The sequence below is a fragment of the Paenibacillus sp. FSL R5-0914 genome (assembly GCF_038004525.1).
GTDB lineage: Bacteria > Bacillota > Bacilli > Paenibacillales > Paenibacillaceae > Paenibacillus_AQ.
The window spans coordinates 1,556,972-1,614,642 of the sequence record NZ_JBBORH010000002.1 but is presented as its reverse complement, the minus strand read 5'-3'; the positions used below and the strand labels follow the sequence as shown (position 1 = coordinate 1,614,642).

Sequence of the window (57,671 nt, the reverse complement as noted above, 5' to 3'; positions counted from 1 at the left end):
AACTTGAAGCAACTATACAGTATCAACAAGATCATAATTGGAATAATGAAACTCTTGTTACACAGAAACTAGATGATGCCATCGATTCAATTATCTTACACAGTGGAATGGAACGAGATAAGGATAAGGAAGATATCCTTTGGGGATTGCACGATTATATAAATGAGTTCAAGGTGGGTGACGAGATTTTAGATGTTAGCTTAAATGATAAGCAACGCGCTGATTACATCTATTTAGGTGAGAAGCTTCGATCTAACGGGTGGACGTTTAATGTAGGATATGATACAAGCTGGGAGGCCTTTGCATCTAAAGTAAAGGAGTTGGTAACGGAGTCATAGATGTCACAAGTCTGTATTGGATTTGACGGATACGGACATAAGCCTGTGTTAGTTCGGGAATTGGGGAATTAATTATGATAAGTGAGAAGAAATCTAAGCGTCTTGGAATTGTTCGATCCCTTGTTTATGAAATGCAGAGCAGCTTCAAGAATCAGAAAGCTTGGGCTCATCTTTCAGGAGTGTCTACCTTCGCTTCGATGCTCGCTATGAGAAGAGGACAAGATTCGGAAATAGCTGCGATCGCGGGGGTGCTACACGATTTTTATTTCTATAAAACTGGAATAAATACCTTTCCTGGTCACAATAGCGCAGACGCGGTAAGACCTATAATACGTAGCACTCAAATCTTTACCGACGAAGAGATCTCAGTAATTCTTAGATCAATCTTTTATCAAGAAGATAGAAATCGAGTTCATGGACCAGATGAGGAAGTTATTAAAGACGCTATTTTATTGCAGAGGTACTTTCAAAATACAGGAAATCATTTACTTAAGACGGATATACATAGACTACAAAATGTATTTATTGAATTAGGGATTCAGGAGGGAAATGTAGATACAGAATTAAACGTAGATGTGGAAGCATTAAATAGAGAAACTAAAGACAGACGACTTATGCTGGCTGATTTTGCGGAAAATCTCGCAGAGCAAAACATAATCGGGGTACCGGAAGATGAACGTTATCGGGAAATTTGCAAGTATTGGCCGGACTCTGATATCTATAAAGTACTAGAAGGTAACTGGTGTGCTGCATTTGTATACTACTGCTGTATGCAGGTTGGAATACTTCTTCCAATTCGATATCCTAACCGAATGTATCGTCTAGCTGGGGTTGGTGCGTGGTTGGATTGGGCTCAGCTGCACGAAACTAGATTTTTCTATGACGCTAAACAAGAAGAATTTATTCCGGCACGTGGTGATATTGTTATTTTCGATAAGCTTCTCTCCGATAATTCTCACGATCATATCGGAATTGTTTTAGCTTGTGAAGACAATGAAATTTTGATTGCTGAAGGTAATAAAGACAATAAAAACTACTCTAGTGTCTCATTCAGGGGTAGAGATCATTGTATACTCGGATATGTCCGAATAGATAACGGCTACCGTTATCATTTCAATGGAGAGTATGTACCCTTTGGTTATTGATTTCGAGCAGTTATTACGCTAACGGATAGGATAGTTTAATAAGAGTTATGTTATTTTATTCGGGAAATAAAACGATTAGGGAGGCAAATCCATGATTGATATTGAAAGAATTAAAGAAATTATTCCTCATCGGAATCCATTTCTCTTGGTCGATAGAATATTGGAGATTAATGAGGGGAAGAGAGCTGTTGGAATTAAAAATGTAACCATTAATGAACCTTATTTTCTGGGTCATTTCCCTGACTATCCCGTAATGCCGGGAGTCTTAATTGTAGAAGCACTGGCACAGGTCGGTGGAATCGCTATGTCTAACGTTGAAAGCAACAATCATAAAATAGGCTTACTGACTGGTATTGATAGTTGTCGTTTCAAACGACAAGTAAAACCAGGAGACACAAACTCCTTCTTGTATTTGATGTAATTCGAATCAAGGGACAAATCGTCAAAGGAAAGGGAGTCGCCACTGTAAATAATGAATTGGTATGAGAATCTGAAATAATGTTTGCATTCAGTTCGATTTAGGTTTTAAGGTAACGGGAAATGATAGTTGAAACAATATACATTGATGAGCAGGTGCTTCGGTATCCTGCTCTTTTCATTAAGCTAACGGGCAGGATAGTTGAAAAGAAAATAGTATAGTTTTCTTATGAAAATTGGGAAGTTTGGGGGTACTGTAATTATGCGTTTATCACTTTTAGGTATTTCAATATCACTTTTTGGGATAGCACTTATATTAACATCAAGTGGTTCAGCAACAGTATTGGGACTTGGTGTTTCATTTTTAGGTTTGATAGTTTCATTAATTGCTTGTTTTAGAGGTGAACATAAAGCTTAAAAGACAAGTAAACTCACGGGAAACGATAGTTGAATAATACACATTGATTAGCAGGTGATTTGGTATCCTGCTCTTTTTAGCTAATGGACAGATTAGTACCATAAATAATGGTAGAATTATGTAAACACAAGAGTAGCTATTTGTTGCTAATCAATGAGAAAGGATTGATGATGATGTTTGAAATATTCATTAAAGAGATCACAAAAGAAAACTGGGAGGAAGCATTTAAACTTTCAGTTAATGAAGATCAAAAAACATTTGTTCCAACTGTTGCAGAATCACTAGCGGTTGCCTATATAAAACCTTGGGACGAGGCATTAGACCCATATGTTTTATATAATAATAACAAGATAATTGGATCGTTTTATATTTCTTATACACCAAATAGTGAGGATAATTATTGGATTGGGGGATTTCAAATTGATAAGGAATACCAAGGGAAAGGCTATGGTAAAGGTTCTCTAGATAAAATTATTGATTTTATACAAATCAAACATGCTAAATGCAAAATCATATCTTTAACAGTGGAAAAAGAAAACGAACAAGCTATTCGCTTATACGAAAGTGCAGGATTTATAAGTAAAAATAGGATGAATAATGATAACCAACCTATATATAAGTTAACATTAGATAATAAATGAGGGTTGTAAATACGTTAAGCTAACGGGGCACGATACCACTATAAACACGATAAAGCAGCCGGTCAGTCAACGTGATTGGCTGTTTTTATTCAACTAACGGGCAGGTTAGTTTAAAAGTTTCGCGAATACCCTACATATGAAATTATTTATAGAGTCCGTGAATCAGACGTTATTGGAAATAACGTAAAGATAGACAAATGAGGAGTACAAAATGATGAATACCCGATTCTCAATGCCAATTAAATTAGTAAATCAGTCAGAATTACTTAAAACTACAATCATTGAAAAAGGAAGACATTATCAATCTTTGTACATTTTAGAGTTTGATAATTCTGTGAAATATGTACTGAAAGAAAAAAACGTTAAAGATTCTGGAAGTTTAATGGACGAAACAGAAAGGCTGAAATGGGTGAATGATGTGATTCCTTCTCCTAAAGTAATAAGTTATCAGGTGGAGAATGGAAAGGAATGTTTAGTTATGACCTATATAGAAGGTTGTACTGCGGAAGAATACCAGCAGGAAGAGGGAGATAAAAGTCTAGGCTATATTTTAGGAGAAGGTTTAAGAACAATACACAATGTTCCCATTGATAATTGCTTTTTTAATGATTTTTTGCCAGAAAAACTGATTGATATGGTCAAAAACAATATTAATGATAGAAAACATGAAGTCATAGAGGCTATTAATAACTCATTTCCCAATCATACTATTGACCAACTGATTGATTTTTTGGAGATGAATAAAGCGTCGACAGAGGAACTAGTTTTTACCCATGGTGACTATGGATCTGGAAACGTTATGATAAATAATGGACGTATTGAAGCATTTATTGATTTAGGAGGATCAGGGATATCAGATCCATACTATGATATTTATTATCTTGTAAAAAGTCTTACTTATTACACAGATAGGAAAGAAGAAATAGTTGAGTTTATGAAAGGATATGGAATATCTGAATTAGACGAGAATAGAATGAAATTTCATCAAATTATCGATACTTTATTATTGTGATTTATATAGTAGTAACCCTAAGATGGCGTTGACATTCTGTAACACTGTTTTCCTGCTGAGTCGCATTCACTCCTTGATTTCTGTTCGAAGTATTTCTAGGAAGAGCAAATCAGTCAGACAATTCTGCATGGCGAAGTTCGTCGGACCCGCACGTCATTCGTTGGGCTAACGGGACACGATAGTTGAATAATACATATTGATGAGCAGGTTAACTTAATAAGCAAAGTAATGGATAAAATATAAATATAAGTGTTCTCTCCCAAACTATTAGAAAATATTATGGTACGATGTCCTTATTCGGTTGTTTCAAGGGAAGGTAGATATCGTGCTAAATACTCAGGATGTTGCAATAAAAGCATTAACTTGTTATTCAATTACTTATCAATCAATAGCTCATATTGGCCAAAATGCAAACACCATCTATAAAGTGACAGATAAGGAAAAGTAACTGCTATAGTTTGCGAATACATCTATCAAAAAATGATTCGATGGAAAGTATTTGGTCTGAGGAAAAAGTCATCCATTCAGAAATGATTTGGCTGGAATCATTAACAAATGATACAAATCTGGGTGTTGCCATCACCTATAAAAAATAACATTGGTGAATATGTTACTAAGATAGCTGACATAAACTGTACATTGTTAAAATGGGTAGATGGTGAACAAAAACAATTTGTTCCAACAGTCAATGATGCCGAGTGTGTAGGCGAATTGATCGGAAAGCTTCATAAACAATCATCCTTTTGCCCTCGAATTTTTCCTTCTAAGCAAAGATTTTGATTTGAATTACAGATATGAGATTATAGTGGGTGTAAAAAAACGTCAGTCACCTTAAGCAGGTGACCGGCGTTTTCATATTAGCTTTTAGGCATTTTGCTCTCATCCATGTACAGCAGGTTCCATCGGTGACCGTCCAGGTCGGCAAATCCTGCGCCGTACATCCAGCCGTCAATTTCACTCGGCTTGCCAAAGATGTTTCCTCCGGCAGACTCTGCTTTTTGAATAAAGGCATCTACTTCTTCTCTGCTTTCAGCGCCAATGGAGAATATTACTTCAGCGCTATGGGTAGTATCTGCGGTTTTAGAACCTGTGAATTTCTCAAACGCTGCATCCGGGAACAGCAAAATCGTTGTTTGGCCTATGTCAAGCTTGGCTCGCTCGTTACCAACGCTCACTGCATGGAATCCAATCTCATTGAAAAAGGCAGTTGACCTCTCAACATCTTTGACCGGCAGGTTAATCCAGATCTCCTGTGGCATGGCTATAGCCTCCTGGAATATATTTTTAACAACTCTTACTATACTCTAGTTCTGGCAGCAGAAGCGAATCTTACAAAAGAATCCGGAATGACATTTCTGTCATGCATTATGCTGTTTCCTTAGTAACTTCTCTTCTCTATATCGCAACTCACTCTTAATTGAAATACTCGATAGTTTTCTCAATAAATGCCTTGGCCGATTTTGTCAGAAAACGGTCGGACCTATGAATGATCTCAAAGTGACGGTATGGCGGATCGTCTGTAATTCGGATGCAGCGTAGAGTTGGTTCATTCATCGCTTGGATCAAACGATAAGGCAGCAATGTTCCTCCGACGTTGGCTTTAACCAAGCTAATAATGGAAGTAGCCGAACTGGTCTCCATGATCGTATTTAAACTGAATCCATATTTACGGCAATAGCCATCAACCAGTTCTCTGCCTGTAAATCCTTCGGGGAACATCACAGTTTGGATATTTCGCAGTTCCTGGATTCCAATCGTGCTTCGTTCAGCCCAATCATGATTCTCGGAAACGACGAGTACATATTCTTCACTGCACAAAGGAATGCGTACAAGCCGATCATCAGGAGCAGACGTGATCTCGATGCCGATGTCTACTTCATTATCCAGCACTTGATTCAAGACATAGATCGAAGAGATAACCTTCAGTTGTACCTTGGGAAATCGTGCATGAAAATTCACGAGCAATGGGGTGAGCCGATAGTCCAGATCGGAAGGGAGAACACCAATTACCAACCGACCTCGTTGATCATTGCGGAATTCAGCTAACGCATCCTGGGTATTCTGTAAATGCCGAATCATCTGTACACAGTGCTCCAGAAACAGATTTCCTGCCTGGGTCATCACAATCTTTTTGCCGACTCGGTCAAATAAGGGAACACCGAGTTCATCCTCGAGTGCGCGTATTTGTTGACTCAACGTAGGTTGAGATATGCCGAGTTTCTCAGCTGCTCGTGTAAAATGAAGCTCCTCACACACCGCAATGAAGTTTTCCATCTGACGAATCTCCATATGAATACCCTCTAATCATTGGTTTTAGTAATCATTTTAATAGAAACTATAGTATTGTTCAATCATTCTAATGATTCTATACTTAATCGTGCACCACCCAACGATCTTTCGTTAACAAATAGGATGATGGGTGAATGTAACGATACTACTACCATGAGGTGATTCATAATGAAACTTTTTTATATCGTCCTGGCGCTTATCCTGGCTTCACTGAATTTACGACCACCCATTACATCCATTTCACCGCTAATGAGCACCGTACAGAATGATCTGGGTATAAGCGGGATTACCGCCAGTCTGTTAACCACACTTCCGGTATTATGTATGGGCATATTTGCTCCGTTCTCCGTAAGATTAAGCAGAAAGTGGGGAAATGAGGGCGCAATTGTTCTGGCTTTAATCCTCATTGGGTTAGGTACAGGATTACGATGGTTTGTTGGTACAACTCCATTGATGATGTTCACTTCTTTTCTGTCCGGAATAGGAATAGCATTGGCAGGGCCGCTATTATCCAGCTTCATTAAGCAGTACTTCCCTGACCGAGTGGCAGCTATGGTGGGTATCTACTCTACAGCGATGGTGATGGGGGCCAGCATTAGTGTGGGATTATCGGTTCCGCTTCAGCATACGCTGGGTGGTTCGTGGAGGGGCTCGTTGGCTGTATGGGCATTTCTCGCAGCCATTGCATTGCCGATCTGGTTGAGATTAGCCTGGTCTGCGCGCATAGATCTACAATCCGGTAAAATCTCGAGTGTACTTAATGCACCACTTCCGGTGAACAACAAGCGTGCCTGGATGCTGACATTATTCTTCGGGCTGATGGCAGCGATCTTCTACTCGTTGACCGCTTGGCTTGCGCCAGCAATCCAAAGCAAGGGGTATAGTCAAGAGACGGCCGGCAACATCCAAACCTTATTTACATTGATATCTCTGCCCTCTACGTTGTTCATTCCCATGCTTGTACACCGTTACCAAAGACGTGTATTCTGGCTTGTCGGGTGTGCGTTATTAGAGTTGATGGGTGTCCTGATGCTGAACATATCCGTAAGCCCCTGGCTCGCGGCGATTCCACTCGGTATTGGAGCAGGTGGACTGTTCCCGATTGCACTGATGTTGCCCATTGATGAAACAAGCAATGCTCAGGAAGCCAGTAGCTGGTCCGCAATGACCCAATCAGGTGGCTACATTCTCGGAGCGCTTGGGCCGCTAGCCATTGGCTGGCTCCACGATACAACGGGCAGCTTCGTCCAAGCATTCTATGGTTTGGCTGTAATCATCGTGCTTCAGATTATCGTTCAATTGGCTATAGGTAATAAAAAAAGTTCTCCAGCGAGTTAGGATAAGCCCCAGAGCTGAGAGGATGTACTATTTTCATGATGAATTTAGAAACGGATTTTGTTGGGGGGAAATAAGTAGAGGAGCTTCCTATATGGTAGCTCCTCTTTTCTAGTAAATTAAATGGGCAATATACTAAGGTAATATTGGATTATAGGTTCATTCTATAAATATTATTCCTTTTATATATTAGACCAATAAAAGCCTGTAGCGATATTATGTTATTTATAATAATAACGCGGAGGAATGGTGGTCTGATGTCTATTTATGATTTTCAAGCGAAGTCAATTAATGGTGAGCCTGTTGAATTGTCAATTTATCGTGGAAAAGTTCTGCTTATTCTGAACACTGCCAGTAGATGCAGCTATTCTCGCCAATTACCTGATCTTCAAAGGCTTTACGAAATACACCATGAGCAAGGGTTTGAAATACTAGGTTTTCCTTGTAACCAATTCAACGAGAAAGAGCCAGAGAGTAACTCGGAAGTACATGAATATTGTGAGAGCAACTTTGGAGTTAAGTTTCCTTTATTCGAGAAAGTTGAGGTTAGGGGACCGTCTGCTCATCCGTTATTTCAATATTTAACACAGCAAGCACCATTTCAAGGGTTCGATACTGAGACATCAGGCGGTCAATGGATGCAGGATTTTCTGCGGGAAAAGTATCCGGACATATATGCCGGTGACGGGATCAAGTGGAATTTCTCAAAGTTTTTAATCGATCGAAACGGTCACATATATGGTAGATACGAAACTACGACTGAACCATTTGACATAGAGGTATTTATTGAATCACTTCTTTTAAAGTAAATGAATCCGATTAGTGATTAAGCTAACGGGCAGGATAGTTCAATCGTTTCTCGAATATTTTATGAGTTGGATAATTTTATGACCTTTGTGATTATAACGTTATCTGAAAAATACGCAAAGATAATTTTTTGAAGGGATGATTAAATTGAAGCAAGGGATACTAGTTTATCTAAATGGAACTTCAAGTTCTGGAAAGACCTCCATATCGACTGAACTGATAAATCAGAAAGAGATTCCTTTTTATCATTTATCAATTGATGATTTTTTTAATAATTACAATGATTTTATTAATAATAAATTTCCAGATGAACCTCCAAGAGAAATAGATCATCAAGTTGTCTCACAAATACTTGATGATTCCATATTCTCAGTGTACCATTCGACAATTAAATTGTTATCAGAAGTGGGTTTTAATGTAATAGTAGATACCGTAATCGACAATGACAAGAGGTTTAATGAGTTTCTTGATCAATTTTTCGATCAGCCTACGTTATTTATAGGTGTAATATGCTCGAAAGAAGAACTCATAAGAAGAGAGCAAGCAAGAGGAGATAGAAAAATTGGACTAGCAACTTCACAGTTTAGCAAAGTATATTACTTTGATGAATATGACCTCGAAGTAAATACTGAAGAGATGAATCCAAAAGAATGTGCCGAAAAGATATTAAGTTTTATTAAGTCCAATAAGGAATACTCGGTATTTAAGAAATTAAGTAAAAGAAATGTTAGTGTTTCCTAGTAGGCGTATCCATCAGATAACACCATATCAAGCGTTGGGGCTATCGCCTCTCGGTCTGCCCGAGGGATTTCGGAATTAAGCTAACGGGCAGTTTAGTTGAGTGTCAACCAATAGGATTTGAGTATTAGTTTGCAGAGTTTATAGACGAACACTTCAATTTCGAAAGCAGGTGAATAACTTGACAGTGCCACCATTGCTGGATGGAGCAAATGTTTTGATTTATACAGCAAACGAGCATTTCAATAATAACGGATATGTTTTGTTCGAGGGTGAAAACAAAAAAAGAGGTTATCACTGCTTTCGCGGTAGCTAAATATGACGGTGCCAGAGGTTACAATCTATTCTCATGTGACCTAGAGTGGAATGTTATTGGTGGCACTCTGCACGATTCATTGCAGGAAGCTAAAGATTGCGCAGAAAACTCAAGCCATGTACCGATAAATTGGATTTCAATAGTCATTCATCATTACGAAATCTTAGTCGAACGTTTTAAGAATAAGGAATACGGAATTGAAGAATTACAGCGCAGATTAAACACCGCTGTAATGCCTGATCCTCCAAAAACTGAAATTTCGACTAGACTCTTAAAATTGGATAATGGTTTAGAGATGTACGCCCAGCATGGGCGTCATCTCTAGGGTGAAAGTCTCCCACGGGGGCTGGCAAGTTTACCTTTAGCGAAGGGCAAGGGTATCTACCGCGAGGTGAATCTGAAGGAAGTTGGAGGCAAAAGTACGGGCCAAGGCAGACGAATCTACTTTGAGGCGGCTGCAGCCGTAAAGATGACGTTCTTATTCTTAGGAGGCCTGACGGATCGATGAGGTTAAATGGGTACGCTTTTATCATTGATTTCAAAACATTGTGCTATTTGCCGAGAACATGCGGTAACAAGGGAAGCGTGCATTTTCGCTGGGGGAGATATGCTCTGATCCAACGGCGTCTCCGCCGTTTTTTGTGCTGTTTGGTAAGTGAAGCAAGAGGCTAATTTGAAAAACACTGGCCTAGCTGTGCTAAGCTATCTGTACCTCAAAGCCGTCCGGGTCCAGAACATAAAAGAACCGCAAGCGGGGATTCGGCGTGATCGGCCTGCGCGCTACCGGGATGCCCTGATTTTTCAAATGATCTATTGCCTCATCCAGTGACTCCACCTCGAACCCAACGGAAGCGCCGCATTCTGGCTTCAGAGCCGGTCGGTTCCCTGTATAAGCTTGATCTTGGGCTGTCCCTCCGTGCCTAACATAAACAATCTGTTTTCCTCTGCTCTCAAATCTGCGGTCTATCGGAAGTCCCAGAATCCTGTGATAAAAATTAAGGGATGCCTCCAGATCGCGCACCCTTAGCGTAATCCAATTCAGGCTCAATTTCATGACTTTAATATCCCCTTATGTGAATTTATATTTTGTTCATTATACGCCATTTTGCACTGAAACCGGGGAGGATGAGGAATCGTGGGGCGTTTATAAGGGATTTGGCAAGCGGCTTACCCCTAGTCAAAAGTATGAAAGGGGTCCATCGTGAGACGGGTTTTCTTTTTTGGAAATGAAACAGTTGGAAATTGATCATTGCTTTGTGAGGTGAAGTATAGGGCAGTGCCCCTGACCACCACGCCAGAGCGCATCGCTGCAGCGATGAGGTCAGGGGTTCGATCCCCCTTGGCTCCACCAACAATTTTATACATGGACTCTTAGCTCAGTTGGTAGAGCCGTTGACACTTAATCAATTGGTCCAGGGTTCGAGTCCCTGAGAGTCCATCCAGAAGAAAAGGCGGAAATGCAGTTTTTTTTGTTGTTAATGGGAGTTGGAGGAATAAGCAGAGAGTGGGGGGTTCTGAGTTGCAAATGCCAACGGCAACAGCCCGCTCGTGCATCCAGACCGGAACTCACCCTCTGAACTCTAGATGTTAAAGCTAAACGCCAAGCCGACCGCCAGTTACGATCGGTGCTCGCTAACCCCGAAATTCAACTTCAGACTAACCAAGTTCTTGTCCCGAGCTGAGTACAAGAACTTACATCGTTAGCCGAAATGAACAAGAACTTTGAATCATAGCTGATTAGATGTATGTCTAATATTTGAAGGGACACGAGAGATAAAAAAACAGTTGGGGAGGCAGCCTGGAGATCAGCTGTCTTATTCTCAACGGGCAGGATAGCGCAACAATCGCCGAATTCCCTTGAAAGACGCAGTCTTAGCATTATGACTAAAGAAATGCAGCCAAACTAATGTGAACTCTAGGGGGTTACAGAATGTCTGTCATACCTGATGAATCAAGACGAGCGAAGTTCTCTACCCTAGCCAATGCGATAGTCTATTAAGTTTGATTATCCGACAAGGGAGCATGTAGATGGTCGATTTGTCTTAATTAAAAAGCCTAATCAGGTAAAAAATCAAAATATAACTGAATCCCCAAATAGTCCCCTAAAAGCCTAAAAGTACGTTTCTCTTCATGTTCATGCCGTTGAATATAAGATCACGCTTGATGTTAAAAAAGTGTATTCAACATTATGCTAAGCTGATAACGAATCAAACCAGATAATCCGTTCTAATGATTATGTCCTGATTATGGACTTCCTTTAATCTCATCTCTATAATAGGTGAAACATTATTGAAAACGTTCACAAGGGAGTTGCCATGAAAATTCGTTCCAGCAACTATTTCACCCGTCTCTTAATGTACAGTCTGCTGATTGGCTCTATTCCAGTGATCATCGTTGGAATCATCTCATATTTCAAAGCTTCCTCAATCGTGCAGGACAAGGTAAACCAGAGCAGCATGGCGACACTTCAGCAGACCCAACTTCGTGTGGAGCAAACCCTCAAGACGATCGATCATTCGGTTACGCAGTATATTAGCTCGCCCCTTGTGGTGAATGCGATGTCGCTCCCTTATTCTGCAGCCCATTATCAGGTTTATAATGAGATGTACCAGAACATGGTGCGCAGCCAAACCTTCGAGCTGACGATAAACAATATGACTGTAGTAAATTTAAAAGGTAAATGGGGCGTCGACAACAACAATATTTTTACATTTGACGATGTAAGGAATCTGGATCATCTTCTCCGGTATGAGAAGCTGCCTTCATTTTCTCTTTGGGTAACGGACGAGGACAAAAGCTCGCCAAGTATTAGTCTCGTGAAGAAAATCCCGTTGAATTCGCTGAAAGCCAACGGACTGGCCATCGTGACCATCGCCGAATCGCAGCTGGCGAGCCTTCTGGCGGCCGACAACCAAATCGGTAGCATTATGGTAATGGATAAAGATTACCGGCTTTTGTCCCGAAGCGATCGGAAAATACAGCAATCCGGTTTTGAGCAACTTGTTGCCGAGATGCAAAGGCGAAATGAAACGGAAGGACAATTCAACGTTGAGCTTGATGGGGACAATACAACCGTTATCGTTCGTAAGTCAAGTTATAATGACTGGATTTATGTTTCCGCCATATTCATCAAGGATATTACCCGAGATTCCCGCTCTATAGGCTGGGTTACTCTGTTTGTATGCCTGCTCATGGTTCTGATAACCGGCGGACTCGCACTACTTGGTTCCCGTAATTTCTACCGGCCAGTTCGGAAATTGGCCGCAACGATTGCCAGCAGATTCGGAGATCCGCCAGATGAAGCCCGTACCGACGAATTCACCATGATCGGCTGTCGGTTGCAATCCATGCTGCAGACGGAATCCCGCCTCCTGGCTCAGCTGACAGGACAAGTACGGGAACTAAAGCAATTTTTTGTCATGAAGCTGATTCGCGGCGAGGAGAAAGAATCTCAGTTACCGGCCAGATTGAAAGAATATGGCTATCACGCCGATTGGAACTGGTATGCCGTACTCGCCATTCAGATCGATTTTCTGGAGCGGTCCCGGTATAGCGAAAACGACCGTGATCTGCTGCTCTTCGCGATCGCCAATATCGTCGGCGAGCTGATCCCCGCCGAGGAACGGCTAGATTCTGTGTTGCTGGAACAATCCCAGATCACGGTTGTCGGAGGTGCCGTAACTACGGATGTGGAGTACAAGAACCGGTTGTTTGCTGTAGCAGAACTGATCCAGAGAACAGTACTGCAATACCTGAAGCTGCATATTAGCATCGGCATCAGCCGTCCCCAAAATCAGCTCGTCGATATTTCTATCTCTGCCAAGCAAGCACTGGAGGCGCTTCGCTATAGGATCCGTTTCGGCGCGGAATCAGTTCTGTTTATCGATGATGTCCAGCCTGAAGACTTAGTATCCAGCGTGTTCCCGCACCGTGCAGCCAAAGAGCTCTACGATGCAGTTAAGCTCGCGGAGCGGACAAGGGCTGACGAACTGTTGGAGCGCTGCATTGGATTGATCTTTGAAGAGCAAGCCGACTGGCGCCAATATCGGATGGCATTGGTCAGGCTGTACACGATACTGACCGAGCTTGGACAGTCCGAGATAACAGCAGATACAAAGAAGAATACAGACGCGGAATTTCCACCCGATCAGGAAAAACAGCTTTTTGACAGATTGCTTGATCTAAAATCCCAGGAGGAAATCCGATTTTGGTTTAGTGAGACAGTCATTACTCCAATCATGCGCAGGCTGGAGCACCAGAGAAAGTCTCATGTCAAGAAAATATCGGACCAGCTAACTGATATGATCCATCAGAACTTCGACACCGAGCTTACGCTTGAAGCATGCGCAAAGCAATTGAATTATCACCCCAACCATTTGGGGCCGCTGTTCAGCAGGGAAAAGGGGATCAGCTTCAGCGAGTACCTGCAAAACTACCGTTTACAGATGGCGAAGCAATGGCTGGTAGAGACTGATATGAAGATCGGAGATATTGCGGATCGATTAACCTACACCAATCCCCAGAACTTCATTCGCTTTTTTCGCAAGATGGAGAACATGACGCCCGGACAATACCGGGATTTGCACTGCCATCAGAAAAAATGAACGCTTCAGCCGAAGACTCCCTGCGATAGGTCCACAGCCTGTCGTTGGGGGTCTTTTCATTATGATGTTACAGAGTAACAAGAAGTTACTCCTGATCGTATCCTCATGATTGTTCCGCACGTGATCATGATTATAACCTAAATAGTGGCAAATACCTTCCTTGATGATTATCCCTTGATTATAGACGTCGGCTTGTCGGACGCTTATCTTGAAGGTACGCACAAATAACACGAAGGTGGAGTCGAAGATGAATCAACCCAAAGGAAATCTTGCGATTGAAATATCTGCCCCGTTGAGAAAGAGACCCTATTTCTGGGGGCAGATACGGAGAAACAAATGGTTGTACGGGATGCTGGCCCCCGGGGTCCTTTACTTCCTATTATTCAAATACGCCCCGATGTGGGGACTTCTCTTGGCTTTCAAGGATTATCAGCCTTTCTTGGGCTTTTTCGGCAGTCAGTGGGTTGGCATGAAACACTTCGAGCGGCTATTCCATGATCCCGCGTTCTGGATGCTTCTGAGGAATACCCTGGTACTGGCCGGATACAATATTCTATTCTTCTTTCCTGCACCGTTCCTGCTCTCTCTTATGATTAATGAAGTGCGCCGTGAGAAATTAAAAAGAACCATACAGACCGTCATCTACATCCCGCATTTTGTCTCATGGGTCGTGGTAGTCGGCATCGCCTATACCTTCTTTACAATCGACGGCGGACTGGTGAATGAAGCCATTATGGCAATGGGTGGAGATAAGATCAATTTTCTCGCCAGTTCAGGCTGGTTTAGAACCATGGTTACATTGGAGGTGATTTGGAAGGAGACGGGATGGGGAACCATTATATTTCTTGCAGCCTTGGCAGGAGTTGATCCCCAGATATATGAAGCGGCAAAAATGGATGGTGCAGGAAGGTTGCGACAATTATGGCATGTGACACTTCCGGCCATTCGCTCCACCATTATTATTCTTTTCATCCTCCGGTTGGGAAGCTTTTTGGATACGGGCTTTGAGCAAATTTTCCTGATGCTAAATCCGATTAACCGTGAGGTCGGAGAAGTGTTTGATACTTATGTATATACGGCGGGGATTACGCAAGGGCAGTTCAGTTTCAGTACCGCTGTTGGCCTTTTTAAGTCGCTGGTTGGATTTGTACTGGTCATCGGTTCCAACTGGTTGGCCAAAAGATTCGGCGAGGAAGGAGTGTATTAATCTATGAATCAACAAAACCGAAGCTGGAGCACCCGTATGTTTGACGGGATCAATGTCGCAATCCTGCTATTGGTATCGGCTGTGATGATCATCCCGTTTATTTACATCATATTGATTTCCTTCGCTACAGAGCAGGAGGTGCTGTCCAAGAGCTTCCTCGTATTTCCAACGAAATTCTCGTTAGAGGGCTACCGATATATCTTCTCTACTCCAATATTGCTGCGCAGCCTGGCAGTTACCATTGGGGTGACTGTGATCGGGACATTGGTGAACCTGCTGCTGACTGTGCTGATGGCGTATCCACTTGCCCGCAAAGATCTTTACGGACGGCGCGTTGTCATGCTCATGGTTATCTTCACAATGCTATTCAACGCCGGTATTGTACCTACTTTTTTGATTGTCAAAGAGCTGCACCTTACCAATACCTACTGGGCGCTTATTATTCCCAGCGCGATCAGTGCTTTTAATATGATCATCATCAAAAATTTCTTCCAGCAGTTGCCTGACGGCCTGGAGGAATCGGCCAAGATTGACGGTTGCAATGACCTTGGGATTTTATTCCGTATAGTCATCCCACTATCTCTGCCTGCGCTGGCAACCTTTTCACTGTTTTACGCAGTAACTCATTGGAATACCTTTCTGAGCGCTATTTTGTATATCAACGATTCGAATAAATGGCCGATCCAGGTCCTGCTAAGACAGATTGTGATTCTCTCGGAGAAGGGGTTGTCTGATATGAGCGAGGCCCCTCCGCCGCCGTCCAAGATTATCAATATGGCGGTTATTGTGTTCTCCACCGTCCCGATTCTGTCAATTTATCCATTTTTGCAAAAGCACTTTGCCAAAGGAGTGCTGCTAGGTTCGGTTAAAGGATGACCCTATTCATCTTTTAATACAATATCTTCAATATAATGAGGGGGAGTAAGACATGAAACAGTTAAGCTACAAAATGTTCCTGACAGGTCTCTTAGTCATTCTGACAGCCGCAAGTTTGTCGGCGTGTGGAAGCAAACAGGAAGGGAAGAGCCCGCAGGCAGGTGGACAATTTTCATTTACAATGATGAACCAGTATTCCTCGACTGAGCCGCCCAAAGCCGACAATTCGATTATCAAGCAAATCGAAGAGTATACGAATACCAAAATCAATGTCACTTGGGTTCCGGCGTCTGCTTACAATGACAAGGTCAACGTCTCTATCGCCTCCAATGATCTACCCCAGGTACTGATGATTGGGGATACCAAGTCCTCATCTATCATCAATGCGGAGCGGTCGGGTATGTTCTGGGAGATCGGACCTTATATCAAGGACTATCCTAATCTGAGCAAGTACAACACCAATGAACAGGTACTGAAGAATATATCGGTAGATAGCAAGGTTTACGGTTTGTACCGCGCCAGAGCTTTGGCCCGCCAAGGCATAACCTTCAGGCAGGATTGGTTAGATAATCTAGGCTTGCAGCAACCCAAGACCATCGATGATCTCTATAATGTTATCCGCGCATTTGCCCTAGACGATCCGGACAAAAATGGAAAAAACGATACATTCGGGCTGGTGGAAGCCGAGGATTCCGGCGGCGCAGGGTCCACAGGTCTCCTTGGATTCCAGACCATCGCGTCCTTCTTCGGAGCGCCCAACCAATGGGATATTCAGGATGGCAAAGCAGTTCCCGAGTCTATGACTAAAGAAAATATGGAAGCCATGAAGTTCTATAGGAAGCTGTATGAGGAAAAGCTGATTAATCAGGATTTTGCGGCTACCAAAGTCAACAAACAGCAAGAGCAATTCTTCCAAGGTAAGGCCGGGATGCTGTTCACCACCCTTGACTTCGTGATCACAGGAGGAAACGAGCTGAAGAAGGCCAATCCTGACGCCAAAATTGATATTGTCAGCAGAATTCAAGGACCAAAGGGGGAACAGGTATTTGCGACCACTGGATATAACGGAATGTTCGTGTTCCCAAAGGCTACAGTCAAGTCGGAGGCGGAGCTGAAACAGCTTCTTGGTTTCTTTGACAAAATCGTCGATGACCAAATGTTGTATACCTGGACGTGGGGTATCGAGGGGGTCCATTACACCAAAGGAGAGGACGGAGAACCGAAAATCACTGACCAAACAGCGTATGCCAACGAGGTATCTCCACTAAAGCAGCTGCCTACCTATGATGGTGCGCTGATGATCTGGAAAGGGAAGGGGGAGACGGACAATAAATTCCGTACCATGATGAAAGAAAACGAGGCCATTGCCGTATCCAACCCGGTGGAGCCCCTGATCTCTCAGACCGCTGTGGAAAAGGGAACGGAGCTGAACAAGATCATAACTGACGCCCGTGTCAAATTTATTATGGGAACTCTTGATGAAGACGGCTTCAATAAAGAAGTGGAGAAGTGGCGCTCTCAGGGCGGGGACCAGATGATCAAGGATTATACGGAGCTGTATGCGAAGCAGGCTAAGAAATAATGTGGCTATTTAAAGAAAATGAGGTGCGTTATGAGTTATTTGCTGGAGGACTTTGCATTTGATCTGCGGGCTTGTCTTGCGCCTAAGGAGCATATTTGGGTATGTAGCGGTTATAGCACCGTAGCTCCGGAACGAAATATGGTAATGGGAGTTAAGGGGTGCTACTCGCCCCCTTTTGCCGCTAAGGATCTGCATGCTGGGATTCACATGATCGTGAACGACCACGATATTGAGGATACAGGAAACTTGGGCAAGGGAGACTGCGGAGTACTTTACGCCGAAGAGCGCTGGCGCCCCGATCGAATTTTCCGCCGTGGCACATACCATCATTTTATCGGAGAAAGGCTGATTTCCTTAAGCGTTTGCAGTGAGCTGGTTCCATTATTGAACGTCCATGGATTTGTTCTGAAGGTGACCATCCGCAACCGCAGCGGCAGCCCGGTGCCAGTTAGGTTGCGTCCCCGAGTTACACCGGGCAGCCCGGCTTATGTAGCTTATGACTTGTGGGACTATGGCTGGCCAGAGGCGGCAGCAGCGCCAGCTCAGGAATTGGAGCCTGGCTTGTGCGAACGCGAATCTGGGGGCTTGACCTTTGCAGTGTCCGGTGTTTGGGAGAATGAACAGGTCCGAGTAACTCTGCTGCGGGAAGGAGTTTGGGAAGCGGAGCTGGCCGACGGGGAAGATCTGGAGGTACGTCTTGGCATCATCATGACCGAGTCTGGAAATCCATTTTGCCCGGATGAGACGCTGGCAGAGCTGGAGCAGCGGACGACAGTAGGTTGGGAGAAGCGATTGGAGGATGCCGGCAAACGTCTGCCTTACTTGCAATCCGATATTCCTGGGCTGGAGGATTATTATAAACGTTCGCTTATTAGCGGTCTCGTATGTTTATGGGAAAACCCTGAGTTCGTCATGACGCCGTTTCCTGCGGTATCTGGTATGGAGGGGGCGGGCATATGCTGCTATCCGTGGGATGTTGGCGGCTACGCAGCCAAAACGATGGTTCTTCTGCTTGGCAAGGAGAAGAGCCTGGAGTTGGCCAGACTGATGGTGGCAAGTGGAATTGACCGCCACTCTCGGTTTGCCCCAACCGGCAGAGGAGCGGACGTCCCTTACTCCTATAGCCTGTGGTCCTTTATCCATTTTGCTTGGTCCGCTATTGTGCTCCATGGGGAAGGGAGCGATCTGTTCCCGGCGATGAGACTGCTAACACTGTATGATGACCAGCGCCTTACCGAATGGAATGATTTGCTGGATTACGGTTTGCAGCATAATTTGCTCGAAATGCGCGGGGCGGGCTATGAGCACATTGTAGCCAGCCCTAATGCCGAGCGGGCCTGGAGCTACGACCGTCTGGCGGAGTTGGCATTGCATTTAGGAGCAGACCATGAGCCGGTTAAGGAGTGGCGGGAAAAGGCGGAGCGGATTCGAAAGTCAATCCGGGAGCATCTGTGGGATGATGAGGCTGGCTGGTTCAAGGCACTCTATCCCGGGGGCCACGAGGAAATAATCTACTCGATCCAATATTATGACGCTTTGCGCTTTGGCGCTTGTACTGAGACCATGATGGCCGGAATGCTCAGACAGGTAACAGACGATGCATTCCTCGGAGCTTACGGAGTAAGCAGTGTATCCGCCAGGGATGAACTTCATTATGAACTGAATGATCCGGACTGGTCCGGCAGTGGATCATACACGGGAGACGGACCGATGCTGGCTTTGACTTTATGGGAAAATGGCCAAAGTGGACCAGCTTGGAATGTACTGAAGCGTTTACTGTGGATGGGAAGGCATCTGCCCTATTATCCGCAAGAGCATTATTGTGACAGGCCTGCTGTACCTGCACATAAACGGGCCAATGTGGTGGCGGGGTTATCGGGGATGGAAGCTCTACTGTTCGGTATGGCGGGTATCGAACCAGGATTGGACGGCAGCTTATGGATACGTCCGAACCCGCCGGAGGAAGGTACGGTACGCGTTTCCGGTTTCCTATTCAGGGGACAAAGCATTGACGTCAGCATGAACCCCGGATATTGCGAGATTTCATGCAATGGCAGCATCGTTTATAGCGGTGCTCCGCAACGAGTATGGGTAGGTCGTTTTTCCGCAGAGGAGAGAGAAGTTACGGATTTAGGGGGTCTAACGATATGAACAAAGAGTCTTTTGATTTTGATATTATCATCGCGGGTGCGGGTGTCGGAGGTATTAGCGCGGCGCTTGCTGCTGCAAGATTGCAGATGAGGGTGCTACTGATCGAACAAGCCGGGGAAGTGGGGGGAACAGGTGTATTCTCGAGTGTATCCTTAATATGCAACTTCCGGGATTCACGGGGAAAACCGATTACCAGCGGCATTCACCGGGAGTTGTTCCCCGCCGCATACACGCATTACAATGAGAAGCTCGTTCCTACCTATGATGAGCAGGAGTTGAAGGCTGCATATGAGGGGCTATTGGCTTCCGAACCGACCCTTACGCTGTGGACCGACTGTAAGGTCTTCCAAGTTGATATGAAGAATGGACGAATTGTCCGTCTGCATATTCAGGGCAGCCGAACAACTGCGGTTACCGCTAAGATATACCTCGACGCCACTGCCGACGGCAATCTTTCCGCGTTGGCGGGATTGGAGTACAAACTGGGCAGAGAAGGCGACGGTAAGCTGCAGTCCGCCACTGCCACCTTCAAGGTCAGCGGTATAGACTGCTCCCGGCTGAAGGAGCCGGATATTCGGCAGTGGTCAGCCATTCATTCGTTGCGAAGGGAGCTGTTGCCTTATTACCTCGACATGAAAGCGGCAGGCCTCACCGGCAACACCCGGCAGAGCATTACTTGTTTTCCTTATCCAGATGGAAAAGCCCTGCTGTTCAACTCTACTTCGGTGCTGGATGTAGACCCCACCCGGCCGGAAACAGTTATTAGAGGGAAAGAAGAAGGTATTCGGCAGGCGCAGGAGCTGTTTGAGGCTATTAAGCAGCATCCCGCTTTCCATCATGCCCAGCTGGAATATATCGCCCCTAAGCTGGGTATCCGAGAGGGGCGGCGAATTGTCGGAGAATACGAACTGACTGCAGAGGACTGCCTGCAGAGCAGGCGCTTTGATGATATGGTGGCAGCATGCGCTTATTCCTTGGATATTCATAGTCCGGATGGAGGCGCCAGTAGGCTTGAGAGCATCCCTGAGCCAGGCTACTACCATATTCCATACCGTTCGCTTATCCCCAAGGGCTGCACCAATCTATTACTCAGCTCCCGATGCATCAGCGGCACCCACGAAGCTCACAGCTCCTACCGGATCATGGCCTCGGTAAGCGCCATCGGGGAAGCATCGGGTACAGCTGCTGCGCTCTATGTATTCCAGGGGCTACAGAATGTCCGGAAGGTTCAAACTTCCCACATCCGGTTCCTTCTCCAGCTGCGTGGTCAATTTATAGAAGGAGAGGTGGAGCGGATTCCAATGCCAGCAAGCTCTGCATGGGCGGAAGAGATAAATTAATACGGAAAAACTCTAATTATCTTTGATAACGCTTACGGAGTCATTTGTGATTGAGTTCCAGTTCAAGATAAGGGAGTGAACGTCATGTTCGTGAAAAAGTTGATGATCCGTTTGGTACTTGTCTTGCTTGTGTCAGTCAGTGTTATTGGGGCGGTAGCACCCCATACCGTCGCTGCCCAGCCCCAGGTCGACGTAATTTTGAGCTCACCCCCAATATACAGCGGTGTTAACAAGGCTTGGCCTGGTGACGCAGACAAAGACCCGACACACGCTGCGACGACCAGGAACGGCAGGGAGTGCTGGACGACGTCACAAGATCCGCTAAATCCCTTTCTCTACATTGATGTAGGGAGCTCCGCGAAACCTGATGGCGCGACGTACGCAATCGTGTCCGTTGACTACTTTGACGCAGCGGCGACGACCATGGCCATCGAGTATGACGGTCAAAACAACGCATACCAGGCCACCCCTTGGATACCTACAAGCGGCAGTCAGACTTGGAAAAATCAGATTTTTGAACTGAACGGAATTAGGTTCGCAAATGGCACAAACGGTGCAGATTTCCGTCTGCGCGTTCACAGTATCAATGGCGTCATGCCGGAAATCTGTTTCGCGCGAGTCCAGGTGACTTTTGCAACGACCCCAGCGCTATCCGTGATGAACCCGAGTCTGCTCTTCACAACCAATTCCGCAAACCTGGATTTTGGCACAGTGGGTGACTTGGTTTCATATGAAATTACGGATGATCAGGGCGTGAGTCTTCGCACGGGATCTGTACCCGTAGGGGCTGACGGACATGCTTCGCTATCGGTGCAGGACCTCGGTCCGGGATTTTACAACCTCACTTTCTCAAGCCTGATTGATGACCAGACGGTAACGCGCACCACAACGTTTGGCATTGTGACCCCGACGCCAGCCGGCGCCTTAAGCCCTGATTCCTTCTTCGGGATCGACACACACTTTGGTCACTACAAATCCCTTGAAGACGGACTCATGAATTCTCTGGCGACAATCGGCTATGGCCACATTCGCAGCGATATTAACTGGTCATTAATTGAAAAGCAGCCAGGCGTGTACAACTGGGCTGGGTATGGTTTTGAAGCCAAGTCACAACAGTCTCTTGAACTCGGCATGACTCCCCAGGGTGTTCTGGCCTACAACAATGCAAATTATGACAACGGGAAAACGCCGAGCTCCGCGGCTGGCCTAGCCGCGTTTGGTCAGTTCGGAAAAGCTGCCGCCGAGCACTACAAAGGGAAGGTCAGCGATTTCAACATCTACAACGAGTTCAATGGCACCGGCTTCAACAACGGTGCTTGCGGTACTACTGCAGCCTGCTATGTACAGATGCTTCAGGCTATGTACGGCCCCATTCACGAAGGAAACCCCGACGCGAATGTCATAGGCCCGATTCCATCTACCATTGACGATAACTGGAATAATGCCTTTTTCGCTGCCGGCGGCATCAACTACATTGATACGTTCGCGACGAATGTCTACGGTTACGCTCTCAAGGGGGCAAACACCCCGCCCGAGCAAACCCTATTGGTATCGAAGCTTCCTGCGTTGGTGCAGCAGGTGAGGCAGGCGGCTGGAAATCGGCATGTCCCCGTGTGGATTACGGAGAACGGTTGGCCCACGTATGCCCCTGGCTCTACGGAGCTCCAGCAAGCGGATAATCTGGTGCGTGCTCAGGTGCTGGCAAAGGCAGCAGGCGTGGATGTCTTCAGTTGGTACTCGGCTATGGATGACGGTACGGACCCCAATAATAGGGAACATCACTTTGGACTGTTCGGGCAACCCGTCGATGGCGTAGTCGGCGTAGCTCCGAAACCGGGAGCTGTCGCAAACGCTGTGCTCATTCGCGCGGTGACCGGAAAGACTCTTGGTGCCCGCGACAGCCTCGGCTCCGCTACCGCCTACTCGTATCCGTACACAGGAGGAGGCTCGACGACTCGGGTGATGTGGTCCACGGGCTCCGAGGACATTGCTTTGCATACTACCCAGCCTCTGATCGTCACTGATGAATATGGCTCGGCTCAGACGGTGAATCCGACAGACGGCGCGGTCATTCTGACGCTCAACGGCAGCCCGATCTACGTCACAGGCAATGTTGACAACTTAGGCTTAGCGCAGTCAGCGATCACGATGAAAGTTGCCGACCAGTCGATCAAAGGAGAGGCGGTTCTTGTAACGGTGACTGCAGATCGCTCGGACCGCAGGACGGATCTTCCCAATGAGTTGACGATCATTGCGAACGGGGCACAACCTATAAAGCTTCGAACTTCCCCAGGCAAGGTAACGAGCGCCACTATCAGCGTTCCTGCAACCATGCTCCTTGGCCAGCGAACTATAGCCGTAGATGTAACGAAAGCGAAGCCGGGGAAAGGGGGCAACAATAAGCACGAGCCGAGTCTTGTTGCCGGCTTGAGGGTAACGACAAATGTCGTCAAGCCGTTCGAGATCAGCGTCCAGCCAACAATCACCTCAGATGCGACGTCCCGAAGCTATTTTCTCGACATCGATCTGAAGAATAATCGAACCAGCGCCTTCACGGCGACCCAAGTTACCTACCAAGTTGGGCCGGCATCTGGGGAGGTGCCGGATGTGGCCAATGTCTCTGCGAATGGAACTGCATCGATGCGGTTCCCGCTCTCCGACATTCCGTTGTTCGATTCCCTGAGGTATAGCGTGACCGTCGATAGCGAGAACGGTTCGGACACTTTATCCGGATCGATTTCCTACGCTCCCATCGAGCCCACAGACCACCAATCGTTGCCCGCAATCGACTTGGCGACGCAAGCGACATGGGTATCGATTTCCGGGTCACGAAGCGGCAACAGCGATCTCAGTGGGCATCTGCGCATCAACTACAACAGCGACGCACTTGTGATTGACGCCATGGTCACAGACGATAAACATTTCGGCGCGCGCACTCCAAGCACACTATGGCAGACCGATTCCATCCAGTTCAGTACCTATGACCGAGTGCCAGGACACGCTGGCGGACAGCGTGTTGAAATCGGGGCTGCACTTCTCGACAGCGGACCGTCAGTTTACACCTTCGCGGCGCCGGCCGGCCAGCAGTCGGGACCAACCCCTGGCGCTAAAGCGAACATCGTTCAAGACGGAAGTAACATGCACTACGTCATCTCTGTCCCGTGGACCTCGCTAGGGTTTAGCGGACCGCCGATGCAGACCATTGGAATCTCGTTCCTGGTGAATGACGATGACCGGGGATCCAGTGGCGATTCCCGCGATGGTTTCTTGCAGTGGGGATCAGGAGTCGGCACGACACCGAAGAACCCCTTTTTGTTTCGCCACGCACAGCTGGTACTGTAAAGAACGTATCTGAACCGAAGATGCAGAAGATTTGATTTATAAGCACGGAACAGGACACGAGATAAAAAAACAATAGAGACAGCCGGTAGATCGGCTGTCTTTTTCTATTATAGCGTGCCCAGAGGCAAGCATTATCTAGTTGGTGAAAGTCCAACCAAAGGTGGGGCTACAAAGTCTTATAGGTCCCTTCGGGCTTTCCCTTAACATGGTGAGGTCTTTCGATGGTGGGGCTATTCCAACCGTACTTAACGCAAATAGAAAGGATCCGATTATTCCGAACGTTTGTCCGGTGAGAAGCAACGGGACTATCAGAGCGCTTACGAGCGTGAGCATTATGCGTAAAAAGCAGACATGCAAAGGGCAAGGAAGGAACGGTTCAAAGATGAAGTGCCAATTACAGATGGCTACACAAATCAAACTTTAGAGCGAGATGGCCAATCACATATCGAACATGTCATATCCGCAAAAGAACTTCATGATGACGATTGGCTTCGATTATATCTAGACGTAGATGAACGCAAGGATTTAGCGAATAGCGACAACAATAAGACTTGGACGAATGCCAGTTTAAATAAGTCTAAACAGGACCAAGACCTGATAAAATGGATGGAAACTCCATCTACAAATGACGAAACAAAGACAAACGCGCGCAGTATTATAAAGTAGACTAAGAACAGGCCAAAGAACTTTATTCACAAACTCACCGGGAAAGAAACAAACGTCTATACAACAAAGTCGGGAAGGAAGTCATGGTGCAGTGTGAAAGATTTGCTGAGCAAAAAGAAGAAACAATCCATTAAACTAAAGGACGAGCTTCCAGGACGCCTGAAATCCATTGCCCTCCTTATCACGGACAAATGGAAGGAAGTCATTAAGCAGTTTATAGACGGTGCAATTACTGGATTCGTATCAGAACTAATCATCTTCCTGATCAACAACTTCATTACCACGATGAAACGCATGGTTCGGATCATCAAAGAAGGACTTATGTCCCTTGTTAGTATGATTCGCTTCCTTCTTAATCCACCGGAGGAGATGTTACCGGAAGAGGTCCATCACCAGTGTATGAAGTTGGGGATGTCTATCCTCGTCACATCGGGCGGTATTTTGCTGGAGGAAGTAATCGAAAAGTTTCTCATGGCCCAGGTGTGGATAGCACCGATAGCGAACTTCCATGCACCTGTAATAGCAGGTCTTTCAACGGGACTCATTCTTTCCCTCTTAACTTATGGGATCGACAAACTCGATTGTTCGGTGCACGAGAGAGAAAAATCGACAGACAAATATCGCAATCTATCATGGGCCAGCTTTGGGAAGTTGAAGTGGAGTTAAGCAAGATATATTTATCGAAGAAATCGTCACATCGTTCACTAGTGCCTGTTCAGCTAACTGACAGGATGATGTAGCAATGATCCCGAATTTCTAACTAAGTAAATTATTGGAAGTGAAATATTTATTAGAAATGCTGAGGTGAAAATGAATGATAAGAGAAGTAGAGATGCTTGCTCATTCCATTAAAGAATTGAAGGAGTTTTATGTGGATTCTTTTGGGCTAACTGTAATTAAAGAAAATCAAACTTCATTTAGTGTAAAAGTTGGGGAGTCTAGCCTATCCTTTAAAGAGTCTGAACAAAGCGTAAAACCTATGTATCATTTTGCTTTTAATATACCTGAAAACAAAATGGACGAGGCGGTGCGATGGATAACTCCTAAGGTCCCTATAATACTCGATCAAGACAAGCAAGTAGTGCACTTCAAGGACTGGAATGCCCATTCTATTTATTTCTGTGATCCCGCAGGCAATCTTGTAGAATTGATTGCACGGCATAATTTGAACAATTCAACCGATCAATTATTTTCTCAAGCGAGTTTATTATGCGTAAGTGAAATCGGTTTGCCTGTACCCAACGTTGAAAATGCAGTACTCAAACTATCACATGCAAGGATCTTTCCTTGGCGGGAATATCATAGCAAATTTGCTGCTGTCGGTGACGAGCAAGGGTTGCTTATTGTTGTAAAGGAAGGCAGGGTCTGGTTTATGTCAGACAAAGAATCGTATCCATATAAACTAACAATAAAGACTGATGTCTGTGAAGTTACCCTCGATGATTCAAATGGAATGAATGTCACGAGGTTATAGAACCTACGTAGAAAGGCCGCTTCTTCAACTAACGGGAAACGTTAGTTAAATGAACCAGCGACAGTCGAGGATTTTATCGTCCTTTGCTGTCGCTGTTTCAATTTCTAGGGTCAGTCTAAAACTTATTTTTATGGATTCTGATGGTATGATAGTTCGAAAAGCCTCGTGGAATAAAGACATTCAGTCTAAATGCTGTCAAAAGGAAATAAAGTTGTAGACTGAGAAAATAAAGTATTAGACTGAAGATGTTTCATTGATCGGGTAGGTTAGTTTAACTCAGGAAACAAGAATAGAGAACAAGCGTGCTTTATATATATATATAATATTAGTATAAATCAAAACGAAACGGAAACGGAGATCTGGTTTGCTTGATAAAGCAATGTAGATTCTTCTTTAGTGTAAGAATATTATAAATAACTCAATTTTGGAGGAGTTTGTATGCCATATTGTTAACTTATATTATTTATAAAGTTGGGTTTGGTGAATTAAGACAAGGTTTTGGTACGGCGCTGGCCATGGTCTTGTTCTTAATCATACTGATCATTACAGTCTTCCAGTTGGGCAAATCGCACTTTTTTTGGTTACCTTAGTAGTGGCTATTCTATTTTTCTTTCCTATTTTCTTTAATTTGATGTCGGCCTTTAAGAGTAATGCAGAGATCATGAAGGATGCCATTGCTTTTCCGAAAACCCTTTATCTGGACAGCTTTAAATACCTGTTAACAGAAACAGAGTTTCCACGAGCGATTCTGAACAGTCTGATTCTGACAGCGGTGTCTATCTCCGCACAGGTCTTGATCATTCCCATGGCAGGGTATGCCATTGAACGTAGAAATACTAGATGGACTCGATTTATGTTTGTATATTTTTTGGCCGGAATGATGATTCCTTTTCAGGCGTATATGATTCCTTTGTTCAAAGAGCTTAGAATGCTAGGATTGTACGGTAGCCTTGCGGGACCCATTCTTATTTATGTAGCCAGTGCGGTAGGTTTTGGATGTCTGCTGTATACCAGTTTTGTCAAAGGAATACCTAAAGAAATTGAAGAAGCGGCAGAGATTGATGGCTGTTCTCGGTACGGGATATTTTGGAGAATTGTTTTCCCGCTATTAGGGCCTGTTACGGCAAGTATGGTTGTCTTGAACGGACTTGGAATCTGGAATGATTTCTTGATGCCGATGCTGGTATTACCTTCAGGACAGGCTAAGACGATGGTTGTGGAAATTTACCGTTATATCGGAGAATTCTCTTCCCGTTGGGATATGATTTTTGCGGGAACAGCGATGTCGGTGGTGCCTGTGTTGATTGTGTTTATCGCTTTGCAGAAGTATTTTGTGAAGGGGATTGCGTCGGGAGCGACGAAGGGGTAATTCATAAGAGGGATGTATCCTGTAACCACTTAGTGGACAGCGGAATACACCCCTTTTTTCGTAGGCGTAAAGATCTTTAAAGTGTACTTGGATTCGCAGTTAAACGGCGATAGCCCATTGGCGGGAGACCTGTCCAGCGTTTGAATTGTTTGCTGAAATGGGACACATCACGGTACCCCAGTCGTTGAGCAACCGATTCGACAGATAGACTATTATCCATCAGCAGCAGTTTGGCGTGTCGAATGATTAAGCGTGATAAATATTGCCTTGGTGACATCCCATAGATTTGATGAAAAGCACGATTACAGTGAGTAGTGCTATATCCGAGCTTGGCAGCAATGTCCTCAATACCGCCACCTCTTTCGCCTGTGCTGGCAGCGGTGGAGACGGATTCCTGCAATAGTCCTTCAATAGCGTTAGCTAGTGCAACTGTATTTTCTGTAGCTTCTGTATCTGCTGGGAGAGGCATTTCCGAAAGCACCCAACCGCTGAGCGCGGTCAGAAGCTGCAGTGAAGCATGCAGTGTGATCAAGCGATTTCTATGTGTGTCTTTAGACTCTGACAAGATGGAAGAGTTAATGATTACATCTAGCGCGGAACGGATGGCCAGCAGTTCGGGGGTGTTCCCGCTGAGACTAACAGCATCTGCTGTAAGTAAGGCACGCCGCAAAATCAGGTCATCAATATCAAAATGCAGGCAGTAATAAGTCATGTCACAGTCAGTATTTGAACCCATACTACTATGCTCAACACCGGGACGAATGAATAAAATATCGCCGCTTTTCTGTATAAAAGACTTATTGCCTACCGTCATTTGTTGCTCACCTTGAAGGACAATATTAATCTCAAACATCGGATGAGTGTGTACAGGATATTGCCAATCCAAATTTACTTTTCTCCAATGTGCGGCGAAGATATGAAAGGCTGCTTGAATGTCTGGTGACATCTGACCGTCAATAGAATTATGGAAGGCGGGATCATTCGAGATCATTTCAATCCTCTTTTACAATAAAATTTGGCTTAATTATATCATAGGTTGTTATCGATGTTTGATTTGCCCAAATAATAGAAGGCTTTAGCCCTGTTGCACTTCCAGAAATATCGATAACATGGATATATAGCCCGGAGGTATCCGGGATCATGTTGGAGGGAGTGCATTTATTTATGTCACATAATAAATTCTTTAATGCTCATCATTCACCGATCGGTGCATTTGCGAGTTTTACCTTAGGATTTAAAGGAGCTAGTGGTGGTTTCGATTTGGAGATGGCCAAACCTCCTAGACAGAATATATTCATAGGATTAGAACGCACTGATGGGAAAGGGTATGACACACTACCATTTCACGAGATTGGCGGAGATGACGAGAGCAAACGCTATGACATCGAGAATCCAGACCCCAATCCAGACAAGGAGAATATTCTGTTCCCTTTTCAAGATCGTGAGATTTCTAGAGATTTTCAAGTAGCTACAGACAGCTGGAGTGCGGGGGATCTGACCTTCCGGATTCTCTCTCCAGTTCGATCAGTACCAGATCCTGAAACTGCGTCTGTGGAAGAAATGAAGGAAGTGTTGTTGCCAGCAGTACTAGTTGAGCTCGAAGTGGATAACACCTCATCAGCTACCTCACGTCGCGCGTTCTTTGGTTTTCAGGGAACAGATGTGTATAGCGGAATGAGAAGACTGGATGATGTGTCATCTGAAATTACAGGCGTTGGACAAGGAAGATTTATTGCGATTGCTGCCGAGAAAGGCACTACAAAGTCCGCACTTCATTTCACGATGGAGGATATTCTAAGTGAGGAGCTTCAGGAAAATTGGACCTTTGGACTGGGTCGCGTGGGTGCTTTAATCATGGATGTTCCAGCCGGAGTAAAAGAAACGTACCGGTTTGCGATTTGTTTTCACCGTTCGGGTTATGTTACCTCTGGTATGGATTCTTCCTATTACTATAATCGCTATTTCAACAATGTTGAGGCAGTAGCCGAATATGCATTAGCTAAATTCGATGTTCTTAAACAAGCAGCGGAGAAAGCTAACGAGATGTTAAATCATGCAAACCTATCCGAAGATCAAACCTTTATGCTAGCGCATGCGATTCGTAGTTATTATGGTTCCACACAATTACTGGATAATAAAAATAAGCCGTTCTGGATCGTCAACGAAGGCGAATACCGGATGATGAATACCTTTGATCTGACCGTCGATCAGTTATTCTACGAGCTGCGTCTGAATCCTTGGACGGTTCGTAATGAGCTGGATATGTTCGTAGAGAGATTCAGCTATGAAGATACGGTACGTTTCCCTGGGGATGATACAGAGTATCCAGGTGGAATTAGCTTCACACATGATATGGGTGTAGCCAACGTAGTTTCACGTCCGGGCTATTCCTCCTATGAGTTATATGGCATTGATGGTTGCTTCTCACATATGACACATGAACAATTGGTGAACTGGGTGCTGAGTGCGGCAACTTATTTTGAGCACACAGGTGATCGGAGCTGGATGGAACGTAATCTGAGTATCTTGGAGAAGTGCTTGGATAGTATGTTAAATCGGGATCATCCAGATCCTGAGCAAAGAAACGGTGTTATGGCACTAGATAGCTCACGTACGATGGGTGGAGCAGAGATTACTACCTATGACAGTCTGGATGTCTCTTTAGGTCAGGCTCGCAACAATATTTACTTGGCAGGAAAATGCTGGGCGGCTTACTTAGCTATGGAGAAAATATTTGCAGAGTATGAGCGTGTGGAGCTGTCCAAAACAGCAGGGGTTCAAGCAGAGAAATGCGCCGCAACGATGGTGGCAAGCGTTACAGCAGATGGATATATCCCGGCTGTTATTGGAGAAGGTAACGACTCCAAGATCATTCCAGCTATCGAGGGTCTTGTATTCCCATACTATACGGGTTGTAAAGAAGCTCTTGATCGCAATGGACGGTTCGCCGCATATATCAGCGCACTCGACAAACATCTTCATGCGGTGTTGAAGCCGGGCGTTTGTTTATTTGATGACGGCGGTTGGAAAATCTCATCCACTAGCAATAACAGCTGGCTTAGCAAAATCTATCTCTCGCAGTTCATCGCCCGCAACATTCTGGGACTGGAATGGGATGAACGCGGAGCGGCAGCAGATCGCGCTCATGTGGCATGGCTTACCCATCCAGAATTATCGATCTTCAGCTGGAGTGATCAAATTATTTCCGGGGAGATTACAGGCAGTAAATATTATCCTCGTGGAGTAACAGCGATATTGTGGTTGGATGAGAAGTAGGGATTTGGAGTTTCATTGAATAAATGGCAAACGGACCTCTTATTAGGGGGGGCGTTTGCTTTTTTTTGTTAAATTATGAATTTCTTTTTTTGATTTATATTCCCAAAACTAGTACTATAGTATTAATTTGTAATTAATTCTAATAGGATGCGGAGCGGTGTATATGGTAAAAGTTACACGTACAAGGTTGCGACTAACAATTCGGAAAAAACTGCTCATGATGTCACTCACGCTACTAATTCTTCCCATCGGAATATTAGGAGCAGTTATTTATCAGATTTCAGTCAAAGAAACGAATCAGCTCATTGAGAGTAAACTGAGTTCAAGCGTAAACCTGGCTGTCGCCTTAATTGAGAATTTGGAAAATTCCGTTCAATCGGGGCAGTTGACTGAAGTGGAAGCCCAAGAGCAAGTACGGACCTTACTACTTGGAAACAAAAATGAGGATGGTACTCGGCCTATTAATCAATCAATTGATTTGGGTCCAAATGGCTACTTTTTTATTTTAGATAACAAAGGGGAATTGCTTGCTCATCCCAAACTTGAGGGAGATAATATTTGGGATAAACAAACCTCAAACGGTACTTTTTACATACAGGATTTGATTAAAGCAGCACAGAACGGTGGTGGAGCTACTTACTATAAATGGCCGCTACCTAAATCGGATGGTACTGGAAACGCTGTAGGAGAAGAAGCGTTGAAAATATCTTATGCTAAACTATCGCCCTCTTGGGGCTGGGTCGTAGCAGCAGGCTCTTATATGCAAGACTATAATACCGGGCAACAAACCATTCTAAAGGGAATTATTACTACATTGATTGTATGCGTTGTCATCGGAATCGCTGTAATATACATATTTGCACAACATATTTCAAGACCGATTGTACGCATAGCCCGTGAAGCTGAACGGATCGCTCAAGGGGATCTAAGCGGTAAAGCATTGACTGTGCGCAATCGGGATGAGATCGGACAGCTTGGAATCAGCTTTAATCAATTATCGGGTAATATTCGGGAATTAGTTGGGAATTTAACTATAAGCTCGGAGTTATTAGCTTCTTCCTCCAAACAGTTGTCTTCAACGTTAGGTGAAACCACAGCGGCACTTGTTCAGACTTCATCCTCAATGACTGAAGTGGCGAACAATAGTGAGAAACAAGCTTCCTCAACGCAGGAGACTTCCCAATCGATGGAGGAGATGGTAAAAGAGATTCAGCGAGTAGCTGAAGCCTCTACACATGCCTATCAGCTGTCGATGCAAACACTGGAAGAGGCTGATAAAGGAAACAGCCTTATCATTAACTCTTCCGAGCAAATGAACGCAGTAAGTAATACTGTTGTTGATTTAGGGATCACCGTTACTAGTTTAAATGACCAGTCTCAACAAATAGGCACCATCGTCAGTACTATTAAAGGAATATCTGAGCAAACGAATCTATTAGCGCTTAATGCGGCAATTGAAGCTGCTCGATCAGGAGAACAAGGCAGAGGATTTGCAGTGGTAGCTAGTGAAGTCCGTAAGCTGGCAGGACAAACAAGTGAAGCAGCTGAAAGGGTTTCAGTCATGGTTGAAGAAATTATTACGAGTATAGGTCATGCCCATCATTCGATGAGTAAAGGCCAAAATGAAGTCGCAGCAGGGGTTCAAGCGATTGATGATACGGGTAAAGCATTTGAACGCATTTTGCAGGCCACCCGGACCATCGTAGATCAGGTGGAGCAATCCTCGACCGCTGCACAACAGATGTACACGGGCTCCGAACAAATATCTGCTGCGGTGATGGAGGTCGAGCAGGTTTCATTGCACTCAGCTTCGGCTGCACAGACAGTATCTGCTGCCACTCTGGAGCAGCTTGCATCTATGGAGGAAATTGCCGCATCTGCTCGCAAGCTCCAAGAGGGTTCAAATGAGATGCGTGCTTTAGTAAATCAGTTTAAATTGGAATAGATGTTCAGACTTAGAGTTACAGAAATAGAATATGTAAAATATTAAAGAGGGGAATTAACCCCTCTTTTTTGCTGTTCTGACGTAAATAACCTTTTGAATACTATGAGGAAATTAATATAGCTTTTACAGCTCATTGACGCGGAGCGTATACTGGCTTGCTATATTGAAGGGAAAAGGGGGATGAATATGAAAGAAATGGAAGAATCGTCCTTTGCAGCTGCTCAGCCTGTCCTTGCAAGTGATACTTTTGGTTGGGATAAGCTTCAGGTTTCGCAATGGTATAGCCCACAGCAAGCTTTCACCCCATCCTCGGAGTCTAAATATTTAATAGGAATTCACTGCACAGCCTACTACGAAAATTACTACACCATTCATATTACCCCCTGTAATGAGAGCCTTCTTTGCCCTTGGGGCAGAACCTCGCTCTATTTTTTGAAAATAGAAATTACGCCAGCGGTACTCGAAGAGATTGCTCGTGAATCTGGTTATCTAAAGGAAGGCCATATCCAGTTGGACCGCAAATTTCATGTCAAGGATTCCAAGCTACTGCAATTAGGGCTTTGGATGCTGGAGGAATTACAGAATGGCGGTGCCAAAGGAAAAATATATAGCGACTCTTTATCCAACATGTTAATTATTCACTTGTTACAACACTATTCTTCAGTGATTCCCCAGCATTCAAACCGAAAAACGCCAGCCAATCAAGAAATATTTCAGGTCATTCAATTTATGCGTGAGCGTTTAGAAGATGAGATTCAACTGACTGATCTCGCTGGCATGGCTAATATGAGCCAGTCGCATTTTATTCGGATTTTTAAACAACAGACAGGATATACTCCCCATAATTATTTAATTCGCCTGAGAATCGAACGTTCTAAATTTCTTATTCGTTCCGGAAAAATTGGTTTGAAGGAAATTGCATCTCAGGTTGGTTTTGCCGATCAAGGTCATTTTACTAGATTATTCAAACGAGAAACCGGCCTAACCCCAAAGCTGTATGCGAATCAAAGCTCCTCCAAACCTAATCATATGATTTATTGATTTTATTCTTGCAAATGAGAGTTTTGTTCAAGGAAAGAAGTGTTTTGTTCAATTAGAGAGCTGTTGCCAGCTCCTATAATAAGGTTGAAGTAAGGCGCACAAATGCCGAACTACAACCTTATTAGGAGGAGAGAAAACATGAGATTAAAGAGATTATTCAGTCTGATTTGCGCGGGGGTACTTACGACCAGTTCTTTATCTTTAGTAGCATCTGCCACACCAGTCGGACCGGATAACCTAGTAAACACTGAGGTAGAAATCAGTGCAGAGTCAACTTCGACTTCAGCTACAACTGCTGGAACTTGGCATGAAGTATCTAAGCAAACCTTCTGGTTACTTGATGCCCTGGAACGGGGACAAGGGGTGGCTACAGACGGGAATTCATGGATCTTTAATTCCTCGTATGGGCTCTTACGGACTGGACTTGATGGAAAATCCGTAAAAGCACGGAATGAATTGGCTATTCCACTGGAGATTGCCTCCCAAGGTGGAGACCATATCGGTGATATTTCCTACTATAACGGTAAAATATACGCTCCTATTGAAGACGGCAAAAACTATCAGCATCCTTACATCGCCCTCTATGATGTGAACACTTTGAAATATACGGGTACATCCTATGCTTTACCGTTGAATCTGCATATTGGCGGTGTGCCTTGGGTAGCCGTTGATGCTGCTCGCGGTCAGGTCTACACAGCTCAGTGGAGTAATGCAAGCGTCTTGAATGTACTAAGTCTTGATGATATGCATGTGATCACAACCATTCCACTTTCCCAAAGTATTGATCGAATTCAAGGTGCCGAAATGTACAACGGTGTTCTGTATGCTTCTACGGATAACGCAACCCAAACGGTTTATCAGATTGATCCGGAGACTGGAAACGTATCTGTTGCCTTTGATCGCAATCTGCCTAGTGGTACTGAAGCCCAAGGAATTGCTGTATTGCCTACCGCTGATGGTGCACAGCTCCATATTCTTGATGTAGGCTCGAATCGCATTAGTGTGAACTTTCGCCATTATGCATTTTAATTCAAATCCAAGCGAAAAAAGGGGCTAACAGAAATGCTAAAGCAAACCAAAACTATTCTAACACTGCTATCCGTCTCAATGCTGGCAGTAGCGGGCTGCGGACAATCTAATAACAGTACGGCTGAAGCCAAAGAAAATACCGCTCAACCCACAGCAATCGCTGCAACTCCGGAATCCACAGAGACTCCAGCCGTTAAGCCGGTGGAGATTACATTTTATTATCCGGTTAATGTTGGTGGTCCCCTTACAAAAGTAATCGATGGGATGGCTAGTGCATTCATGGAGCAGCACCCGGAAATTAAGGTTAATCCCGTGTACACAGGTAATTACGGTGACAATACCGTGAAAATTCAAGCAGGTGTGCAGGCCAAACAGCCACCGGATGTCGCGGTCATGATGTCAACAGAGCTGTACAGTATGCTCGATATGAATGCAATCATTCCGCTGGATGATTTTATTGCAAAGGACACGGATATTCAGATGGCTGATTTTTATCCCGCCTTTGTAGAGGATACACAGTCTGAAGGTAAAACTTACAGTCTGCCTTTTCAGCGGAGCACGATTGTTATGTACTACAACAAAGAAATGTTCAAAGCCGCAGGACTTGATCCAGAGAAACCACCCACTACATGGGATGAGCTTGTAACCTATGCTAAGAAGCTGAACAAAGACGGTCACGTGGGGCTGGAAATTCCGGGAAATGATGATTCCTATTGGATGTTTCAAATGCTTGCACGGCAAAATGCTTCCGATCCGAAGCAAAACATAATGTCCTCCGATGGCAAAAAAGCGATGTTCGATACGCCGGAGAATGTGGAGGCATTGCAATTCTGGTTAGATTTGTCCCATAAAAATAAGGTGATGCCGGAAGGTGTTATTGATTGGGCAACCGTTCCGACAGATTTCATTCAAGGCAAAACAGCCATGATGATGCATACAAGCGGCAACTTAACCAATGTAAAAAATAACGCGAAGTTCGAATTCGGCGTAGCGTTCCCACCCGCACAAAAGCAATTTGGATCACCTACTGGAGGAGGTAACCTGTATATTTTCAAGGACACATCTCCTGAAAAACAAGCTGCAGCTTGGGAATTTGCCAAATATATGACGGCTTCAGAACAAGCTGCCCTCTTTAGCAGCTCATCCGGTTATGTTGGCGTAAGAAAATCCGCATACGATACAGATGCTATGAAGAAGTATACGGCGGATTTCCCGCAAGCATTGGTAGCGAGAGATCAATTGGAATATGCGTTTCGGGAATTGTCCACTCATAATCATGGTAAAGTATCGACGGCAATTACGAACCAGATTCAAGCGGCATTGGCAGGAGAGATTGATGCAGCAGGTGCACTTAAAAAGGCTCAAGCAGAAGCAGAACAGGCACTTGCTCCCTTCAATAAGTAAGCTTTGAGGTATGGAATACGCCAGGACGGCTCGATAGCTTGTTCTGGCGTCATTACTTTATTCATTAATCGTAGAAACCTTAATCATGGAAGGATTGAATGGTATGAATGCCGGATGGAGTGAGAGGCTTAGACGAAACGGATTCGGCTGGGGACTAGTGTTGCCTTCGCTGCTCTTTCTTTGCTTGTTTACTTATTACCCTATGTTTAAATCGTTCTGGCTTAGCTTTTATGAGAAAAATTTGGCGACTCCTGAGCCTCTGTTCGTCGGTTTTGACAATTACGCTAATCTATTGCACGACAATGTCTTTATGAAGGTGTTCAGTAACAATATATGGTTCGCCATTGGCACAGTACCCACTTCATTAGCTTTGGCTTTCTTGATGGCACTGTTTGCCGACAAGGCGATAAAAGGGCGGGGACTGGCACGTCTTTCATTTTTCTATCCGAATATGATCCCGATGATCGCTGTGGCGAACATCTGGTTGTTTCTGTATACCCCTCATTTTGGGCTCTTTGCCAGACTGGCTTCATGGATCGCGGATCAGCCTGTGAATTTGCTGGGAACACCTGATACGGTGATGGGTGCATTAGTCATTATGATGATTTGGAAAGAAGCCGGATATTTTATGATTTTTTATTTAGCAGGAATGCAGCAGATTCCCAAGGATTTATATGAAGCGGCTGCAGTAAGTGGAGTCGGTACATTCACTTCCATCCGCAGAATCACAATTCCGCTCACGATGCCGACTACGTTGTTCGTGGCTGTTGTGGCGATAACCAATTCTTTTAAGCTGGTAGACCATCTCTGGATTATGACAAAGGGCGGTCCTAATAATGCAAGTAATCTGCTACTTTATTATATCTACGAGTCCACCTTTAATTTCTACGATCAAGGGATGGCCGCATCGATGACTGTGGTCATGATCGTGCTGCTGCTCCTGATTTCCTCTTTGCAGTTTTTTGGCTGGGATCGGAAAATCCATTATGAATAGGAGGTGGAATCCATGGAGGATAATCCACTAAAGCTACCCTTAGTATTAAGGCAGAATACACGCAAAGCTTTAGAAGAGGAGCGCATGCTGAACTCCGAAAGAACGAAGCGCCGAATCGGGCAGATACTGTGGCATGCGGTTGGATTTACGTTTGCCGCGGCTTGGATCATTCCCTTCCTATGGGTGGTCAGAACGGCTTTTCTACCCAAAGACGTCGCTATCGATGCGGGATGGTCTTGGGACTTCACGTTTGTGAATTTGATTCATGTCTGGAATGGAGCACCTTTTGGACGATTTTTTATGAATACATTGCTTGTGTGCGGTGTTGTGCTTGCTGTGCAACTCGTTACAATGACGATGGCTGCTTATGCGTTCGCACGGGTACGATTCGCCTTGAAAGATCTGTTATTCATGTTATTTTTGGTGCAAATTATGGTGCCGCCAGATGTACTTATCTTTTCCAACTATCAGGTGTTGAACGAAATGGGTCTGCTGGATACCAAGCTGGGGATTATGCTACCTTACTTTGCCTCCTCCTTTGGAGTGTTTCTGTTAAGGCAATCCTTCAAGCAATTACCCTATGAGCTGGATGAAGCTGCCCGGGTGGAAGGCGCCTCACGCCTGCATATTCTTTCAAGAATCTATGTCCCACTGTCACGCCCGATTTATGTGTCCTTTGCGATCGTGTCGGTCAGCTTTCATTGGAATGATTTCTTGTGGCCCCTTATTGTAACCAATTCGGAGGAGAATCGCTTATTAACTGTAGGCTTGGCGATGTTCGCAAAAGCCACAGAGTCGGGTGCACAGTGGTCTGATGTCTGCGCGGCTACGTTGATTGTTTCGGCACCCTTAATGATTGGATTTTTATTGTTCCAGCGGCAAGTGATAGGTAGTTTTATGAGCTCTGGCATTAAAGGTTAGGAGGAGGCATTTATGAGGCTGGCGATTATTGGGGACTTACATTACCCGGACGAATTGTTAAACAACAAGGTTTTGATTAAAGAGGCACGAGATGCTTTTTATGAGCAATTTATGAATCTATTCTTGTCCATCCCAGCCGATTATCATATTTCCGTGGGAGATATGGTGCACGCAGGAGAATTTAGCGAATTTAATTATATCATGGGTAAGATTAAGGACAGCAAGCATTCTAGACGTTTTCTACATGTTCTTGGTAATCATGATACGTACACTTATCCTAAGGAAGAAATCCTTTCCGTCACCAGGCAGCAGCGATACAGTGTGATTGAAGAGACAAATGCAATCATTATTTTGCTGGATACCGCACGGGAAAATCGTGACGATTGGAGCGGAACACTTGATGATGAACAGCTGACTTGGCTCGAAGCACAAATGAAGCGGAAATCGGAAAAGCCTTTATTCGTCTTCGGTCATCATCCCTTGTATAATACGACGGCTAGATCAACTGAGCCAATGATGTCACTGGATCCCAGCTTGGACATTTGGCCGATATTGAAGCAATGGCAAGGTGTGGGTTTCTATTTCAACGGGCATAATCATGTGCATTCTATCGTTAGAAAAGAAAACTGGCATTTCATTCAAACAGCCTCCATCCTGGATATTCCTGCTGCTCGAATCCTTACTGTGCTTGAAGATGAAATCAGGTTAGAGATGGTGAATCTGGCAAGCGAGCAATTGAGTAAATGGTCTTCATTATTTACCTTCAGCATTTTTGATTATGAAAAATATCCGCAGGCTGAAGGGGAGACAAGAGATCAGGAGCTAATCATCAATCGACTTCAAATGGATAGAAAGCAGGTGGACCAGCAATGAATCGTCAGCCAGTAAGATTAGCGATCGTAGGTGGAAATCGCGGAGCCAGTTTTATGAATGCACTGTACTCTCTATCGGATCGGATACATCTGACCGCCACTTGTGACTTGAATGAGTGGGTGCTTAACCAATGGAAAGAGAAATTCCCAGAAATCCGAACGTATCGGGATTATCATGAAATGTTAAAAGATTCGGCGATAGATGCGGTGTTTATCTTAAGCCCCATGCATTTGCATGCCAGACAATCTATTGATGCTTTAAAAGCGGGTAAGCATGTCCTAAGCGAAGTGATTTCGATTCAATCTTTAGAGGAAGCTTGGGAGCTTATCGAAACTGTTGAACAAACTGGACTTAAATATATGATGTCTGAAAATTACTGCTTCTCGCGCTCAAATCTGACGATTAAACATATGGCGGATCAAGGCATGTTCGGTGAAATTACTTATATGGAAGGCGGATATATCCATGATTTACGTCATTTGACTCATCATCCGGATGGTTCTCTGACTTGGCGGGGGCAATTACATCAGCAGTATAACGGGATCAATTATCCGACACATTCTATTGGTCCAGTTGCGCAATGGATTAACCTCAATAAGCCTGAGGGTGATCGATTAAAAAGCATCTCGTCTTTTATTTCCAAATCTAGATCCTTACAATATTATTTCGGAGAGCATTATGGAAAAGATCACCCAGCAGCACGGGAGGGATTCTGGCGGCAAGGGGATAGCGCGGTTGCGGTCATTCAAACGGAAAAGGGTGTACTGATTGAACTGCGTGTAGACTGGTCCTCCGTTAGACCGCATAATAAAACTCATTATTTACTGCAAGGAACTGAGGGAGCGTATATTACGGGCCGCCATCAGTACGAAGAGGATTTGATCTGGTTCAAGAATCTCTCGCCCAAAAATATAGCGGATGGAGAGGAAATGTGGGAGCCTTTAAGCAGTTATCAACCACTCTATGATCACCCGACATGGATGAAATGGGGCGAATATGCAGCTGGGACGAAACATGGCGGAGGCGATTTTATGGTGCTTGAAGAATTTATTTCTGCCATTCAGGAGGATCGAACCCCCTCGGTGGACGTATATGATGCCGTTACTTGGAGCTCTGTGTTTACATTGTCTATGGAATCTGTAGAGAATGGTGGAAAAGCAATAGCCTTTCCTGATTTTAGAACGAGAGTGAGGAATTGACGGTGGATCAGGCCCTTTCCAAACTTGTGATGAAAAAAGAAATGCTGTCCGACTTGCCTGTTTTTCACTGTCCTACCGGGTATCTAATTCGTCATTTCGAGCCGGATGATGAACGGAACTGGGAAGAGCTTATACGCCATTCTTTTACAAGGGAAGTTAAATTTGCTCATAAAATCAGTGATCATGTACCCTTGTATTCGGATCGCTTGTTGTTCATTTGCCGCGGGGATCAACCTGTAGCTACTGCTACGGCCTGGGAGTCGGGTAGTGATGACAATAAGAACTGGTACTTGCACATGGTTGGAGTGCTTCCAGAATATTCTGGTAAAGGTCTCGGCTATGCTGTGAGTCTAGCTGTCTTGCACAAAATAAGAGATTCAGGGGGAACGGCGGCATGTTTAGAAACTGATGATTTCAGACTGCCCGCCATCCGCATTTATTTGAAATTAGGATTTCAGCCTGTGTACTTGGATGAAAGCCATCCTGGAAGATGGGAACGAATCCTGCAAAGGCTTTGAATTTGTTGATAATTAGGGGGACTTCATGCCCCCTTATTCATGTTGGAGCTTCAGAAGGGGCCGCATTCAAAAATTATGTTGTCGTTAAGAAGTATTCCTGCTATAGTCATACTGACTTATTAAATGCATTTAATAAGTCAGTATGACTATAGGTGGGAGAGCCATGGCAAGTGATAAAAGACTTCCTTCACAGCAACTCAAATCTGAAATTATTCGAAATATTCGAACAGCATTATTAGAATTAGGAAGGGCTACGAAGGCGGAGTTAAGTCAAAGATTACAATACAGTTTTCCAACGATCAGTAAATTTCTAATGCAGATGGAAGAGACTGGGGAAGTAACGATCATTGGCCTTGATGAGTCTAGTGGCGGAAGAAGGGCAATAAGATACGCCTATAATCCGAATTACCGATTAGGAATGGCTATTTTTTTGGAAAAAAATGAAACGAACTATACGATCTATAATTGCATTGGCGATGTTGTAAAAGAAGGGAATTTACCTAGTATTCTTGAGGAAGACGTTAGTACACTGGTCTCGCTTATCGAAGGTGAAAAAAAGGCTAATCCTAAGATTCAATCTGTAGCGATTGGTGTTCCAGGCGCGGTGAAACAGGGGAAGATTTTTCTGATCCCAGGTTATGCGAAATATCAGAATCTAGATTTGAAAAGATGTATAGAAGATCAGCTCTCTATCCCGACAATCGTGGAAAATGATATGAATGCCGCTGTAATCGGTTATATGGCGCAAAGAAATTTGAAGGAGAATATTTCTTTGATGTATCTGTATTTAGGGAAAAACGGACCGGGAGCTGGGATAGCCGTTAATGGTGAAATTGTTCGGGGAAAGACGTTTTTTTCAGGGGAAGTTCAATACATGCCCCAGTATGACAATAGAAATTTCATAGAAGCATTAACTGGAGATCAGGGTGGATCAAGCATGCAGCCGGATCATAAAGTAGATGCGATTAGTCGGTTAGTGGCTACTATGACCTCTATTTTGAATCCGCATTATATTATTTTTTGTGAGGATGAATTAGCTCCAGCTATGCTTAATCAAATCGCCGATCGAACTGCTACATACGTTCCTAAGGAACATCTTCCGGAATTAGCGGTAAGTGACTTGAAGCGTGATTATCTGAATGGATTACAAAGTCTTGGATTAGGTTTATTAGTTTCACAACAAATAGATTAGAACCCTTAAGGAGATAACGATGGCTACTTTTTTTCTTATTATTATTTATTTAGCATTTATTAGTTTAGGACTACCAGATTCATTGCTTGGATCCGCATGGCCGGTAATGAGATTAGATCTAAATGCCTCATTAGGTACTGCTGGTATCCTTTCGATGGTTATTGCAGTAGGCACAATTGTCTCCAGTTTGATGAGTGGTACAATCCTTAAACGTTTTGGTACGGGGAAAGTGACCCTTGTAAGCTGTATTATGACGGCTGTAGCTTTATTTGGTTTTGCATGGTCACCTTCGTTAGTATGGCTAATTGTTGCTGCGATTCCACTCGGTTTAGGTGCGGGATCTGTAGATGCTGGATTAAACAGTTATGTTGCTACGCACTATAAAGCCCATCATATGAGTTGGTTACATTGTTTCTGGGGAGTGGGCGCGACGCTGGGTCCGATTATTATGGGTTCTTTTATCTCTGGTGAAGGTCTTTGGCGAGAAGGTTATCTTACGGTTGCTTATATTCAATTGAGCTTAGTTGTAATTCTCTTCGTTACGCTGCCTTTATGGGATAGAGTGGCTGGAAACAATAGCAACCTGAACGCTGATAGCGAACATGAGCTCAATCATCCGGAGCTAGAGCAAGCTGCTGAGAACACAAAACCTTGGAAACTAAGAGGGGTTAAGCTTGCGATGTTAACCTTCTTATTTTATTCTGCCATCGAAACGAGTATGGGGTTATGGGGGAGTAGCTTTCTAGTAAATATCAAAGACATCCCTGCATCCACTGCAGCGACATGGGTATCGGTATTTTATCTAGGGATTACCTTCGGCAGAATGGTGACGGGCTTCATTACGTTTAGAATGAGTAATAAACAGCTAATACGATATGGCCAGCTCATTGCTTTAATCGGTACAGTGCTGTTAATATTACCACTTCCCACTATAGTTTCACTGGTAGGATTTATGATTATAGGTCTGGGGTTAGCCCCCATTTTTCCATGTATGCTACATGAAACTCCTGTACGTTTCGGGAAGAAGCACGCCCAGTCGATTATGGGCTTTCAGATGGCAACGGCTTATACCGGTACCACGCTGATGCCGCCTTTTATCGGCTTACTTGCATCGAATTTTACGCTGGGTATATTCCCTGCGATGATCGTTTTTTTCGCTATCGTCATGCTCTTATGTACAGAAAAGCTTAATAAATACTCAGCTAAAGTAAATGTAGGTTAAATTTGAATTGAATATATTACGGACTAACCCTTCATATATATAGATGTAGAAGGGGGGGAACCGTAATGTGGTTGTTAATGGTTATAGGCGTTGGATGTCTCTCCGGTTTTATTTTGTTCAGAAAGAATACTTTGACCACTTATCACGAGCCTATTCAAGGACCGGAGAAATTGTCCATCATCATTCCCGCAAGGAATGAAGAATATAATTTGCGCTTTTTGCTCGATTCACTTCAGTCTCAGACCCTTACACCCTATGAAATTATTGTTGTAGATGACTTCTCGGAGGATCGGACCAAAGAAATTGCTGAGAGCTATGGAGTTAAGGTTATTGCGAACAGCAGTCTCCCTGAGGGGTGGACGGGTAAGAGCTGGGCAGTATGGAATGGATATTTACAGGCCTCGGGCGATATTTTTGCTTTTTTGGATGCGGATATTCGATTAAAGCCTAACGCCCTGGCTTCATTATTAAAAGCAAGGGAGCTATCGAAAGGCGTCATTTCGGTAGTTCCTTTTCATCATACAGAAAAGCTGTTTGAGAAGCTCGCCCTAATCATGAATATGCTGGGGATCTTCACGTTCACCTCAGTTTTTGAAAGGAATAATGCCAAAAAAGGGCTGTACGGCTCGTGTATTCTAGTATTAAGGCAGGATTATGAAAAAGTTAATGGCCATCAAAGCATTAGATCTGAAGTGCTGGATGATTTGTCTTTAGGAGAAAAATTTATTGCGGCAGGTGTTCCGATCACCAATTATATCGGGTATGGCTTAGTATCGTTTCGCATGTATCCGAAGGGAATCAAAAGTGAAATTGAAGGGTTCAGTAAAGGGGCTGTCTTAAGCACTTCAACGATAAGTCCGCGGACAATTATTCCAATCGCGCTTTGGGTGATCGGACTCATCATCTCAGAAACCGTGTTTATTTTTGCGAATACTTCATGGTTTATGCCTTTATTGATCGGTTATCTCCTTTATATGTTCCAGCTCTTTTATTTTATAAAATATGTAGGTGTATTTGGCATCGTTATTCCTGTATTTCACGTGGTGGCAACTGTTTTCTTTATCTTGATCATGCTGTATTCGATTTATCAGGTTGTTTTTCTGAGGCATGTAAGCTGGAAAGGAAGGCATATCCAGGTGGGAGGCCATAGGGACTAATGATCATATTGTGGGTCGCGGGTTTATTTTTGTCGGGATCTCTTATGTTTTCCTATTGGCTTGGTCTAGCGCGTAAAAAGAACCTGAAAGACATTGGCGACGGTAATCCGGGGGCTTTGAATCTATGGAAGTCGTCAGGCTATAAATTCGGCATATTGGGGATTATATTGGATTTTTTAAAAGGGTATCTACCACTTCTATGGGTAATGGGAAGTCATTATAGTCAGGGGTATTTCATTATTCCGTTAGCCCTAGCTCCCATTGCGGGTCATGCCTTATCTCCCTTTCTTAAAGGAAAAGGTGGTAAGGCAATTGCCGTAACCTTTGGGGTATGGAGTGCATTGACAGGATTCAAAGCTTCTTTAGCGCTAGCAGTCATTTTAGCAGTGCTGAAAATGCTCAGCAGTTGGTTCAAAAGCAGAGGGAATTCACCTGTATCGGATGGTGTGCAAGTAGTTAGCGGAATGCTGCTTCTTTCCGTTTTTTTGTACATTAGTAATTGGTCTGCTCCTATCTTATGGGTATGGTTTGGAAGTTTTGTGATCCTTGTGTATACGCACAGGTTAGAATTGGCAGTGTGGGTGAGGAAGTATTCATCAAGGAAACGATAAGGAACATAATATAGGCTTGGTATAAACAAGGGTGTCCCAGCAGCTATCGCATAGCTGTTGAGACACCCTTGTTTGGTGAAGTAGTAGCTTCGTCTTTTCTAATATTAGTGTTCTAGGATTGAGGATTTACGTTTTGACACAGCACGGATAATAAACGCAGAAGCTAAAAGAAGGATTGTGGCAGTGGCAAGGACAACAATAAACGACTTATCAAAAGCTGATTGTGCGGCTTCAACGAGCGCGGATCCAGCAGCAGTAGGCATATTTTCTGCGGCTAGAAGAGCTTCGTCAAGGCTGTCGCGAACGATCGGCGGGACTGTTAGTTCATCAGGGAGAACTAATGATGCTGTATAGATGAATGACGAAAGACTGCCCAGAAGTGTAATACTTAGGGCGCTGCCGAGTTCGAACGATACTTCCTCTATAGATGCGGCCATGCCAGCTTTTTCGACGGGGACATTTAGCATGATTGAATTTGAGGCGGCAGTCATGGCTCCCCCAAGACCTGCACCCAGAATCATTAAGGCTGCGAATTGTAACAATATATTTCCGTCATGGAAGAGTAGAAGGGTGCCCATTCCTATACCTGACACTAACAGACAGACCCACTGTACTTTTACTTTGTCCACTCGATGCAACACAAGTCCGATGAGTATCCCTGAGATGAAGGACGCTATCGAAGTGAATACAACGTACAAGCCTGCTTCCAACGGTGTATATCCAAGAATAAGCTGGATCCGTTGAGTCACGATCAATTCCATTCCAATAAGTGCGAAACAAGACAATAGAGCTGTAGCCACTCCAGTAGTAAAGTGGGAGTCTCTAAATAGTGCAAAATCTATTAATGGATTCTGGCTCTTACGTTGATGGCGCATAAATATGATCATAGCTACGACACCAATCACGGCAGATAACACAGCGATGGAAATTGAACCTTCACGTCTGCTGATCTCCTTAACTGCATAAACAAGGGCAACCAGACCAATCATAATTTGAACGGAACCAATGAAATCCCATTTCTTATTCTTATTCCCTTTAAGGTTTGGGATTAGTAAGATGGCCAAGATCAGTGCAAGAATAACTATAGGAATATTGATGAGGAACACCGATCCCCACCAGAAATGTTCCAGTAAAAAACCACCAACGAGTGGACCCATTCCTGCTCCCACAGAGGAGACAGATGCCCAAATACCTACGGCTAGTGAACGCTCACGCTCATCCGAAAAGGTAGTTCGAATAATGGAGAGTGTTGCGGGCATCATCATGGCTGCACCAATAGCTAGTAGGGTACGCGCAGCAATAAGCACGAGAGGTGTCGGCGCGTAGGCGGCGATTAATGAAGCCAACCCAAAGATAGTAAGTCCCATAACGAAGAGTTTTTTATGCCCAAGACGATCGCCTAGTGTGCCAAGACCGAGTAATAATCCTGCCATTGCAAGTGGATAAATATTTACGATCCATAGTTTTTCCGATGCAGAAGCAGCAAGATCATGCGTAAGTCGTGGTAGAACCGAATAAAGTACGGTCATGTCGATGACGATCATAAAGAGTGCGCTGGACACAATCGCCAGCACGATCCAGCGTTGAAATTTAGATAGATTTGATGAAAACATGGGTAATCCTCCTAAGATGATAGTAGCTAATAACGTTACCTTGACAAGGTAATGGTGTTCCGTTATTGTACTTTGAGGTATAGGGTAACCCGATAGTCAAGAGGAGTGATCTGAATGTCTATTGATTATGATCAATACTTTACGACGAGTGAGTTCGCAAAGGTATGTGGGGTAACGAAGCATACGTTATTCCATTATGATGAAATTGGTATATTAAAACCGGAGATCGTGAAGGAAAACGGATATCGTTATTATTCCTATAAGCAGTTTTATACCTTCGATATTATTGCCGTACTAAAAGGGACAGGAACGCCGTTGAATGAGATCAAAGAATATATACAAGATCAAAACACATTGCATTTTTTATCCATGCTTAAGCAAAAACAGCTGCAGTTGGTTGATGAACAAAAAAAGTTAGAGCGAATGCAGAGGCTTTTACAAGGGGCTATAGATAATACGAATCGTGCGCTCTACGTTGATTGTGGAGAACCCTGGGTCGAGGAATGTGATGAAGAGTATTTTATTGCGGTTAGACTCTCGAAGGAGAAGGGTGAGAAGGATCATGTACGAAAAGTATATCGAATCTTCGATTATTGCGATGAACATCATCTTGAATATGACTTTCCGATAGGTTCGATTATTTGTAGAAGCAGTTTGGAAGAAGGCGACTATGACCCGGATTATTATTGTAATAAAATCAATGAAAAGCATAACGGTGAATTACTTTATATCAAGCCAAAGGGTAAATATTTGATCATGAATCACAAGGGATCTTATGAAACCTTACCTGCGTCCTATGAGAAGATAAAGTCTTATATTGCTGAAAGTGATTTACACATAACCGGAAACGCTTATGAGTATGAATTGCTTAGTTATTTAGCTGTAGGGGATCCGGATAAGTATGTTATTCAAATTGCGATCCAAACCTTTTGAGGTTTAGAGCATTGGATTGGCTTTTAAATTGGCTTACAAACTGACACGCTTGGGATTCCAAGCGTTTTTTTTATGGATACCTGATGGCTTGAGCATTAGCCAGTTGCGACATTTTTATTATCTATATTGATTGACAATGATAATCATTATTATTAATGTGTAAACAGGCGTGAATCCTTATGCTCACCTTACCGACGCCAATGCCTCTGAGCTGGTGCACTATGATTGAGTTTTGTTGATGATTATCCATAGAAGAGACTACTATTGAAATGAGGTATGCATTGTGAAAATAGATGTTAATCAATTAGCAGAGCATTTTGCACACACTCCTTTCCAAGTAGAAGGAGTATATCGATATGCTGAAAATCCAGGTGTGCCTTACGCTGACTATACAGATTCTTTTCCTGGATTTGTGTTTCCACTTACAGGAAAGATTAAATTTAAATTTAATGGCACGCCTTATATCTTTTCGCCTGGAAAAGTTGTGCACGGGGGTGCAAAAATGAAATTAGATCAAAAAATGTTAGGTAGAACCAATTGGGAATATATTCTTGTTCAATATCGGATATGTAACTCAGAACTAAAAGAGTCAAGCTTTTCTCATCAGCATTTTGAATTATTAACAGGTCAATCTCCTCGTCTTATTGAATTAATTATGCGTCTTTGGCATGTGTATAATCAGCGTGGAGGCATTTCGATGTTTCAGACTGAAATGCTGTTTCGCGAAGTGCTGAATGAGGCCTTATTATGTGTTATTAATAGGGAAGATAGCTGTGAATCACATACTTTATTCGAGCGGGTATCTAATTATATTCATCAAAACTATTATCAAAGTCTTACAATAGCTTCGCTTGCAGAACAAAATAACGTTAATCGAAATCGACTTTCTTACGTATTTAGAACACATGCCGGTATGGGACCAGCAGAATATTTATTAAAATATCGTATAAATATAGCGCAAGAAATGCTATTTACAAGTGATGCGCCTGTACAACAAATTGCGCAAACCGTTGGAATGGCTGACCCCTTTTATTTTAGTAGAGTGTTCAAAAAACAATGTGGCATTTCACCTACCGAATATCGAGAGAAGTTCATCAATAATCCATGGTAAATTCAACCTGCATCCATTCTTATCTAAAAAGTACTTTACTATAATAATGGTTAAGCAAAGAAACCATTATGTTGGAGGAATTTCGTATGAAAAAGATTAGAGGACTGCTAGTCGCAACACTATTATTAGCAGGTATACTAGCGGGTTGTACTGAAACACCTGCTGAAAATAAAGAATCAACTAAAGAAGGCGTATCTTCAACAGCAGTTAATGTAGATGCAGCTGATTGGCCAAGAACATTTAAGGATGCCTTAGGTAAAGAAATTGTTATCGAGAAAAAACCGGAAAAAATAGCCTCGCTATGGTATTTTTATCCTGAAATATTAGTTGCATTAGGTGAGCCACCTGTTGCATCTACAGAAAAAGTTTATCTATCTTCTTTATCTTATTTAAAAGGAAAGCTGGATTCAGCTGAAGAACTAGGAGATAAAGTGTCTCCTAGCATTGAGAAAATTCTATCTATTAATCCTGATTATATTTTAGCAACAGAGCATCATGAAGCAGTGTATGATTCACTAGATAAAATTGCACCAGTCATTACATTAAAATACAAGGACATCTATGAAGATTGGCAATATGGACTCCGTACAGTAGCCATGATTATTGGAAAAGAAGACGAAGCGGAAAAAGTAATTGATAAAATGATGAAAGATATTACAACTGGGCGTGAAACATTAAAGTCGATGGAAAGAGAGACAGTATCGCTTATATTGTCTTGGGATGGAAAAACTTTTAATGTTCTAGGTGAAGGGAATCCGGTCTATAAACTTGCTTTTGATAAAGAAAAGGGACTGGGGCTTACACCGGATGATACATATACAGGTAATAATAATGAGTTTACTTCGTTTGAAGGAATATCAACTGTTCAAGCAGACCATATTTTCCTTATAGGTGACATTACAAAAAAGGAGGAATTAATGAATAACTTAAAACAAAGTAATGTGTGGAATGCTATGAATGCCGTAAAGAAAGGCAATGTCTATTTAATGGATAATTCCGCTATTACTGGTGGACCATTAGCTATTGATTACGCTTTACAAAATATATTATCAGCCTTGCTTAAGCTCTAATAAGTTGAGGAAAATAAGGAGTGATTACTATCCATTATCAAGCTATTAATCTGAAAGATAAGTTATCTAAATTTAACGACCTTTGGTCTCCGAAAGTCATTGGTGAAATGAATGACTATCAATTTAAACTTATTAAGATCACTGGGGATTTTGAATGGCATGTTCATCAAAATACCGATAAGGTATTTTTCACGCTCGAAGGGGAGATGATCATTGATTTTCGTGATGGTCAGGTTAAAATCTCCAAGGGTGAGATGTTTATTCTCCCAAAGGGAGTCGAGATGAAGCCTTCCGCCGAAAAGGAATGCCATATCATGTTGGTGGAGCCTAGAAGCGTAGTAAACACTGGCGGTACTGAGTCCGAATTAACAGCAGCCAATGATACTTGGATCTAGTTAAGGCTTTCCTCCGCTATTCCCTTAAGGTTTCTGCAAATTGACATAACACCAAATGGTGTTATAATAAAAATGAAACCAGAAGGTGTTACATTAAAATGAATTTTGGAGGAAATTTATGCAAACTCAAGGACCACTACAAGATATTCGTCAAACAATTACACTCAATGCGCCCATTGAAAAAGTATGGAAAGCTGTTTCCACTGCTGAAGGAATAGCTGCCTGGTGGATGCCAAGTACATTCGAGCCAGTGGTAGGTCATGAGTTCATTCTACATGCTGGACAATTCGGGGATTCCCCATGTAAAGTTACCGAGATTGATGAGCCGAACCGTGTTGGTTTTAATTGGGGGAAGGATTGGCATCTTGCCTTTGAATTGAAAGAAATTGATGGGAAGACGGAGTTCACCGTGATTCACTCTGGATGGGACCCTGAAAAGGTAACTGAATTTGGTCAACCGCATCCAATCGTTCGTGGCTTTATGAACGGCGGCTGGGAGAAAATCGTCCAAGAAAAACTTCCTGCTTATATCGAGGTTTAAGATGCCAGTCGCTGAATCTGGACATGATGTATTTCAAGCGATAGCAGATCCTACCCGCCGCAGTCTGCTAAAGCTGCTTGCTAATAAGGAAATGTCCATAGCATCCATCTCGGACTGCTACCCGATCAGCCGAACCGCTGTTAACAAGCATTTACAAGTATTGTCCGATGCGCAGCTTGTTAGCAGTCAGAAAGTCGGTCGGGAGACTCGGTACAAGCTTCAGCCAGAGCCTCTACTGGAGCTTCAAGATTGGCTTACCTTTTTTGAACAATACTGGGCTAATAAACTGTTTGCGCTTAAAGAATATGTTGAAGCAGATCATAACAATGAATGATAAACCGAGAGGCGTGAGATCGCGCTTCTCGTTTTTTTTGATGCATTGTGCAAAAATATTTAAATGAAACAGATATAATGGATTCGTATATACATATGAACTGCTATTTGCTCATTTTGAGGCATTTGGGGCGAGTTGCGGACTAGAGAGACTTTAATCATCATTATCAGGGGCAATATTGTGTACTTTCAGTCCGATAAAGCTCCATGGAGTCCGTTAGCATTCCAGATGAACATAAGGACAAGGCAGAAGCATTTTTGAAAGAATAAACGGCGTAGCATTGAGCTACACCGTTATTTCTGCATTTACAGGATAGCTTTCAACGGAAAGCATATCTCATTTATAAACTCAGTTTAAACCTTCGTTTAAATTCAGTTTATAAAAGGGAGTTAGCATCACAATACAAACTAAAACGTTGGAGGAATTGTAATGGTTAATGAACGCAAAAAAATAATTGAGCCTAACCCTGGAGATTGGGCCGTCGAGGCGCGTGGACTGGTCAAAACCTTTGGTGACAATCGCGCGGTGGATGGGGTGGATTTGAACGTGAAAGCAGGTACGATCTATGGCGTACTTGGTCCGAATGGGGCAGGAAAGACTACCGTCATTCGGATGCTGGCAACCTTACTTCGTCCCGATGCAGGTACTGGGCGTATCTTCGGGCATGATGTGGTGAAGGAGTCGCAGATTGTTAGGCAATTAATTGGTGTGACAGGACAATATGCCTCAGTCGATGAGTCATTAAGTGCTACAGAGAATCTTATTATCTTCTCTCGGCTATTAGGGCTTGGGCGCGCAGAGTCGCGGAAAAAAGCAACAGAATTACTGGAAGAGTTTGGTCTGACTGAGGCGGCTAAACGGCCTCTTCGAAATTTTTCTGGCGGTATGCGTCGCCGTCTGGATTTGGCAGCTAGCCTTATTGCACAACCACCTTTAATTTTCCTGGATGAACCGACTACAGGGCTTGATCCTCGCACTCGTTCACAGATGTGGGATACCATTCGTCGATTGGTGAATACGGGATCAACAGTTCTTTTAACGACGCAGTACCTTGAAGAAGCAGATCAACTTGCAGACCGGGTGGCAGTTATTGACCGTGGGCAAGTCGTCGCCGAGGGCACTGTGGATGAGCTGAAATCATCCGTGGGTACCACATCTTTACTATTGAAGGTCCGAGAGCTAAAGGATTTTAAACAAGCTCGTCAGCTTGTAGAACATGTTCTGCATGTCCAATCCAATGTGTCTTCGTTGGAGGAAGGGCAGATTTCTGCACCGATGGCGAACGCGGATTTAGTGACTGACCTACTTATTGCTCTGCGCGAAGCAGGCATTCCACTTGCAGAGGTGAGTGTGCAGAAACCAACACTTGATGAAGTATTCTTAACAATCACGGGTCAGGGTGTAACAGATAACGCTTCAAATGCGTCTGGGCAGTCAAACAAGAAGGAGGCAGTAAGAGTATGAGTACAAGAACTTCTGCAATAAACTCAGGAACTACAAGACAATTGAAAAACCATACGAGTCTCAGACAGAGTATACGAAATTCATTCACAATGGCGTATAGAGGTATACTAAAAATACGGCGAACACCTGAGCAATTATTCGATGTTACGCTTCAGCCTATTATTTTTACTCTGATGTTTACCTATATTTTTGGTGGAGCCATCTCTGGTGACATTGCTAGCTATTTGCCTGTTATCATTCCTGGTATTCTCGTTCAGACCGTAATTACTACTTCGATCGTTACTGGAGTTCAATTACGTGAGGATATGGATAAAGGTGTGTTTGACCGATTTAAATCACTGCCAATTGCAAGGATAGCTCCGTTAGCAGGTGCTCTATTAGCAGATACGATTCGGTATACGATAGCGACTGTGCTCACTTTCACCATGGGTTATATTATGGGATTACGGCCCGAGGGAGGGCTGGGGCATGTTGCTGTAGCGGCACTTCTTGTTATTGTCTGTGCTTGGTCGATTAGCTGGATCTTTGCTTTCTTTGGTGTCATTGCAAGAACAGCCTCAAGTGTACAAGGGATCTCGATGATTGTGCTGTTCCCGCTTACGTTTCTGTCTAACGCATTCGTACCGGTAGATACAATGCCTAGCTGGCTTCAATGGTTTGTTAAAGTCAATCCGATCTCACATTTGGTGACCGCGGTGCGGGAGCTTACTAACAATGGTACCGTAGGCTGGGATTTCGTAATCTCTTTGATCGGAGCAGCTGTCATCGTTGCGATTTTTGCACCAATTACAGTTCGTGCTTATATGCGCCGGACATAATATGAAATGAAAAAACGGCAGAAATGCCGTTTTTTTGTATTAGCCGCAAAAAAGCTTCTTTTTTAATTATCGCTTCTAAAGAACGTATGGATTAAATTGGATACTGATCTATCATACAATGTTTTAGCAGCTTCCTCATTTTGAATATGTCCCCCCAAATGCAGATGAATGACGCCATGCAACGATGCCCACACCAGATTCACAACAAGGAGGGGATCTTTCTCCTCAATAAACCCTTGTTCGATGGCTTCTGTAATAAGGGCTATTACTTGTTGAAGTGCCGTGAAGATAGCATGTAAACTTTCTTCCTCCGGTTTGAACTCGCTAAAAGCCCCTCCAAACATAACCATATAATAGCTGGTATGATTCCGTGAGAAATCCCAATAAGCTTGTCCAAGATCGCGAAGATATAAATTTAGATTGTCTTGTTTTGGAACCGCTTGAAAGGCAGCGGCCAACAATTTACACCCTTGCAGAAAAAGCTCCTTCGCTAAACCTTCCTTGTTTCCAAACAAGTTATAAATGATTTTTGTGGGACATTCCATTTTTTCAGCAACCTTGCGAATGGTTACACCTTCAGGTCCGGATTCATGCATAATGGCCGCAGCGGCTTCGATAATATTCAGTCTTAATATTTCTGCATGCTGTAGTTTTGCTTTTGGGTAGGTTGTAACGGATTGAGCATCTATAGAAGATATTTTGGACGATTTTTGCATGTAGTTTCACTTCCTTAGAACTTTACTTTAGCTTTTTCAAATAGCCGTTATTTCTAAACCTTATTTTACTGATGTAGAAGAGAAATAGCCAATAATTAAATGTAGAATTTTATTTGACAACGCAACCTCACTTGGATACAATGATTCATATTGAAACACTGTTTCTAGATGGTCATTAAAGGGAGAGATGATAGCAATGATTACAATTCAAAATAAATGGACGTTGATTACAGGTGCTTCTTCAGGAATAGGTGAAGCGTTTGCTCGAGAACTTGCAGCCAAAGGAAGTCATTTGATATTAGTCGCCCGTTCCGAAGATAAATTGATTGCTTTAGCGGAAAAATTACAAAGAGAATTTCATATTCAAGCGGAGGTTATCGTTGCTGATTTATCGCAAGAAGGTTCTCCTAGCAGGCTCTATCAACAATGTATGGAACGTGGTCTGAACGTTGATATTCTGATTAATAATGCAGGTTTTGCTACGTATGGGCTTTTTGAACAACTGTCTGGTCCAAGACAACATGAAGAGGTGATGCTAAATGTTTTGGCGGTTGTAGATCTGACCCATTTATTTTTGCCAGGTATGTTAAAAAGAAAAAGTGGTGTGATTATAAACGTTGCATCAACAGCAGCATTTCAACCTCTCCCTAATATGGCTGTATATGGAGCGACAAAAGCTTTTGTATTATCATTTACACAAGCACTATGGGAGGAAAATCGGAAACGGGGCGTACAATTTCTTGCGTTATGTCCGGGGTCTACGGAAACAGAATTTTTTAATGTTGTGGGAGCCGATGAAGCATCAGTAGGGAAGCGAGATACTCCAGAAAATGTGGTTCAAGTGGCTCTTCGGTCGCTTCAGGCAAAGAAAACATTTGTTGTCCCAGGATTTTCAAACTATATTTCAGCTCAAATGTCACGGTTTTTCACACGTAAACAAATGCTTTATTTAGTTGGACGTATGCTCCGTACTAGACATTAATAAGTCAACATTTTGCTTCGATGATGTAAAATAAAGAGCCGTTATCTATGGATTACTTCATGATAGCGGCTTTTTTCAAAAGTTAATTGCCTAACTCCGAATTTTAACCCTACTTCTTCATGTCCTTCGATGGTACTATGATATAAAAATAGAATGATGCATATAGAAAGGACGACAGTATGAGAAACTATCTAATTTTGGGGGCAAGTAAAGGTTTGGGAGATGCATTTGTGAAAGGTTTACCTGAGTATGGTGATCGAGTGTGGATCGTCTCCAGAAGCAGACCGGGCAGTCTGGATCTTAATGATGGCATACAGCGGGTATGGATTGCAGTAGATCTATCGCAGCCAGATGCCGCACAAGTCTTATCAAAGGGAATTCAAACGGAGAAGATTGATGTTTTAGTTTATAACGTGGGTATTTGGGAGAAAGAAGGTTTTGAGGATCACTATACTTTTGACAAGGATGAGACGAGTGACATTGCCAACATTATTAATGTGAATATAACTTCAACAATTACCTGCATACAGGCTGTACTGCCTAATCTTCGCCAATCGGAAGCAGGAAAAATTATTCTAATTGGCTCCACAGCAGGACTGGATCATACCAATAACGCCCAGGTATCATTTGTAGCTTCCAAGTTCGGTCTGCGTGGCATTACACATGCATTACGTGAACATGTTCGTAAGGATGGCATTGCAGTAACTTGTGTAAATCCGGGTGAGCTGGCAGCAGAAATTCCATATGAGGATGGCGCGGAAAAAGCGATTGCAGAATATAGCGGCACAAGAATTCCTGTTCAGGACATTGTCTCCATTGTGAAATGTATCGTTAACCTCTCTAGCGCTTCCTGTGTCAAAGAAATTCATATTCCAGCAATGGCGGATTTGAATGCATAATAAATCTCATTTATCCGTTAAGATTTCATTAAGATTCAATACGAAGATAAACCATATAATTGGATTATAGAAATGTTATCAAAAAAAGTGCTACATAAGCGCGTCAACTAGCACGACGTATTATTAGGTAGTAGTAAAGAAGTGAATATATAAGGCTGTCTACCAGTAGAATCTTACTAGTAAACGGCCTATTTTTGTTGGGATTTAATAGGGAGTCGGGTGGATTTTTTTAAAAGAAGACTTATAAATTCCCAACTTTTTTTGGACATATATTGGGCTAACGAGAATATAACTATACAATAAAACACTTGTTGAAGAAGAGGAAAATACATTAACGGTTAGGAGAAATGAACGATGGAATTCGAACTAGGCAGCATTTTGAAACTAGTGAAACGTAGGCTGCTGTTCATCATTGTATTATGTATTGTTGCGGTCGGAATTGCTAGCTTCGTTAGCTACTATGTCTTGAAACCGAAATACGAGGCGACGGCTTCTATTCTTATTCAAGGGGATAGGCAACAGAAAGCAATCAATGACATTATGGCTGGGCAAAAACTAGTAACCACTTACGGAGAAATTATCCGAAGCAGTAGAATCGCTGAAGAGGTCGTTAGAAGACTGCAATTAAACATGACCCCTGAAAAACTATTAGAAAAAGTGAAGACAAGAACAAGTAGCGAGTCACTCGTGACGACGGTAATTGTATCGGATTCTAATGCTCAGCGGGCAACGAATATCGCGAATGGCTTTGGTGAGGCCTTTAATGAGAACATCCAAGCGATTATGGGGGTAGAGAATGTTGTGCTTCTTGACCGAGCCAAGGTTCCTTTCGAGGCGATCTCACCCAAGCCAGTATTCAATATGGTCGTTGCTTTCGGACTTGCATTGATTGCTGGGATCGCATTTTCCATTCTACGGGAATTGGCGGAGAAACCTGTGAAAAGCGCCAAGAATATTCAGTTGGATTTGCAGCTTCCTCTTCTGGGGACGGTGGGAAAATTGAAGCCGCGGAAACGGCGGGAGAAGACGAAATCCAATTCAGTAGAAGGAGCCAGCAGACATGAAGAAGAAAACGCCAAGATTGTATTGCCTGGAACAACCGAAATCATCTAATGGTGACCAATTCCGAACGATACGATCTAATATTCGTTATACCCGAGTTGGTGGAGAAATTCGATCTTTATTAGTTACAAGCTCACTTCCGAATGAAGGTAAATCAACAGTGGCGATGAACTTGGCCATAGCGATGGCAGAAACGGGAAAAACTGTGCTGCTGATCGATGGGGATTTGCGTACACCAACGGTGCATAAGGCATTCGATCTACCCAATTGGATCGGATTAAGTA

At 43.6% G+C, this 57,671-nt stretch carries 52 protein-coding genes, 1 tRNA gene and 1 pseudogene (2 of these 54 running past the window's edge); 48 read left to right on the top strand and 6 right to left on the bottom strand.

Annotated elements, in window-relative coordinates:
• From MKX60_RS23300 to MKX60_RS23275, 6 genes and pseudogenes are all read left to right on the top strand, one after another.
• On the top strand, positions 1 to 338 hold the 3' portion of the coding sequence (locus MKX60_RS23300) for a hypothetical protein (protein ID WP_341061112.1). It extends 145 nt beyond the left edge of the window; only the last 338 of its 483 coding nucleotides appear in the window; its start codon lies off the left edge, out of view; it ends in the stop codon at positions 336 to 338.
• A 74-nt stretch (positions 339 to 412) separates the two neighbouring features.
• Positions 413 to 1,483, top strand: a complete 1,071-nt coding sequence (locus MKX60_RS23295) for a CHAP domain-containing protein (protein WP_341061111.1) — start codon at positions 413 to 415, stop codon at positions 1,481 to 1,483.
• Between the two features lie 91 nt (positions 1,484 to 1,574).
• Positions 1,575 to 1,969, top strand: a pseudogene (fabZ, locus tag MKX60_RS23290) (3-hydroxyacyl-ACP dehydratase FabZ).
• A 193-nt stretch (positions 1,970 to 2,162) separates the two neighbouring features.
• Entirely contained in the window at positions 2,163 to 2,318 is a 156-nt protein-coding gene (locus MKX60_RS23285) for a hypothetical protein (protein WP_341061110.1), read from the top strand.
• Positions 2,319 to 2,485: 167 nt separating this feature from the next.
• A complete protein-coding gene (locus MKX60_RS23280; RefSeq protein WP_341061109.1) occupies positions 2,486 to 2,959 on the top strand; it encodes a GNAT family N-acetyltransferase in 474 nt (157 codons plus the stop codon).
• Positions 2,960 to 3,170: 211 nt separating this feature from the next.
• Positions 3,171 to 3,971: a phosphotransferase gene (locus MKX60_RS23275; RefSeq protein WP_341061107.1), complete on the top strand. Its 801-nt coding sequence runs from the start codon at positions 3,171 to 3,173 to the stop codon at positions 3,969 to 3,971.
• Between the two features lie 857 nt (positions 3,972 to 4,828).
• Here MKX60_RS23275 and MKX60_RS23270 read toward each other — a convergent pair.
• On the bottom strand, positions 4,829 to 5,230 hold the full coding sequence (locus MKX60_RS23270; RefSeq protein ID WP_076300861.1) for a VOC family protein: 402 nt from the start codon (positions 5,228 to 5,230) through the stop codon (positions 4,829 to 4,831).
• Between the two features lie 154 nt (positions 5,231 to 5,384).
• A complete protein-coding gene (locus MKX60_RS23265) occupies positions 5,385 to 6,245 on the bottom strand; it encodes a LysR family transcriptional regulator (protein WP_341061106.1) in 861 nt (286 codons plus the stop codon).
• Between the two features lie 183 nt (positions 6,246 to 6,428).
• Here MKX60_RS23265 and MKX60_RS23260 point away from each other — a divergent pair, with 183 nt between their 5' ends.
• The 4 genes from MKX60_RS23260 (at position 6,429) to MKX60_RS23245 (ending at position 9,781) form a co-directional block, all read left to right on the top strand.
• Positions 6,429 to 7,598, top strand: a complete 1,170-nt coding sequence (locus MKX60_RS23260) for a CynX/NimT family MFS transporter (RefSeq protein WP_341061105.1) — start codon at positions 6,429 to 6,431, stop codon at positions 7,596 to 7,598.
• Positions 7,599 to 7,852: 254 nt separating this feature from the next.
• Positions 7,853 to 8,404 (top strand): glutathione peroxidase, encoded by a 552-nt coding sequence (locus tag MKX60_RS23255; protein ID WP_341061104.1) that lies wholly within the window; start codon positions 7,853 to 7,855, stop codon positions 8,402 to 8,404.
• A 145-nt stretch (positions 8,405 to 8,549) separates the two neighbouring features.
• Positions 8,550 to 9,143 (top strand): chloramphenicol phosphotransferase CPT family protein, encoded by a 594-nt coding sequence (locus MKX60_RS23250; protein ID WP_341061103.1) that lies wholly within the window; start codon positions 8,550 to 8,552, stop codon positions 9,141 to 9,143.
• A 269-nt stretch (positions 9,144 to 9,412) separates the two neighbouring features.
• Positions 9,413 to 9,781: a hypothetical protein gene (locus tag MKX60_RS23245; protein WP_341061102.1), complete on the top strand. Its 369-nt coding sequence runs from the start codon at positions 9,413 to 9,415 to the stop codon at positions 9,779 to 9,781.
• A 372-nt stretch (positions 9,782 to 10,153) separates the two neighbouring features.
• Here the strand turns inward: MKX60_RS23245 and MKX60_RS23240 are convergent, their stop codons facing one another.
• Positions 10,154 to 10,510 (bottom strand): VOC family protein, encoded by a 357-nt coding sequence (locus MKX60_RS23240; protein ID WP_341061100.1) that lies wholly within the window; start codon positions 10,508 to 10,510, stop codon positions 10,154 to 10,156.
• A 311-nt stretch (positions 10,511 to 10,821) separates the two neighbouring features.
• Between MKX60_RS23240 and MKX60_RS23235 the strand changes: the two genes are divergently transcribed.
• The 12 genes from MKX60_RS23235 (at position 10,822) to MKX60_RS23180 (ending at position 28,067) form a co-directional block, all read left to right on the top strand.
• Positions 10,822 to 10,894 (top strand) — tRNA-Lys (locus MKX60_RS23235).
• 877 nt (positions 10,895 to 11,771) lie between these two features.
• Complete coding sequence (locus tag MKX60_RS23230) at positions 11,772 to 14,060, top strand: helix-turn-helix domain-containing protein (RefSeq protein ID WP_076286697.1); 2,289 nt, start codon at positions 11,772 to 11,774, stop codon at positions 14,058 to 14,060.
• A 247-nt stretch (positions 14,061 to 14,307) separates the two neighbouring features.
• Positions 14,308 to 15,267: an ABC transporter permease gene (locus MKX60_RS23225; RefSeq protein WP_076286698.1), complete on the top strand. Its 960-nt coding sequence runs from the start codon at positions 14,308 to 14,310 to the stop codon at positions 15,265 to 15,267.
• A 3-nt stretch (positions 15,268 to 15,270) separates the two neighbouring features.
• On the top strand, positions 15,271 to 16,143 hold the full coding sequence (locus MKX60_RS23220) for a carbohydrate ABC transporter permease (RefSeq protein ID WP_076286699.1): 873 nt from the start codon (positions 15,271 to 15,273) through the stop codon (positions 16,141 to 16,143).
• Between the two features lie 52 nt (positions 16,144 to 16,195).
• Positions 16,196 to 17,725, top strand: coding sequence for an extracellular solute-binding protein (locus tag MKX60_RS23215; RefSeq protein ID WP_076286700.1), 1,530 nt, complete (start codon positions 16,196 to 16,198; stop codon positions 17,723 to 17,725).
• Between the two features lie 30 nt (positions 17,726 to 17,755).
• Positions 17,756 to 19,876 (top strand): MGH1-like glycoside hydrolase domain-containing protein, encoded by a 2,121-nt coding sequence (locus MKX60_RS23210; RefSeq protein ID WP_341061099.1) that lies wholly within the window; start codon positions 17,756 to 17,758, stop codon positions 19,874 to 19,876.
• Positions 19,873 to 21,216 (top strand): FAD-dependent oxidoreductase, encoded by a 1,344-nt coding sequence (locus MKX60_RS23205; RefSeq protein ID WP_076286702.1) that lies wholly within the window; start codon positions 19,873 to 19,875, stop codon positions 21,214 to 21,216. The genes MKX60_RS23210 and MKX60_RS23205 overlap by 4 nt, the downstream gene beginning before the upstream one ends.
• A gap of 84 nt (positions 21,217 to 21,300) precedes the next feature.
• Positions 21,301 to 24,558: a hypothetical protein gene (locus MKX60_RS23200; protein WP_341061098.1), complete on the top strand. Its 3,258-nt coding sequence runs from the start codon at positions 21,301 to 21,303 to the stop codon at positions 24,556 to 24,558.
• 351 nt (positions 24,559 to 24,909) lie between these two features.
• The gene (locus tag MKX60_RS23195) at positions 24,910 to 25,224 is read left to right on the top strand and encodes a hypothetical protein (protein ID WP_341061097.1); all 315 of its coding nucleotides are present in this window, start codon (positions 24,910 to 24,912) and stop codon (positions 25,222 to 25,224) included.
• A 93-nt stretch (positions 25,225 to 25,317) separates the two neighbouring features.
• Positions 25,318 to 25,890, top strand: a complete 573-nt coding sequence (locus tag MKX60_RS23190; RefSeq protein ID WP_340970620.1) for a hypothetical protein — start codon at positions 25,318 to 25,320, stop codon at positions 25,888 to 25,890.
• A gap of 148 nt (positions 25,891 to 26,038) precedes the next feature.
• Positions 26,039 to 26,698 (top strand): VOC family protein, encoded by a 660-nt coding sequence (locus MKX60_RS23185; protein WP_341061095.1) that lies wholly within the window; start codon positions 26,039 to 26,041, stop codon positions 26,696 to 26,698.
• Between the two features lie 592 nt (positions 26,699 to 27,290).
• Positions 27,291 to 28,067: a carbohydrate ABC transporter permease gene (locus MKX60_RS23180; protein ID WP_445670768.1), complete on the top strand. Its 777-nt coding sequence runs from the start codon at positions 27,291 to 27,293 to the stop codon at positions 28,065 to 28,067.
• A 76-nt stretch (positions 28,068 to 28,143) separates the two neighbouring features.
• Here MKX60_RS23180 and MKX60_RS23175 read toward each other — a convergent pair whose 3' ends face one another.
• A complete protein-coding gene (locus tag MKX60_RS23175; protein WP_341061094.1) occupies positions 28,144 to 29,058 on the bottom strand; it encodes an AraC family transcriptional regulator in 915 nt (304 codons plus the stop codon).
• Positions 29,059 to 29,231: 173 nt separating this feature from the next.
• On the opposite strand from MKX60_RS23175, the gene MKX60_RS23170 reads away from it, so the two are divergent.
• The 14 genes from MKX60_RS23170 to MKX60_RS23105 all read left to right on the top strand — a co-directional run bounded on the left by MKX60_RS23170 (position 29,232) and on the right by MKX60_RS23105 (position 45,449).
• A complete protein-coding gene (locus MKX60_RS23170; RefSeq protein ID WP_341061092.1) occupies positions 29,232 to 31,343 on the top strand; it encodes a glycoside hydrolase family 52 protein in 2,112 nt (703 codons plus the stop codon).
• A gap of 163 nt (positions 31,344 to 31,506) precedes the next feature.
• Entirely contained in the window at positions 31,507 to 33,288 is a 1,782-nt protein-coding gene (locus tag MKX60_RS23165; RefSeq protein WP_341061091.1) for a methyl-accepting chemotaxis protein, read from the top strand.
• A 186-nt stretch (positions 33,289 to 33,474) separates the two neighbouring features.
• Positions 33,475 to 34,329, top strand: coding sequence for an AraC family transcriptional regulator (locus tag MKX60_RS23160; RefSeq protein WP_052404329.1), 855 nt, complete (start codon positions 33,475 to 33,477; stop codon positions 34,327 to 34,329).
• A 138-nt stretch (positions 34,330 to 34,467) separates the two neighbouring features.
• Positions 34,468 to 35,358, top strand: coding sequence for a DUF6923 family protein (locus MKX60_RS23155; RefSeq protein WP_076300873.1), 891 nt, complete (start codon positions 34,468 to 34,470; stop codon positions 35,356 to 35,358).
• 33 nt (positions 35,359 to 35,391) lie between these two features.
• Positions 35,392 to 36,762: an ABC transporter substrate-binding protein gene (locus tag MKX60_RS23150; protein ID WP_341061089.1), complete on the top strand. Its 1,371-nt coding sequence runs from the start codon at positions 35,392 to 35,394 to the stop codon at positions 36,760 to 36,762.
• Between the two features lie 103 nt (positions 36,763 to 36,865).
• Entirely contained in the window at positions 36,866 to 37,756 is an 891-nt protein-coding gene (locus MKX60_RS23145; protein ID WP_042189146.1) for a carbohydrate ABC transporter permease, read from the top strand.
• Positions 37,757 to 37,840: 84 nt separating this feature from the next.
• On the top strand, positions 37,841 to 38,677 hold the full coding sequence (locus tag MKX60_RS23140) for a carbohydrate ABC transporter permease (protein ID WP_081383077.1): 837 nt from the start codon (positions 37,841 to 37,843) through the stop codon (positions 38,675 to 38,677).
• Positions 38,678 to 38,689: 12 nt separating this feature from the next.
• Positions 38,690 to 39,550, top strand: a complete 861-nt coding sequence (locus MKX60_RS23135; protein ID WP_339286959.1) for a metallophosphoesterase family protein — start codon at positions 38,690 to 38,692, stop codon at positions 39,548 to 39,550.
• A complete protein-coding gene (locus MKX60_RS23130) occupies positions 39,547 to 40,749 on the top strand; it encodes a Gfo/Idh/MocA family protein (RefSeq protein WP_341061088.1) in 1,203 nt (400 codons plus the stop codon). Before MKX60_RS23135 ends, MKX60_RS23130 begins: the two co-directional genes overlap by 4 nt.
• 2 nt (positions 40,750 to 40,751) lie before the next feature.
• Entirely contained in the window at positions 40,752 to 41,267 is a 516-nt protein-coding gene (locus tag MKX60_RS23125) for a GNAT family N-acetyltransferase (protein ID WP_042189139.1), read from the top strand.
• Between the two features lie 163 nt (positions 41,268 to 41,430).
• Positions 41,431 to 42,459 (top strand): ROK family transcriptional regulator, encoded by a 1,029-nt coding sequence (locus MKX60_RS23120; protein ID WP_341061086.1) that lies wholly within the window; start codon positions 41,431 to 41,433, stop codon positions 42,457 to 42,459.
• A gap of 19 nt (positions 42,460 to 42,478) precedes the next feature.
• Positions 42,479 to 43,681, top strand: coding sequence for an MFS transporter (locus tag MKX60_RS23115; protein ID WP_341061085.1), 1,203 nt, complete (start codon positions 42,479 to 42,481; stop codon positions 43,679 to 43,681).
• Between the two features lie 65 nt (positions 43,682 to 43,746).
• Complete coding sequence (locus MKX60_RS23110; protein ID WP_076286716.1) at positions 43,747 to 44,838, top strand: glycosyltransferase; 1,092 nt, start codon at positions 43,747 to 43,749, stop codon at positions 44,836 to 44,838.
• A complete protein-coding gene (locus MKX60_RS23105) occupies positions 44,838 to 45,449 on the top strand; it encodes a glycerol-3-phosphate acyltransferase (RefSeq protein WP_076286717.1) in 612 nt (203 codons plus the stop codon). Before MKX60_RS23110 ends, MKX60_RS23105 begins: the two co-directional genes overlap by 1 nt.
• A 104-nt stretch (positions 45,450 to 45,553) precedes the next feature.
• Here the strand turns inward: MKX60_RS23105 and MKX60_RS23100 are convergent, their stop codons facing one another.
• Positions 45,554 to 47,062: an MFS transporter gene (locus MKX60_RS23100; RefSeq protein WP_341061082.1), complete on the bottom strand. Its 1,509-nt coding sequence runs from the start codon at positions 47,060 to 47,062 to the stop codon at positions 45,554 to 45,556.
• Between the two features lie 114 nt (positions 47,063 to 47,176).
• Here MKX60_RS23100 and MKX60_RS23095 point away from each other — a divergent pair, with 114 nt between their 5' ends.
• The 8 genes from MKX60_RS23095 (at position 47,177) to MKX60_RS23060 (ending at position 53,728) form a co-directional block, all read left to right on the top strand.
• The gene (locus tag MKX60_RS23095; protein WP_341061081.1) at positions 47,177 to 47,995 is read left to right on the top strand and encodes a MerR family transcriptional regulator; all 819 of its coding nucleotides are present in this window, start codon (positions 47,177 to 47,179) and stop codon (positions 47,993 to 47,995) included.
• A 283-nt stretch (positions 47,996 to 48,278) separates the two neighbouring features.
• Entirely contained in the window at positions 48,279 to 49,106 is an 828-nt protein-coding gene (locus MKX60_RS23090) for an AraC family transcriptional regulator (protein ID WP_076286720.1), read from the top strand.
• Positions 49,107 to 49,192: 86 nt separating this feature from the next.
• Positions 49,193 to 50,176 (top strand): ABC transporter substrate-binding protein, encoded by a 984-nt coding sequence (locus tag MKX60_RS23085; RefSeq protein WP_341061080.1) that lies wholly within the window; start codon positions 49,193 to 49,195, stop codon positions 50,174 to 50,176.
• A 29-nt stretch (positions 50,177 to 50,205) separates the two neighbouring features.
• The gene (locus MKX60_RS23080; protein WP_341061150.1) at positions 50,206 to 50,571 is read left to right on the top strand and encodes a cupin domain-containing protein; all 366 of its coding nucleotides are present in this window, start codon (positions 50,206 to 50,208) and stop codon (positions 50,569 to 50,571) included.
• 118 nt (positions 50,572 to 50,689) lie between these two features.
• On the top strand, positions 50,690 to 51,112 hold the full coding sequence (locus MKX60_RS23075) for an SRPBCC family protein (RefSeq protein ID WP_076286722.1): 423 nt from the start codon (positions 50,690 to 50,692) through the stop codon (positions 51,110 to 51,112).
• A 1-nt stretch (position 51,113) separates the two neighbouring features.
• On the top strand, positions 51,114 to 51,446 hold the full coding sequence (locus tag MKX60_RS23070; protein WP_042128608.1) for an ArsR/SmtB family transcription factor: 333 nt from the start codon (positions 51,114 to 51,116) through the stop codon (positions 51,444 to 51,446).
• Between the two features lie 429 nt (positions 51,447 to 51,875).
• Positions 51,876 to 52,910 carry an ATP-binding cassette domain-containing protein gene (locus tag MKX60_RS23065; RefSeq protein WP_341061079.1) on the top strand — a complete coding sequence of 345 codons (1,035 nt, stop codon included), beginning with the start codon at positions 51,876 to 51,878 and terminating at the stop codon, positions 52,908 to 52,910.
• Entirely contained in the window at positions 52,907 to 53,728 is an 822-nt protein-coding gene (locus MKX60_RS23060; RefSeq protein WP_076300880.1) for an ABC transporter permease, read from the top strand. Before MKX60_RS23065 ends, MKX60_RS23060 begins: the two co-directional genes overlap by 4 nt.
• 62 nt (positions 53,729 to 53,790) lie before the next feature.
• Here the strand turns inward: MKX60_RS23060 and MKX60_RS23055 are convergent, their stop codons facing one another.
• On the bottom strand, positions 53,791 to 54,444 hold the full coding sequence (locus tag MKX60_RS23055; protein WP_076286725.1) for a TetR/AcrR family transcriptional regulator: 654 nt from the start codon (positions 54,442 to 54,444) through the stop codon (positions 53,791 to 53,793).
• A 196-nt stretch (positions 54,445 to 54,640) separates the two neighbouring features.
• On the opposite strand from MKX60_RS23055, the gene MKX60_RS23050 reads away from it, so the two are divergent.
• The 4 genes from MKX60_RS23050 to MKX60_RS23035 all read left to right on the top strand — a co-directional run.
• On the top strand, positions 54,641 to 55,426 hold the full coding sequence (locus tag MKX60_RS23050; protein WP_076286726.1) for an SDR family NAD(P)-dependent oxidoreductase: 786 nt from the start codon (positions 54,641 to 54,643) through the stop codon (positions 55,424 to 55,426).
• A 179-nt stretch (positions 55,427 to 55,605) separates the two neighbouring features.
• The gene (locus MKX60_RS23045) at positions 55,606 to 56,325 is read left to right on the top strand and encodes an SDR family NAD(P)-dependent oxidoreductase (RefSeq protein ID WP_076286727.1); all 720 of its coding nucleotides are present in this window, start codon (positions 55,606 to 55,608) and stop codon (positions 56,323 to 56,325) included.
• Between the two features lie 354 nt (positions 56,326 to 56,679).
• Positions 56,680 to 57,438 carry a YveK family protein gene (locus tag MKX60_RS23040; protein ID WP_042189097.1) on the top strand — a complete coding sequence of 253 codons (759 nt, stop codon included), beginning with the start codon at positions 56,680 to 56,682 and terminating at the stop codon, positions 57,436 to 57,438.
• On the top strand, positions 57,386 to 57,671 hold the beginning of the coding sequence (locus MKX60_RS23035; protein ID WP_341061078.1) for a CpsD/CapB family tyrosine-protein kinase. It continues 422 nt past the right edge of the window; 286 of the gene's 708 nt are visible here — the first part of the coding sequence; its start codon is at positions 57,386 to 57,388; the stop codon falls past the right edge of the window. The genes MKX60_RS23040 and MKX60_RS23035 overlap by 53 nt, the downstream gene beginning before the upstream one ends.

Excerpts from the sequence above, each read along its gene's own strand:
- MKX60_RS23265 (WP_341061106.1), bottom strand. The coding sequence starts at position 6,245 with ATGGAAAACTTCATTGCGGTGTGTGAGGAGCTTCATTTTACACGAGCA.
- MKX60_RS23140 (WP_081383077.1), top strand. The coding sequence starts at position 37,841 with ATGCTGAACTCCGAAAGAACGAAGCGCCGAATCGGGCAGATACTGTGG.
- MKX60_RS23225 (WP_076286698.1), top strand. The coding sequence starts at position 14,308 with ATGAATCAACCCAAAGGAAATCTTGCGATTGAAATATCTGCCCCGTTG.
- MKX60_RS23075 (WP_076286722.1), top strand. The coding sequence starts at position 50,690 with ATGCAAACTCAAGGACCACTACAAGATATTCGTCAAACAATTACACTC.
- MKX60_RS23255 (WP_341061104.1), top strand. The coding sequence starts at position 7,853 with ATGTCTATTTATGATTTTCAAGCGAAGTCAATTAATGGTGAGCCTGTT.
- MKX60_RS23200 (WP_341061098.1), top strand. The coding sequence starts at position 21,301 with ATGTTCGTGAAAAAGTTGATGATCCGTTTGGTACTTGTCTTGCTTGTG.
- MKX60_RS23135 (WP_339286959.1), top strand. The coding sequence starts at position 38,690 with ATGAGGCTGGCGATTATTGGGGACTTACATTACCCGGACGAATTGTTA.
- MKX60_RS23170 (WP_341061092.1), top strand. The coding sequence starts at position 29,232 with ATGTCACATAATAAATTCTTTAATGCTCATCATTCACCGATCGGTGCA.
- MKX60_RS23165 (WP_341061091.1), top strand. The coding sequence starts at position 31,507 with ATGGTAAAAGTTACACGTACAAGGTTGCGACTAACAATTCGGAAAAAA.
- MKX60_RS23215 (WP_076286700.1), top strand. The coding sequence starts at position 16,196 with ATGAAACAGTTAAGCTACAAAATGTTCCTGACAGGTCTCTTAGTCATT.
- MKX60_RS23260 (WP_341061105.1), top strand. The coding sequence starts at position 6,429 with ATGAAACTTTTTTATATCGTCCTGGCGCTTATCCTGGCTTCACTGAAT.
- MKX60_RS23105 (WP_076286717.1), top strand. The coding sequence starts at position 44,838 with ATGATCATATTGTGGGTCGCGGGTTTATTTTTGTCGGGATCTCTTATG.
- MKX60_RS23115 (WP_341061085.1), top strand. The coding sequence starts at position 42,479 with ATGGCTACTTTTTTTCTTATTATTATTTATTTAGCATTTATTAGTTTA.
- MKX60_RS23060 (WP_076300880.1), top strand. The coding sequence starts at position 52,907 with ATGAGTACAAGAACTTCTGCAATAAACTCAGGAACTACAAGACAATTG.
- MKX60_RS23205 (WP_076286702.1), top strand. The coding sequence starts at position 19,873 with ATGAACAAAGAGTCTTTTGATTTTGATATTATCATCGCGGGTGCGGGT.
- MKX60_RS23065 (WP_341061079.1), top strand. The coding sequence starts at position 51,876 with ATGGTTAATGAACGCAAAAAAATAATTGAGCCTAACCCTGGAGATTGG.
- MKX60_RS23040 (WP_042189097.1), top strand. The coding sequence starts at position 56,680 with ATGGAATTCGAACTAGGCAGCATTTTGAAACTAGTGAAACGTAGGCTG.
- MKX60_RS23085 (WP_341061080.1), top strand. The coding sequence starts at position 49,193 with ATGAAAAAGATTAGAGGACTGCTAGTCGCAACACTATTATTAGCAGGT.
- MKX60_RS23210 (WP_341061099.1), top strand. The coding sequence starts at position 17,756 with ATGAGTTATTTGCTGGAGGACTTTGCATTTGATCTGCGGGCTTGTCTT.
- MKX60_RS23285 (WP_341061110.1), top strand. The coding sequence starts at position 2,163 with ATGCGTTTATCACTTTTAGGTATTTCAATATCACTTTTTGGGATAGCA.
- MKX60_RS23150 (WP_341061089.1), top strand. The coding sequence starts at position 35,392 with ATGCTAAAGCAAACCAAAACTATTCTAACACTGCTATCCGTCTCAATG.
- MKX60_RS23055 (WP_076286725.1), bottom strand. The coding sequence starts at position 54,444 with ATGCAAAAATCGTCCAAAATATCTTCTATAGATGCTCAATCCGTTACA.
- MKX60_RS23110 (WP_076286716.1), top strand. The coding sequence starts at position 43,747 with ATGTGGTTGTTAATGGTTATAGGCGTTGGATGTCTCTCCGGTTTTATT.
- MKX60_RS23275 (WP_341061107.1), top strand. The coding sequence starts at position 3,171 with ATGATGAATACCCGATTCTCAATGCCAATTAAATTAGTAAATCAGTCA.
- MKX60_RS23175 (WP_341061094.1), bottom strand. The coding sequence starts at position 29,058 with ATGATCTCGAATGATCCCGCCTTCCATAATTCTATTGACGGTCAGATG.
- MKX60_RS23270 (WP_076300861.1), bottom strand. The coding sequence starts at position 5,230 with ATGCCACAGGAGATCTGGATTAACCTGCCGGTCAAAGATGTTGAGAGG.
- MKX60_RS23155 (WP_076300873.1), top strand. The coding sequence starts at position 34,468 with ATGAGATTAAAGAGATTATTCAGTCTGATTTGCGCGGGGGTACTTACG.
- MKX60_RS23045 (WP_076286727.1), top strand. The coding sequence starts at position 55,606 with ATGAGAAACTATCTAATTTTGGGGGCAAGTAAAGGTTTGGGAGATGCA.
- MKX60_RS23185 (WP_341061095.1), top strand. The coding sequence starts at position 26,039 with ATGATAAGAGAAGTAGAGATGCTTGCTCATTCCATTAAAGAATTGAAG.
- MKX60_RS23145 (WP_042189146.1), top strand. The coding sequence starts at position 36,866 with ATGAATGCCGGATGGAGTGAGAGGCTTAGACGAAACGGATTCGGCTGG.
- MKX60_RS23295 (WP_341061111.1), top strand. The coding sequence starts at position 413 with ATGATAAGTGAGAAGAAATCTAAGCGTCTTGGAATTGTTCGATCCCTT.
- MKX60_RS23230 (WP_076286697.1), top strand. The coding sequence starts at position 11,772 with ATGAAAATTCGTTCCAGCAACTATTTCACCCGTCTCTTAATGTACAGT.
- MKX60_RS23070 (WP_042128608.1), top strand. The coding sequence starts at position 51,114 with ATGCCAGTCGCTGAATCTGGACATGATGTATTTCAAGCGATAGCAGAT.
- MKX60_RS23120 (WP_341061086.1), top strand. The coding sequence starts at position 41,431 with ATGGCAAGTGATAAAAGACTTCCTTCACAGCAACTCAAATCTGAAATT.
- MKX60_RS23220 (WP_076286699.1), top strand. The coding sequence starts at position 15,271 with ATGAATCAACAAAACCGAAGCTGGAGCACCCGTATGTTTGACGGGATC.
- MKX60_RS23160 (WP_052404329.1), top strand. The coding sequence starts at position 33,475 with ATGAAAGAAATGGAAGAATCGTCCTTTGCAGCTGCTCAGCCTGTCCTT.
- MKX60_RS23050 (WP_076286726.1), top strand. The coding sequence starts at position 54,641 with ATGATTACAATTCAAAATAAATGGACGTTGATTACAGGTGCTTCTTCA.
- MKX60_RS23100 (WP_341061082.1), bottom strand. The coding sequence starts at position 47,062 with ATGTTTTCATCAAATCTATCTAAATTTCAACGCTGGATCGTGCTGGCG.
- MKX60_RS23095 (WP_341061081.1), top strand. The coding sequence starts at position 47,177 with ATGTCTATTGATTATGATCAATACTTTACGACGAGTGAGTTCGCAAAG.
- MKX60_RS23240 (WP_341061100.1), bottom strand. The coding sequence starts at position 10,510 with ATGAAATTGAGCCTGAATTGGATTACGCTAAGGGTGCGCGATCTGGAG.
- MKX60_RS23130 (WP_341061088.1), top strand. The coding sequence starts at position 39,547 with ATGAATCGTCAGCCAGTAAGATTAGCGATCGTAGGTGGAAATCGCGGA.
- MKX60_RS23195 (WP_341061097.1), top strand. The coding sequence starts at position 24,910 with ATGCAAAGGGCAAGGAAGGAACGGTTCAAAGATGAAGTGCCAATTACA.
- MKX60_RS23280 (WP_341061109.1), top strand. The coding sequence starts at position 2,486 with ATGATGATGTTTGAAATATTCATTAAAGAGATCACAAAAGAAAACTGG.